Genomic DNA, 57,297 nt, shown 5'->3' with positions numbered 1-57,297 from the left:
AAAGTACACATTTATAAACAGATAACCACTAAAAAATCATAAGGCAGTGTTAATGGTTAGTTTTTTGCAACAAAAAAGCATAATTTAGTCGCAACTTTTAACTTTTATATTAAAATAGATTACATGAGTCCTATAAAATCAAATACGTTATCTGCTTTTGCATTACTTGTTTTAGCAGGTTGTAGTGCAACTTTACAAGCACAAGTTTCTACTCCTAAAGCAGCCATTACAACACCTTTGGTTATTGTAAAAAAAGCTCCGGTTTCTGAGAATGATTTAAAAAGATGGAGCCATCTTGATTTAGTAAAAGATACTATTGCAGGAATGAGTGTCGACAGAGCTTATGCGGAGTTGCTACAAGGAAAAACTGGTAAAAAAGTAATTGTAGGTATTGTGGATTCCGGTGTAGACATCGAACATGAAGACCTGAAAGGAATGGTGTGGACCAATCCTAAAGAAATTCCGGGTAATGGAATTGATGATGACAAAAACGGTTTTATTGATGATATTAATGGATGGAATTTCCTTGGGGATGCCGTACATGAAAATCTTGAAATGACTCGTGTTGTTAAAAAAGGAGATGATGGATCTGCGGAATACAAAAATGCATTGGCGCAATACGAAGAAAAATCTAAAAAACTTTTGCAGGACAAACAACAGGTTGATTATTTGTTGGACGTTCACAATACAATAAAAAAAGCTTTAAATAAGACCACTTACAAGTTGGAAGATTTAAGCACAATTACTTCAACAGACGAAAAAATAGTGTTAAGTAAAAATATCATGACACAGATTTTTACTAATGCAGGACCAACTTTTGATCCGGAAGAAGAGTTGGAAGCTTACAGAGAGCAGGTTTACGATCAATTCAATTACAATCTGAATAAAGATTTTGACGGAAGAAAAGTGGTAGGAGATAATCCGGAAGACATCAAAAATACAAAGTATGGTAATAACGTAGTTTTTGGTCCTGATAAAGAAAAAGCCCTTCACGGAACACACGTTGCGGGTATTATCGCGCAGGTTCGAGGTAATAATTTAGGTGGAGACGGTGTTGCCAACAATGTTGAAATCTTAACCGTTAGAGCCGTTCCTGATGGAGATGAGTATGATAAAGATATTGCCTTGGCAATTCGTTATGCTGTTGACAATGGTGCAAAAGTAATTAACGGAAGTTTCGGGAAAAGTTTCTCTCCTCATAAAGAATGGGTGTACGAGGCTATAAAATATGCTGCTAAAAAAGATGTATTAATTGTTCATGCTGCAGGTAATGACGGTTACAATATTGATGAAACAAAAAACATCAATTACCCGAATGACTCTCAAGACAATATAAAAGAATTTGCGGATAATGTTATTACAATTGGTGCGATCAATAAAGAATACGGACAAAATGTAATCGCAGGATTCTCTAATTTCGGAAAAATAAACGTTGACGTTTTTGCTCCGGGTGAAGAAATCTACGCAACAGTTCCTAATAACAAATACAAGTATCTGCAAGGAACTTCAATGGCTTCGCCAAATGCTGCAGGAGTTGCTGCTTTGATTCGTTCTTATTATCCAAAATTAAAAGCTTCACAAGTAAAACATATTTTGATGGAATCAGGAGTTGCTCTCCCATCAATGGTAGTTTTAGGTGAAAACCCGGATCCGAGTCAAAAACCGGTGCCGGTTTCGTCTGCTGAATCTTCTAAAACAGCCAAAATGGTAAATGCTTATAACGCTTTATTAATGGCTGAAAAAATGTCAAAAAAATAAAAACATAAATTACTAATCCGATGGAAGAGTGAAGACTCTTCCATTTTCTATTTTATTGAATATGCATAAAATTATTCTATTATCTTTTTTGAGTTTGGGTTTAAACTCAGCTTTTGCACAAAGCGCTCCATACTGGCAACAACATGCCGACTATAAAATGGAGGTTTCGATGGATGTAAAAAACTATCAGTACAAAGGGAAGCAAGAATTGGTTTATACCAATAATTCTTCCGATACATTAAAAAAAGTATTCTATCATTTATTTCTGAATGCATTTCAACCCGGAAGTGAGATGGATGCTCGTTTGCATTTTATTAAAGATCCGGACGGAAGAATGGTGAATAAAGTAAAAAGTGCTGATGGTAAAGAAACAAAGCAAAGCAGAATTGAAACTTTAAAACCAAACGAAGTAGGGTATTTAAAAGTTACTAATTTTAAACAAGATGGTGTTACCGCTCAAACCAGAACTTCCGGAACTATTTTGGAAGTAACACTGGCGAAGCCAATTTTGCCGAATTCTAAATCAACTTTTACGTTAGATTTTGACGGACAAGTTCCGGTTCAGGTTCGTCGTACAGGAAGAAATAACACGGAAGGAATCGAATTGTCAATGTCACAATGGTATCCTAAATTAGCCGAATTTGATTTCGAAGGCTGGCATGCAGATCCTTATATCGCGAGAGAATTTCACGGTGTGTGGGGTAATTTTGATGTAAAAATTACAATTGATAAAGAGTATACTGTTGGAGGTTCCGGATATCTTCAGGATAAAAACCAAATCGGACACGGTTACGAAGATGCAGGTGTAACAGTAGTATACCCTAAAAAAGCAAAAACGTTAACCTGGCATTTTATTGCGCCAAATGTGCATGATTTTACCTGGGCAGCTGATAAAAACTATATTCATGATATTGTAAAAGGACCAAATGATGTTGATTTGCATTTCTTCTACAAAAACAATCCGAAAGTAGCAGAGAACTGGAAAAAACTGGAGCCGTTAATGGTTAAAGTAATGGATTACTATAATCAGAGAGTTGGAGCTTATCCGTACAAACAATATTCTTTTATTCAAGGAGGTGATGGTGGAATGGAGTATGCGATGTGTACTTTAATGTTAGGAAACGGAACTCTTGAAGGAATTCTGGGAACGGCAACACACGAATTAGGACATTCTTGGTTCCAACATATTTTAGCTTCAAACGAATCAAAACACCCATGGATGGATGAAGGTTTTACAACTTACATTGAAGACAGTGCTTTGAATGAATTGGCTGGAGATAAAAAAGAAGTAAATCCGTTTAAAGGAAACTATAATGCGTATTACAGTTTAGTTTCATCAGGAAAAGAGCAGCCACAAACCACTCATGGTGATCGTTATGATGAGAACAGACCTTACAGTATCTCTTCTTATGTAAAAGGAAGTATCTTTCTTTCGCAGTTGGCTTATGTAATTGGTCAGGAGAATTTAGATGCGACTTTAAAGAGATATTACAATGATTTTAAATTCAAACACCCAACGCCAAATGATGTCAAAAGAACAGCAGAGCGAGTTTCCGGTGCTGAGTTGGACTGGTATTTGATTGACTGGGCAGAAACAACAAATACAATTGACTACGGAATAAAAGACGTAGCTGATAATGCTGGTAAAACAACCGTTTCTTTAGAAAGAATCGGAAGAATGCCAATGCCTCTTGACTTAACAGTTGAATATACTGATGGTACAACAGAGAGTTTCTACATTCCATTAAGAATGATGAATTACATTAAACCAAATCCGAATCCAAACGTAAAAAGAACTGTTTTGGAAGATTGGGCTTGGGCAATGTCAAACTATAGTTTTACAATAGATAAAAGCAAAGCTGCAATTAAAAAAATCACAATTGATCCAAGCGGATTAATGGCAGATGTAAAAGCAACAAATAATGTTTATGAAGTAAAATAATTTACTGAATTAAATAAAGAAAGCCCTTAAAAAATAATTTTTTTAAGGGCTTTTTCTTTTAAGAGTAAATCTATAAAACAGGTTTTACATTTGTTATCGTTTCGCTTTGTACGGTCTTTTTTAGCGGAAACATCTTTCTATAGCTCAACACTCTCCACAGCCATTCAACGGGACCATAATTGTATCTGTCAAGCCACCATTTGCTTATGAATAACTGAATTGTAAACACAAAAATCGCTAAGAAAAAGTAAAACCAGTACGGTAAAGTATTGTAAATTTTGAAGCCAGCTCCGGAAAATAGAAAAAAGGCAATGATATTTTGCATCAGATAATTAGTTAAAGTCATTTTGCCGCTAACCCTGAAATAGTTGAAGACCGTTTTTAGTTTTCCGTTTGTATAGAGCAGACAAATTCCGGATGCTATAAACAACATTGTACTTATTATGGTCCAAAAAACAGGATTAAAATAAGTAAAAACGACTGTTTGTTTAAGGAAGATTTGGAAAAGAATACCGGAAGCAATTGCTAAAAAGAACGTGATGATAAGGGTTCTTTTTAAAGATTTTTTTAATTCAGGTAAACGATTAAAAAAGTTGATTTTTTGGGCATAAAACCCCAAAAGCATCAGGGCAAACATCACAACATGGACGGTAATTGCATAAGGGAGATTAATCATTTCCTGATAATACGTTCCGAGTAAATTGAATTGGAATACATCGAGCCAATTATCAGAATAAAATAATTTTAAATATTTGGCAGTAGACTGTACATCGGGTAATGTCTGTTTGATACTATTAATGTAGGCCGTAAGAAATGGAATGAATACTAAAAGAACGATGCTGCTTATAAGAATTGTTCTAGGGGAACTTCTATAAAAGAGTAAAAGAAATAAACCTAAAAAAGCATAGTCTTTTAAAATATCGCCAAGCCAGAAAGCAGAATTTACAAAAGCAAAAGCAAAAAGAATAAACATTCGCCAGCAGAAAAAAGAAACAGGATTTTTGCCTTTTTCTGCAACATTATTTATAAGTATTGCAAAACCGTATCCAAATAAAATGCTCAATAAAGTCCAGGATTTGGCAGAAAAAAAGGTTAAATTAAAAAAGCTTATTACTTCAGAAAAAGCGCCTTTTTTTTGAATAAAACGGTCTAGCCCGATGTAGCGAAAATCGACATAGTTTCCTATGGCAACACCTAGTAAAGCCCATCCTCTTAAAATATCAACAATAGCGGTTCTTTTGTCTTCCTGAATAGGATTTAACGAATTTGTCATAAATCTAACGGTTTTTTTTCCTTTGTGTAAGGGTTTGGTTAATTAGTTTGTTAAAAACAGATCAAATGTAAGAAATTCTACAATTCGTATTTTTTAATTAAGAAACATTTTGTAAAAAAAATAAGCATGTTATTCTAAAAGGATTTTCTTTTAAAATAACATGCTTATAGAGGTAAAGAAGGACTTGGGTTTATCCCAAATGCTCCAGCATATCTTTTGTCATTGACTCTAAGTCAAAAGTATGTTTCCAGTCCCAGTCTTCTCTGGCAGAGCTGTCATCAATACTCGCAGGCCAACTGTCTGCAATTTTCTGACGGAAATCAGGATTGTAAGTAATCTCAAATTCCGGAATATGTTTTTTAATTTCAGCAGCGATTTCGGTTGGTGTGAAACTCATCGCAGCTAAATTATAAGACGAATGAATTTTGATTTTTTCAACCGGTGCTTTCATAATGTTTATAGTAGCATCAATCGCATCATCCATATACATCATTGGCATTTTTGTTTCTGAAGATAAAAAGCACTCGTATTTTTTATCTGAAATCGCTTTGTAAAAAATATCCACAGCATAATCGGTAGTACCACCACCCGGAGGCGTAGACCAACTGATTAAACCCGGATAACGAATACTGCGAACATCAACACCATAAATGTTATGGTAATATTCGCACCATCTTTCTCCTGCTTGTTTGCTAATTCCGTAAACCGTAGAAGGTTCCATTACGGTATATTGAGGGGTGTTTTCTTTTGGAGTTGTTGGTCCAAAAACAGCAATACTTGATGGCCAGAAAACTTTTTGAATTTTTTTTGCCTTAGCTAAATTTAAAACATGAAATAAAGAGTTCATATTCAAATCCCATGCAAATGCCGGATTCTTCTCAGCTGTAGCCGATAAAAGTGCCGCCATTAAATAAACATCGGTAATTTTATGCAACTCAACCAGATGCTCAATTTGATTAAAATCTAAAGCATTGACCACTTCAAAAGGCCCTGAATTAACAACGTCAGTATTTAATTTCCGGATGTCAGAAGCAATTACATTTTCTGTTCCATACAATTTACGTAATTTTTGAGTCAGTTCAGTCCCAATTTGACCGCAAGCGCCAATGATCAAGATTTTTGGATTCATGTGTTAATTTTTTTAGAGATACAAATATAACGTTTTCGCAAATAAATATGTTTTTTGACAATGCAAATTATAAATTTAACAATAACGAAGTTTCTTTGTTGGGTTATTCTCCGTAAAAAAAGGTATTGACGAGAAGAAAATCGCCACAGATTAAAAAGCCTAGAATGATTTTTTCACGTGTGTATTTTTCTTTAAAGAAATCCGTTTAATCAGTGAAATCTGTGGCAAAAAAGGCAGTGCTCTATATAGATTGGGATTTGGTTAGCCACAGATTAAAAGGATTAGAATGATTTTTCACTTGCGTTTTTCATTTCGATTCAGAAATAATCCATTTAATCAGTGAAATCTGTGGCAAAAAAAATAATTCGTGCCAATTCGTGAAATTAGTGGCAAAAAAAGCGCACAATTTTATATGATTTGAGACGAAAAAGAGAGTTCGTAATTGTAAATTTACTTTGTAACTTTGTAGCTTAATGTTTTACCAAATGAAATATAAAATATCTCTTTTTCTACTTTTGATTTTTGTACTGAATTCATGTCAGGGTGAAGATGAAAAGCGTCGTGCAGCCTATGAAAAAGAAGCTAAAAAAAAGGAAGCCATATTCAATAACATCAATAAAGGCTGGACTTTTATAGATGAACCCATCAACGAAGTCTCTGAGCAAAATAGAGTTGTGTGGACCGAATGGCGTGATTTTTTAAAGGAAATCGGAGAAAAACCAAGGAAGACGATTGGAGCGTTTCAGAAAAAATCAGAAGCGATAGCTAAGAAAGCAATGCTTTTAAACAATAATATTCCCGCACAATTTAATCAACCTCAGATAAAAAGTAGAATTTCAATTTTGATCACTAAAATCAAAATGATGGATTTGTACATTCATCTGAGCACAATTCCGGATGATAAAGTGACGTTTTTAATTGGGGATATCAATAAAGAGTTGGTGTCGTTAGAGCGACAAATGGATAAAGTTGTCGAAAAAGCGAAGATTCCAAAAGAAGAAGGAGAAGCCGATTTTCTGAAAATGTTAGACACAACACGTGCTATCCCGAACGCAATTATAGATCCAAATTTACCTAAAGTTGAGTAAAAACGCCTTATATACTACGTATGACAATTTGCCTAAAAGTCAGCAGATTGCCACACAATTACTAGAGCAGAATCAAGTAAAAATGCATCTGAGCGGATTGCTGGGATCGGCAGTTTCATTTGTAGTTCGAAGTGTTTTTAAGAAAACAGAATTGCCTTTTTTGATTGTCTTAGACAACAAAGAAGAAGCAGCATATTATCTGAACGATTTAGAACAAATGATTGGCGAACAGGATGTTTTGTTCTATCCCGGTTCGTTTCGTCGTCCCTACCAGATTGAAGAGACCGATAATGCTAATGTTTTATTGCGTGCTGAGGTTTTAAACCGAATTAATTCCCGCAAAAAACCGGCGGTAATTGTGACCTATCCCGAAGCTCTTTTTGAAAAAGTAGTAACCAGAAGAGAACTGGATAAAAACACACTCAAAGTCGCTTTGAATGATAAAATTTCTATAGATTTTATCAACGAAGTTTTGTTTGAATACGAATTTAAAAGAGTCGATTTTATTACCGAACCCGGTGAATTTTCGGTTCGTGGAGGAATTGTAGATGTATTTTCCTTTTCGAACGATCACCCCTATCGCATTGAGTTTTTCGGGAATGAAGTAGACAGTATTCGAAGTTTCGATGTGGAAACACAGTTGTCGGTTGAAACACATAAAAAAATCACGATTATTCCGAATGTGGAGAACAAGATTTTTCAAGAGAACCGAGAAAGTTTCCTGGATTATATTGCAGAAAAAACAGTACTTTTTATTCAGAATACAGAAGGACTTTTTTCTCAGTTAGACAAACAATTTGCCAGGGCAGAAGAAGCTTTCGAAAAACTGTCCGGAGAAATAAAACATGCGACTCCCGAACAACTGTTCTTAAACCAGTCTGCATTTATAAAAAGAGCTTTAGATTTCTCAATTGTAGAATTGGCTTCAAAACCTGTTTTCAAAACCACAAAGAGTTTCGAATTTCATATACAGCCGCAGCCTTCTTTCAACAAACAGTTTGATTTGTTGTTGAATAATCTGAGCGACAATCATTTTAACGGATATAAAAATTATTTATTCTGTTCAAATGAAACGCAGGCCAAACGTTTCCATGATATTTTTGAAACCTTAGATGAGGCTAATTCGGAGAACATCAGAAAACAATATCATACCATTGTACTGCCATTATATCAAGGATTTATTGACGAAGAGAATCAGATTACGGCCTATACAGACCATCAGATTTTTGAGCGTTATCATAAATTCAATATCAAAAACGGCTATTCTAAGAAGCAGAATATCACGTTAAAGGAGCTTACAGCACTTTCTGTTGGAGATTACGTTACACATATCGACCACGGAATTGGAAAGTTTGGCGGTTTGCAGAAAATTCAGGTAGAAGGCAAAACACAGGAAGCCATAAAATTGGTTTATGCCGATAATGATATAGTATATGTGAGCATCCATTCGCTTCACAAAATTTCAAAATACAACGGAAAAGACGGAACGCCGCCTAAAATTTATAAGTTAGGATCGAACGCCTGGAAGATTTTAAAACAAAAAACCAAGGCGCGTGTCAAACATATAGCATTCAACTTAATCCAGTTGTATGCAAAACGACGTTTGGAAAAAGGATTTCAGTTTGCGCCGGACAGTTATTTGCAAAACGAATTAGAGAGTTCTTTTATCTACGAAGATACACCCGATCAAACCAAATCAACAGCAGAGGTAAAAGCCGATATGGAAAGCGACAGACCGATGGACCGACTGGTTTGTGGTGACGTTGGTTTCGGTAAAACGGAGGTGGCGATTCGTGCTGCTTTTAAAGCCGTTGACAATAGTAAACAAGTGGCTATACTGGTTCCGACCACTATTTTGGCGTACCAGCATTATCGCACTTTTACAGAGCGACTAAAAGACATGCCGGTTTCTGTTGGTTATTTAAACCGATTCAGAACTGCCAAACAAAAGGCAGAAACCTTAAAACAATTAGCCGAAGGGAAATTGGATATTGTAATCGGAACACATCAGCTGGTCAACAAAAATGTGGTATTTAAAGACCTTGGTTTATTGATTGTAGATGAGGAACAAAAATTTGGAGTTAACGTAAAAGACAAACTCAAAACGATAGCGGCAAACGTAGATACATTGACATTAACAGCAACACCAATTCCGAGAACATTACAGTTTTCGTTAATGGCAGCACGTGATTTGTCAGTAATCACAACACCGCCACCCAATCGTTATCCGATTGAAACTAATGTGGTTGGTTTTAATGAAGAAATTATTCGTGATGCAATTTCGTATGAAATTCAGCGAAACGGACAGGTTTTTTTCATCAACAACAGAATTGAAAACATTAAAGAAGTGGCTGGAATGATACAGCGTTTGGTTCCAAATGCCAGAGTCGGAATCGGTCACGGACAAATGGAAGGGGCAAAACTCGAAGAATTGATGTTAGGTTTTATGAATGGAGATTTTGATGTTTTAGTTGCAACTACCATCATTGAAAGTGGTTTAGATGTACCAAATGCCAATACAATTTTCATCAATAATGCCAACAACTTCGGATTGTCGGATTTGCATCAAATGCGCGGTAGAGTAGGACGAAGCAATAAAAAAGCATTTTGTTATTTCATCTGTCCACCCTATTCCTCAATGACGGACGATGCTCGTAAACGTATTCAGGCGCTAGAACAGTTTAGTGAACTTGGAAGCGGATTTAATATTGCCATGAAAGATCTTGAAATTCGTGGTGCGGGAGATTTATTAGGTGGGGAACAAAGTGGTTTTATCAATGAAATTGGGTTCGATACCTATCAGAAAATCATGAACGAAGCCATCGAAGAATTAAAAGAAAACGAATTCAAAGATTTGTATCCGGAAGAGAATGATATCGAAACTAAGGAGTATGTAAAAGATTTACAAATTGATACCGATTTTGAGTTGTTGTTCTCGGATGAATATATTAATAATGTGACGGAGCGCTTGAGTTTGTATAACGAGCTGGGTGCTGTGAAAAATGAAGCAGAACTGGTTGTATTTCAAAATAAATTAATTGACCGTTTCGGACCGATGCCTCCACGTGCCAATGCATTGATGAATAGTATTCGCATCAAATGGATCGCCACAAGTGTAGGTATAGAGAAACTGGTCATGAAAAAAGGCAAAATGATTGGTTATTTTGTTTCAGACCAACAGTCCGATTATTATCAGTCCAAACGTTTTCATAAGGTTATAAAATTTGTGCAAACACATAGTAATCTTTGCCAAATGAAAGAAAAGCAAACTCCCAATGGCTTAAGACTTTTATTGACTTTTGAAAATGTAAAATCCACCAAGAGGGCTTTGGAATTAATGGAATTGCTTGAAGAGTAAAGGTTGCCACGAATTCCACGAATTGGCGCAAATTTTATTTTTAAACATCAACTTAATTCGTGCAAATCTGTGAAATTCGTGTTGAGAAAAAGTTTGCCGCGAATTCTACGAATTGGCACAAATTTTATTTTAAGCATCAAGTTAATTCGAGCTAATTCGTGCAATTCGTGGCGAAAAAAAATCACCCCGAAAAGAGTGATTTGATTGGTTAAAAGTGGTTTTTTGGTCTAGACAGTTTGATCAGAAGCCTGAAGTATACTACTTTGTCTGTTTGACTTCTGATTGTATTTATAGCGATACCGGGTTTCTGAATAAGGTAATCCTGCTATTCGTACGATTTCCGGTTCTTAAAAAAATCTTCTTTATACTGCTATTCGAAAACGAACGATTTTTTTCGTTGTAGTTTTTGAATAATTAATTCTGTTAACGCGTTAACAAATATATAAAAATATTATTCTTAAAAAATTGTGCGTAAAAAAATATAATTCTTCTTTTTTTTAATGTTTTTGTATGGAGTGTCGCTAAAACTAAGGGCAAACCCGTTTTTTGATCGATGAGTTTAGGAATTGTGTTTCTAAAAATTAACAATTACAAAGCGGGTTTTTGAGAATATTCTTATTAGAGTTCTTTAAAATACGGGCTTTGTAGTACTGTTTGGGAATAAAAAAATCCTTTTATCTTTCGTTTAGATGGAAAGATAAAAGGATGTATAAAAAGAATCGGATGATTCTATGGGATTAATTTTTAAGATCTTTAATTACTTTAAAAGCAACATCAACCTGATCTTCTCCAACTAAAATAGTAAATTCATTTGAAGTTGAGATTACCTCATTAATGATAATTCCTTCCCAAGCCAAGCGTTGAAAAATAAAGTAATAAATACCTGGAACAACAATATTTTCTTTAGGAAGCTTTACTGTAATTGAAGCTAAATTATCTAATTTCTGAATTAGTTTTTCACGTATGAAGTGTTTTTCAACCAAATGATTAACACTGCTGCTTACTACAATATTAGTTTCGTTTACACCACGAGATGAAGTATAAAAAATATCAGACAACACATTAATATCAGAAATCAGATCCGCTTGTTTGTTTAAAACAGTTTCTGAGGCCGCAAAAGTATAGTCCGTTAATTCGGAACGAACCGTAATTTCACCAATATTCTTGATGACTTTGTTGATTTTATGATTCAGTTTAAAATCTAATTCTTCGGTAAGTCGTTTAAGTGACATTACAACAGCGCCTTGTTTTACTTCTTTGCCAAACTCACTCTCCAACTCGGTCATGATATTCCGTGAAAGTGAAGTAAGATTAATAATTCCCAGCGATAAAGCGTTCAATAAAAAAGGTTTTGTTTTAATGTAATTTTCGACAATTGAAGAAACGGTTTTCATAATTTTTTAATTGTTTTTGGGTAACTTAATTGGGTTGGTTTAGTTAATTGTGGTGTTATAAATCTGCGCAAATATAAATAAAAAAACAATTTGTTACAATTATAACAAGTAAAAATTATGTTAAAAATGATAAAAAGCGTCTGTAAGATGTTCAATTGCAAATGATTCCCCTTTTTTATGGATTGCGATGATGTCAAAACGAACTTCAAAATCTATTTCCCTATCGTTTATGTAGGCATTTACTGCTTTTACGAGCAGCTGAACTTTTTTTGGTTTGACAAATTCTTGCGGTAAACCAAAATCTATACTGGATCTTGTTTTGACTTCAATTATGGCTAAAATGTTTTCTTTTTGAGCAATTATATCTATTTCTGCCTTTTGAAATGTCCAATTTCGGTCGAGGATTTCATAGCCGTTTTCCAAGAGAAACGCTACAGCAAGTTCTTCCCCTTTTTTTCCAAGTTCGTTGTGTTTTGCCATTTTTTAATCTCTTGTTTTTTTATACCATATAAGTGATGTAAGTTCATTTAAGCTAAACTTATATTTTCTTACATCACTTATATGGTTTAAACTTTACTGGTTTGACAGCGATACGTGTTTGTATAACTTATTTGTCAAAAACAACAGTACTTCCGGACGCATTGACATCAATTATTATGGTACTTCCCATAATCAAAGCCCTATTGTCGCGAATATGACCGGCCGGAAAATTAAAAATTACCGGTATATTGTATTTTTTAGTAACATCATCTACAATTTCTACGGCATTTTTCCCCCATGGAACTTCATTGTCTTTCATTTTGGTCATGGCACCAACAATAATTCCTTTCAGGTTTTCAATACAACCGTTGCGTCTTAGATTCATCATCATGCGATCGATATGATAAAGATATTCGTCTAAGTCTTCAATAAATAAAATTTTGTCTTTGCAGTCTATAGCAGATTGTGAACCTAATAAGCTGTATAGAATAGAGAGATTTCCGCCTACTAATTCTCCTGTTGCTTTTCCGAAACGATTCATCGCATCAGGAGCAACAGTATAGGACAGAGGTTCACCAAACAAAGCTGATTTCATTGTGCTAATCGCATCAGGAGTAGCACGTGGAATAGTTACAGGCATCACGCCGTGAATCGATTTATATCCCATTGTATTCAAATGATTGTGTAAGACTGTAACGTCGCTAAAACCAACAATCCATTTGGGGTGTTGTTTGAATTTGGTAAAATCTAAAAGATCAACCATTCTGACAGTTCCATATCCACCACGAACGCACCAAATTGCCTTAATGTTAGGATTGTCTAATTGTTTTTGAAAATCGGCAGCACGTTGCTCATCAGTTCCGGCCAATTGATTGACATCAAGACCAATGGTACTTCCTATTACAGCCTCTAAACCCCAACTATGTAATAAATCTATAGTAGGCTTAAGATTGTCATCTATATTTTTTCGGGCAGTTGCCAGAATAGCTATGGTATCTCCTTTTTGTAGATAAGGTGGTGTGATCATGTTTTGTTGGGATTGACAGGTGAATGATTGTAAAGCAAAAGTAAGAATTACGATTTTACAAATAACAAAACGCCTCTTTGTGTATTGAAAGCTCTTTAAGTTCATAGTTTACTTTGCTTGGTGTATTAATGCGATTGACAAATATAAGTATTTTAGAAAACATAAATACAGGAAATTACTTACAAATAATGATTTTATTTTGTACTTTTGAAGTTCTTAAAAAGTATATAAATAACAATGGGTAAATCTTTTTTGATTCTTTTTTTCTGTATCGTTACGTTATTCGGTCAATCTAAAAAGTATAGGATCCATACGGTAGCTTTTTATAATTTGGAAAATCTTTTCGATACGGTAAATGATTTGGAAAGAAATGATGATGAATGGACTCCAAATGGAATTCAAAATTGGACAAATGAAAAGTACCGCCAAAAGCTAAAAAATCTGGCGAGGGTTTTATCTGAAATCGGAACACCGGAGAATACAAATGCGCCAACCTTAATAGGAGCGGCTGAAATTGAAAACAGGGGAGTTCTGGAGGATTTAATAAAGGAATCAAAATTACAACAGTATGATTACGGAATCATCCATTTTGATTCGCCGGACAGACGCGGAATCGATGTGGCTTTATTGTTTCAGAAGAAATATTTCAGACCAACTTCATTTTCCAGTATTCCGTTGTATATCTATGGGGATAGTACTGCTGTGAAAAAAGAAGAGAGTAAGGAGTCAGAAGAAGAAATGAATGCAACAGTCGGGAACAATCGTGTTTTTACAAGAGACCAGCTTTTAGTTACAGGATTTTTAGAACAGGAAGAAGTAAGTATTATTGTCAATCATTGGCCATCCCGTTGGGGTGGAGAAGAGGTCTCCGGTAAATATAGGGAAGCAGCCGGTAGACTTAATCGGAAAATTATCGATTCACTACAGCAAATAAACCCAAATGCCAAGATTATAACAATGGGGGATTTTAACGATGGGCCATACAACAAAAGCATAAAAGTTGCCTTGGGTACAAAGGCAAAAAAAGGAGAGGTTCCTGAATTTGGAGTCTTTAACCCATTTGAAGAAATGTTTAATAAAGGGATGGGCACACTTGCCTTCAGAGACTCTTGGGATATTTTCGATCAGATTATAATTTCAGAACCTTTGATACGGCCTGATTTCGCCTCTTTTAAATTCTGGAAAGCCGGTATTTTTAGAAGGTCGTATATCGTTCAAAGCTCGGGAAAATATAAAGGATATCCATTGCGACATTCCTTGACAGAAGCAGGTTTTAGTGATCATTTTCCGGTTTATATTTATTTGATTAAAGAGATAAATTCGCGGTAGAGGTGGACAGTAGAGGTGGACAGTAGAGATGGGCAGTAGAGATGGACAGCAGTCCATCTCTACCGGCACCGCGAACTGAAAACTTTTCCCTAACTTAGCATCTTAGAAACTTAGTACCTCAAAAAAAATGGCAATAGCTAAACCTTTCAACCTCACAAAATGGATTGAAGAAAATCGTCAATTATTGAAACCACCAGTTGGAAACAAAAATCTTTATGTTGATTCCGGTGATTATATCGTTATGGTCGTTGCAGGGCCAAACGCCCGAAAAGATTATCATTACAATGAAACGGAAGAACTTTTTTACCAGCTGGAAGGCAGTATAAAAGTGGTGATTCAGGAAGATGGCGAACGCAAAGAAATGGTTTTGAATGCCGGTGATATGTATCTGCATCCCGCAAAGATTCCACATTCTCCTGTTCGTTCAGAAGGTTCTATAGGTCTGGTGATTGAACGCAAACGTGCCGGAAAAGGGTATACAGACGGTTTGCTTTGGCATTGTGATAACTGCAATCATAAATTATATGAAGTACATTTTGAATTGCATAATATAGAGAAAGATTTTCTACCTCATTTTGAGCATTTTTATAATTCAGAATCATTAAGAACCTGTGATAAATGCGGGACTGTAATGGAGTCTGATCCCAGATTTATAGCTAAAAAATAAATTTACTTTAACCTAACAGTTTTAAAAAACCTGTTAGGTTTATGATATAGTGTATCGTTTTTGAGTATATTTACATTGTAAAATGAAATATTAAACTATCAAAAATGATACAAGAAATTATCACTTATAAAAGCATCGTTGCTAATCTGGAAGATGTATTGAATAATTCTCCCTTCAAAAAGAATTATGTTATTGAACAGATTGGTATTCCTAGCCCAACATTTTATCGAAAATTAAAAACGCAAACTTTTACCCCGGATGAAATGTTATCGATAGCAAAGATTCTTTCGCCAGAGGAAAATTTTAGGTTAGAATTAAAAGCAGAAATTGAACAGGCTAGATTAGAATTTGAAAATGGAGATTTTATAACTCATGAAGAAATGTTACTTGAGTTAAAAAGCAAAAACATCATTTAGTTCAAAAGTTTAGAACGGTTATTGGTTTTTGACGATTATTATAAAATTTAATTAAATGGATAAAACCCTTCTTTATAACGTAATACAGTGTTATATGTTTTGATATCAATATTTCATTACATTGCAAATCACTTCTGGATTTTCCTAAATAGGGATTGCTTGAAATTAAGGTGATAATACGTATAACTTCGTCTACAAATCGTTGTGCAATTTCGTCATTCCAATATTGGATTAAATAATTGCGGGTAATGTAAAAAGTATAACTAGCTTGTTTTGACCAGACAATTTTCATTTGCTATTAAGTTTTTGTAAATTTATAAAAATAAACTTACAAAATAATCTTTTTCCCTTGCTCCGGATAAATAAGTTGAAGACCTAAATCATTCTGAATTTTAAGTTGTTTTTTAATTTTAGTAATATTCTTTGTCGGTGGTTTCAAATGGGTAATGATAATTTTAAAACCTTTCAAGGTACCTTTTCCAGATAATTCTTCTAGTAGATGAAGTTCTTTCATCAAATGATTCGGAGTCAGATGTCCAAATAAAAATTGGTCCGGTTGTTCATTCGGAAAAGAAACTTCAATGAGAATGCCTTTTAGTTGTTTGTTTTTGACTAATGGCGCTATAGCTGTCCATAAATCATGTAAATTATTGCTTTTTTCGACAGCATCCGGTCCGGTATCTCCTAAATATAAAGCATAGTGGTCTTCATTTTTTATTAAAAAGGCAGTGCTTTCAAAAGGATTAACATGACTTAGCGGAAAAGCTTTCATCGTCATTGAGGTATTGGTAAGTGGTATTTCCTCTCCAATTGATAAAGTTTGAAAGTGGTATTTTTTTAAAGGAAACCCGGGACCTTCATCCCCAAAATTTGCCCAGGTCTGGTCGTTGAAATAATGATTTTCCATCATTTCCATGCATTTTTTTGTTGCGTAAACCGTTTTAGAGGAATCCGCAGGTGAATTGATAATTAGACCGGAGACATGGTCCAAATGTGCATGGGAAATAAGATATCCTTTGATGTATTTTCGCAATACTTCGCTAGTCGAAATCTTAAACGTTTTCTTTTCAATTGCCTTCTCAATTCCGGCATTTATCGTTCCGGCATCAAGACAGATATAATCGTTTGTGTTTGCTGGTGCTAGTAAATAGGCAGAAAGGTTTTTTTCATCGATACCGCCTTTTACTCCTAAGGGTACAATTTGAAAAGAAGGTTTTTGCTCCTTCTGAGAAAATGCACTGGTAGAAATTAAAATAAGGAAAATATAAAGCGGATGAAGAAATCTCATAATTAGAATAATTTTATTGTTGCAAATTTCATGAATTATAAGGAATAAATTGCTTTGTATTTCTGTTATTGATCGTAATTAACCCTAAATTTACTTTCATTTTAACAATTGAATTGAATAAAAATTCAACTCGAAATAATATCTTTACATAAAAATATAACAATTTTAACTAAAAAAGTTACAATGACAACAATAGCATCACAATTTGGAATGAATGAAGCTCTGGAAAAATTGGGCATCAAAGCGATAAATGAAGGAACATCGACAGGTTTACAAAACTTTTCATCAGGAGAGATTTTAGAAAGTTATTCTCCGGTGGACGGAAAGTTAATTGCTTCAGTAAAAATGTCAACGCCTGCAGATTACGAAAAAGTAATGCAAGCTGCAACTGCAGCCTTCAAGACTTTTAAATTAATTCCGGCTCCACAACGTGGCGAGATTGTGCGTCAGTTTGGAGAAAAATTGCGTGCGAATAAGGAAGCTCTTGGTAAATTGGTTTCTTATGAGATGGGTAAATCACTTCAAGAAGGTTACGGAGAGGTACAGGAAATGATCGACATCTGTGATTTTGCAGTAGGATTATCACGTCAGCTTCACGGATTGACTATGCATTCTGAAAGACCGGGACATCGTATGTACGAACAATATCATTCGTTAGGAGTTGTCGGTATTATTTCAGCATTCAACTTTCCGGTTGCCGTTTGGGCATGGAACACCGCTCTGGCTTGGATCTCCGGTGATGTTTGCGTTTGGAAACCTTCAGAAAAAACACCTCTTTGTGGTATCGCTTGTCAAAACATTATGGCACAGGTTATCAAAGAAAATAATTTACCGGAAGGAATTTCTTGTTTGATCAACGGTGATTATAAAATTGGAGAATTACTAACTTCTGATACACGTATTCCTTTAATTTCTGCTACAGGCTCAACCCGTATGGGGAAAATCGTAGCGCAAACCGTTGCCGGACGTTTAGGAAAATCATTATTGGAATTAGGAGGAAACAATGCCATTATTGTAACTCCGGATGCTGATATCAAGATGACTGTTATAGGTGCCGTTTTTGGTGCAGTTGGTACAGCAGGACAACGTTGTACATCAACCAGAAGATTGATTATTCACGAAAGTATTTACGATAAAGTTAGAGATGCGTTAGTTGCTGCGTACAAACAATTACGTATCGGGAATCCGCTTGACGAAAACAATCATGTTGGTCCACTAATTGACACACATGCTGTTGAAATGTATGCAAAGGCTTTGAATAAAGTAGTTGCCGAAGGAGGTACTGTTTTGGTAGAAGGTGGTGTGCTTTCGGGAGAAGGTTACGAAAGTGGTTGTTATGTAAAACCTGCTATTGCCGAGGCTCAAAATTCATTTGAAATTGTACAACACGAAACATTTGCTCCGGTTTTATATCTGGTAAAATATTCGGGAGAAGTAGACAATGCAATTGACCTTCAAAACGGAGTAGCTCAAGGATTATCCTCAGCCATTATGACTAATAATTTACGTGAGGCCGAAAGATTTCTATCTGTAGTAGGTTCTGACTGTGGTATTGCCAATGTAAACATCGGAACTTCAGGAGCTGAAATTGGTGGTGCATTTGGTGGTGAAAAAGAAACCGGTGGTGGTCGTGAATCAGGATCTGATGCCTGGAAAATTTACATGAGACGTCAAACCAATACAATCAATTATACAACGAGCCTTCCATTAGCTCAGGGAATAAAATTTGATTTGTAAGATCATTTATCTCATATAGTATTAGAAAAACCGTCTCGTTAAGTTGAGACGGTTTTTTTATTTCTTTTATTTCTTTTGTTTCAGGTTTCAAGTTTCAGGTTTTGCTGCTATGTTTTATTTGTGACAGTAAAGCTAAGGTGTGCTATTGGTTTGTAATAAGTTTTTTAAAAATGTTCGAGGTTGTAATACGCTTGATCATATTACAAAAGGGTTAATTTAAGCGGTATGCTTATATGATCTTATATTACTCATATGGTTTAAGTACGCAGCGGATTCACTAAAACTTTGTGTTAGATAATTTTGAGTTTTTCTTCAGTCAAAAAAAAGCCGTCTCAATGGTGAGACAGCTTCTTGTTTGTTTTGAAAAATATACGTTTAGTATTTATTTTTTTAGAATCGTTTGATTAAATATACCAGTCGACGTATGTATTTTGGCCAGATAAGTTCCGGGTACGAGGTGGCTCATGTCAATACTTTCGGTCTCTTTTCCGGTGGTGCTTATTAGAACTCCTGCCATATTATAAATCAAAACTTTTTCTACGTTTTCATTTGATAAGTACAACGTAGAGGATACAGGGTTTGGATATAAAACTACTTTTGTGCGCTCTATGTTTAAGTTCTGTTCTTCAGTAGAAGTTTTAGTGTTTTTCACCATTTTTAGTGTACCACCGTTATAAGTGGTGCTGATATAATATAAATTAGCTACTGATCCTTTGGTTATGGTTATAGCTCCTGCTGGAATTGTAGTAGTAACGATTCCTGCCGCTGCAGTGTAGGACACATTGTTTATCTTCACTGTTCCTGTGAAATTCGAATCAAATACTAAAGTCAGAGTAGAAGGACTTGTTGTGGTATAGGCAATTGAAGTGCTGGATTCGATTTTTAAGCGTCCTGTTAGCGTTAGTCCATTATAAGTTACAGATCCGGAAGTTGAATTCATGTTTCCGGTGATGGTATAAAATGAACTTGTTTTTCCGGAGGTTGTAAAATTATGGATTTCATTTCCGGTACTTCCACCCGTACTTACCGTAATTGTTCCAGATCCCGTTGCCGGAGAACCTGAAGTTCCTGTTGTTGCAATAGAGTAGGATAGTGTCGCAGTTGGAGTTCCTGTAATTGTTATGGTTTTTGCGGCGGTGTTTTTCACAAAACTAATTCCGGAAGCGGGTAAACCAGTCACCGTGGCGTCTGTTGCAGTTCCGCTCCAAGTGAATACAATTGATGCAATTGCTGCACCAGTTGTCACCGTTTGATTGTTATTTGCAGTTGAGGTTAGTGTTTGTGATCCGGCTGGCGGAGTTCCTTCTCCCTGTACAGCAATTAAAGAACCGGTGTAATTTGTAAGAGCAGATTTTAATGCTGTGATGACTAGAGAAGAGGTATCATCAGTTGCATTATTGAATGTCCATTTTAAATCTCCACCGGAAATACGACCTGCGTACTGAACCGTTTTTGTTCTTGCGGCAGCTGGTTGGTCTATTGCCAGGTTCTTCACATAAAAAGCAGCATTAGTATCAAAGTTGTTGTACGTATTTCCGCCTGACTTAGAAACGACGCTACTGCTTACTGTTTGTGCTCTTGTTGTCGCAACAAAAGCATCAAAATCTGTTGTAGAACTGATTTTTCCTGAAATATTGTATAATGGATTTGTATCACCATAAGCAACAAAACGCATATTGTTAGTGGCATTATCAGTATCAAAAGTATTGTTGAATGCTTTAATAGAACCCCCAGCTTCACCAGAGAACGTCCCCATTGTTCCGGCATTATTGACCTGATTGGTTTCGTCCCAAATATCGGTACCTTGAAGGGAAGTTAACATAGGATGTTTACTGTTTCTGAAATAATTGCCTTCTACAAATAAAGAAGAGCCTAAAGTAGAACCCGATCCATACTTGGCAACCCCATCAAAATAATTGTTGTAAATGTGGGCTGAATAATAGCGAACACGTGGATGACGGGAATCAGAGTGGTCGAACCAGTTGTGGTGGTATGTGATGTAAAGACCTGCTGTGGTTCCTTCGCTTAATCCCAATAAACTTGCTTTTCCATTGTCCCAAAAGTGATTGTAGGATAGCGTAATATAGGTTGATGTTTTATTGTCTAAAGCGCCATCGCCTTTTATTTGATCAGCATCGCTGCCCGCATTTCCGTAAAACAAGTCACAATTGTGCACCCAGATGTGGTCATTATCTTGCTGCATTCCAACGTTGTCTCCGGCTGTGCTGTTGCAATTCATAAAGCCCAGATTGTTGACTTCAATGTTCGAAGCCGCTTTTAGACGAACTCCCCATCCATTAGCAACTGCATCTGTTCCAACACCTTCAAAAGTTAGATAACTAAAGGCATTATTGGCGTTTTCGATTACCACATCGCCTCCTTCCATTACGGTCATATCGGTAATGTTTCCGATTAGTCGAAAGATAAAGGGACGTGTATCTTGTCCTTTTTTTATGGCGTACAGTATATTTTGCAACCCAACACAAGGATTGGTACTGGCTCCCGTGATGTTCATAGAAACGGTATTTTTTGTGTTCTGTGTGATATAAACTATGACAGCATTATCTTTTGGAGTTCCATCAATTTTATAGCCTCCGGGAACTCTTCCACTGTCGAAAGCAAATCCATTTCGGTCTTGAGCAAGTACCGTTAAACTGGCTGTTGTAGTACCAGTTCCTTCAACTCCGGAAATTACAGGTTTTACTTTCAAGGTGTACGCTCCTGCTTTAAGTCCGGGAACGTCAGCACGGAAATAACTGCCATAACTTCTAATAAGCTGATCGTCAATTTTCTGATCGGTGATTCCTTGACCGGTGTAATAGACATTGTAGCTTTGGGCATTGCTAACAGGTTGCCATTTTACAAAAGCAGATTCGAGCCATCCGGATGATTCGGTAATTTGAACTTGTTGAGCCCAAGTCTGAATTGTTACAAAAAAGACGGCCAGAAATAGTAGGTTTTTTTTCATAATGGTTTGTTTAATAGTTAGTAAATAGTAAAATGTGGTTTCTAGTATCGGTTATAATCTTAATTGTAATCGATTACACAAAAATATATAAAATTTTGATATTCAAAATAAATTTGCTTAAAAAAAGAAAATAATTAAAAGAATTGCTGTTTTAAATGAGTAATATGTAATAAATTGCATTAATTGTAATTTATTACATGTTGGTTTGAATGTACGCTGAAGTATTATTTTTACTACTTTTTTTATTCTTTAGTGAAAATGCTTTTTGAAAAAAACGGCACGATTTTGTGTCATTTCTACTAGACAGCTAGGTATTTTTGAAAATAAGAAAAAACGTACTAATTGTAAATCTGAAATGGACTAAATAGCTATAATCTGAGTTAAATTGTTGAAATCTTGGCTAAGAAATAGGTGATAAAATGCCAATCAATCGCTAGCCTATTGATTTCTTTTAGGTTATATAGGATTGTCTTTTTCAATTTTACGAATGTGATTTTTCGTTTTTGAAGGAGAAGAGAGTGGATAACGGACTTAAAATGATCGATGGCACAAATGCCTCGCTTTTGAAGGCATGCTAATTGAAAAGACCTTGCAAGAGAGCTAAAATATTTGAAAAATCTGGGACTTAATAATCGAACTCAGGTTTATAGTTTTGGGTGGGATGTTCGTACTGGTATCGGTTTAAAGACAGAAGAAAACATGCGGTACTAATGGATCTTATAAAATTGAGAAGGGAGCAAAAAAAAAGGTCTTTTTGAATTTTCAAAAAGACCTTTTTATATGTTATGTAAGTAAATTAGTTTTTACTGGACATTTTTGTTAGTAATCTTAAGAATTCAACATACAACCAAACCAGGGTAATCATTAATCCCATAGCGCCGTACCATTCCATAAATTTTGGCATTTTTTGCTCAACTCCTTTTTCGATTAAGTCAAAATCTAAGAAAAGATTTAAAGCAGCGATGATGATTACAAAAACACTAATTCCGATGCTCATCATAGAATTTCCCTGATGTACAGGAGTGAAGCTTGTAAACATAGAGACCACCCATGAAATTAAATAGTAAGTTGCAATGGCTAATGTTGCAGCGATAACTACTGATTTAAATTGCTCTGTTACTTTGACGATTTTAAATTTATATAAACCCAGACATACTAAAAAGGTGACTAATGTAGCACCAACAGCATTGATTACAATTCCAGGATACATTGCTTCAAAAATAGCAGAGATTCCTCCGATGAAAAGACCTTCAAAAAGGGCATAACCAGGGGCTAAATAAGGAGAGGCTTGTGGTTTGAATGCTGAAACTACTACTAAAATAAGGGCAACAATTGCACCTCCAATAGTAGGTAACATCGCGTTCATTCCGTTAAAAGCCATCCACCAAGTTACCATAGCGGCTCCGCATAATATTAGAAATAAAATAGCTGTCTTATTAATTGTACCTGACAAAGTCATATCCTGATTGTAGTCAATGATTTGTGCCTGATTTACTCCTTCAGCTTTTGAAACAGCATTTGATGAAAAACGCTTGTTGCTTAAAAATGGATTATTTGAGTTGAAGTTCATGTTTTATTGCATTTAATTGACTTCAAATATAGGGAGTTTTTTTGAGGAGAACTTGTTTCCGTTAAATTTTTAACATGAATTTTTCTGTGGCAGAAGTGGCCTTAAAACAAAAAATCCATCAAAAAATAATCTTGATGGATTGGTCTGTATTTGGACTGAAATTTTTATTTCAATAAATCTAAAACTAAGGATGGGAACAAACCTAAAACGATGTTTAAAGTGATCGAAACGATCGCAACCGCATAAATAAGGAATGGTTTCCCGGTACGCTCTTCATTTGGTTCTTTTGAGTACATGGCTAAAATTAGTTTGAAATAATAACCAACACTGATAATTGAATTTATAACTGCAACAATTACCAAAGCAATATGACCTGACTGAATAGTTTGATTGAATAAAAATAGCTTAGCGAAAAATCCTGAGAAAATCGGAATCCCGGCCATTGATAACAAAGAACCTGTAAGGATAGCAGCCAATAACGGATTTGTTTTTCCTAAACCGTGGAAGTTTGTAATGTCTTCGTTATCCTGATTTTTACAAACGTATAAAATAACACTGAAAGCGGCGATTCCTGCTAAAGCATAAGCTGCTGTGTAGTATAATAAAACGCCTGCAGAAGTAGCAATCGTTAATAAAGTCATCAACATAAATCCGGCATGTGAAATACCAGAGAAAGCCAACATACGTTTTACATTTACCTGACGCAATGCCATGATATTACCCACAGTCATAGAAGCCATTGATATAACGACTACAATAGTTTCAAAGGTTGGTAAAAGATCTTGATTGTCAAGTGATGGGATCAGGTTTAAAGCGCTGATTAATTTGTATAAAGTAGCAACAGCAATAACCTTTGCCAAAGTACTCATTAAAGCGGTTGTTAAAGCCGGAGAACCTTCGTAAACGTCAGGAGCCCAGAAATGAAAAGGTACAGCTGCTATTTTAAACAACATTCCGATTACCATCAAAACCATTCCGATTGGGAACCAGATTGGTAATTCGGCAGATAAAGAGCTGTCGTGTATTTCGGCAACGTCAAAACTTCCCATTGCTCCGTAAATCAAACAGATTCCGAATAAAATAATTCCTGATGCGAATGAACCCATTAAGAAGTATTTCATTCCCGCTTCGTTACTTTTTAAATTCAAACGTTCGCTTGCAGCAAGGATGTATAAAGCGATGGATAAGATTTCAATTCCAAGGAAGAACATAGCTAAGTTTCCAAAAGAAACCATTGCTACACCACCGGCCAATAAAAATATTTTTATAGCAATAAAATCAGAGATTTTTGTTGGATGATTTTCGTAAAAATTGTGACTTAAAGCGACAAGGAAAATGGTTAAAACAATAAACAATGATGAAAACGAAGTAGAGAATTTACTCACTGTAATCATATTATTGTAATAACTTTCTGTTGATCCGAATTCTGAAAAATTAAGTGCCAAAACAGCCAAAAGTCCAAGAATGGTAAATGGAACAATGGCTTTTCTGAAATTAAGAATTTCAAATAATAGGCAGAAAATACCCAACCCTGTAATTGCTATTAATGTATTCATTTTTGCTTTTTTGATTTAGGATATCGAATGCTGATACTACCCTAATTTATTTTTATTTAAAATATTAGTTCTTGTTGATAACGCTCAGTATGGTCTCTAAACTTGGTGTAATCAAATCAGTAATTGGTTTTGGATAAAATCCGAAGAACAATAATACAGCTATGATTACAACTAATGAAATTCCTTCATTAAGAGTAACATCTTTGAATGTTTTTGAATTGGTTTCTCCCAACATTACATTCTGAAACATTTTAAGCATATAATACGCTCCCAATATAATGGTTGTTCCACCTAAAACGGCAAACCAAACATTTACTTGAGAAAGACTGTACAAAACAGTAAACTCTCCAACGAAGTTAAAAGTACCCGGTAATGCAACCGAAGCCAACAGTAAGATTAAAAACATAGAGGTAAATTTCGGAGATTGTGTACGGATTCCGCCCATCTCTGCAATATTTCTTGTTTCGTATCTTCTGAAAATTATTTCAGCAGCGTAGAATAATCCAACCACAACAAAACCGTGAGCGATCATTTGCAAAACAGCTCCACGTAGACCATCAATAGTTAAGGTATACGATCCTGCAGCAATTAATCCAACGTGTGCTAAAGATGAATAAGCTAATAATTTCTTTAAATCTTTTTGTCTTAAAGCTACAATAGATCCGTAGATTACACCGGCAATTCCTAATACGATAAAGATGTTCATGTATTCTTTTGCAGCAAGTGGTGCAATTGGCAATTGCCAACGGATAACACTGTACAATCCCATTTTTAGCATGATACCGGATAAAAGCATAGTTCCAACTGTTGGTGCTTTTTGGTACACATTTGCCTGCCAAGTATGAAATGGAATAATTGGAATCTTGATAGCGTATGCTAAGAAGAAAGCCAGGAAGATCCAAAGTTGCTCTGTAGCAGATAAGTTTAATTTGTAGAAATCTTCGATAAGGAAACTTCCATTTGCTTTTTGCGATAAATAAATAAAGGCAACTAACATAAACAACGAACCGGCAAGGGTGTAAATAAAGAATTTTACCACTGCTTTTCTGCGCTCATCTGCGTCACCATTACCCCAAATAAGAGCAATAAAGTAAATTGGAATAAGAGATAATTCCCAAAAAATATAATATAAAAGACCATCTGCAGCAAGAAAAGTTCCTGTCATTGCAAAGGCCATAAATAAAATTAAGGCGTAAAAACCTTTTGCATTTTTATAGTCATTCCCAAAAGAAGAGAATATAATGATTGGAGTTAAAGACAAAGTCAGTAAAACCATTGCCAGAGCCAATCCATCCGCATTTAAGGCAAATGAAATTTTTGGTTCTGTGATCCAAGCGTTGATTAAGCTAATATTTTCGCCTGCACAAAAATGATTTAACAACACTAAAGAACATCCTAAAGCAGCTAAGCTAAAGAACAAGGCTACTTTTGAAGCTAGTTTGTCACCAACAAAATAAGTGGCAAATGCACCGATTAAAAGGATAATTAATAGAATAGAAACGTTCATAGTTATTAAATTATTGAGCTAAAAATATATACGAAACAATGGCGCAAAGACCCAAAACAAAAGCAAAAAGATATAATCCGATACTTCCACTTTGTAATTTTTTACCTTGAAAAGCTAATTCATTGGTGATTTTACCAAATCCGAAAACAACAGCTGTTAAACCGGTTTCGATATAATCTCTAAAGAATCGTGATAATGCATTTATAGTGCGAACAAATACAGCATCGTAAATTTCGTCTACATAATATTTGTTGTATAATACTTTAGTTAAACCTGTAATGTTTTCGTCTGCTTCAGGAACATTATCTTGTTTGAAATATTTGATGTAAGCAATTAAGATTCCAAGTAATCCTCCCAGAACTGCAACTCCCATCAATGTATATTCAGTTGTGCCTAAATGGTGCTCTTCACCCGCTACTTTTGTAAATAAAGGAGCCATGTATTCGTTCAACCAACTGTGACCCGGTAAACTGATTAATCCTCCAAAAGTCGCTAAAATGGCTAAAATGATTAGAGGGAAAGTAATTAAACCGTCACTTTCATGTAAATGATGTTTTTGTTCTTCAGTTCCTCTAAAGTCTTTAAAGAAAGTTAAGAACATTAATCTAAACATATAAAAAGCAGTCATAATTGAAGCAACTGATCCGATAATGTAAAGTATCTTACTGTGCTCGAAAGCCGTTAATAAGATTTCATCCTTAGAGAAGAAACCTGAGAAAAACGGAACTCCGGAAATGGCCAATGATGAAATCAACATCGTCCAGAATGTAATTGGCATTGCTTTACGCAAACCACCCATTTTACGCATATCCTGCTCTCCGTGTAATCCGTGAATTACAGAACCTGATCCTAAGAATAAACAAGCTTTAAAGAAAGCGTGTGTGATTACGTGAAAAACAGCTACTTCATAAGCACCGAATCCTAAGGCTAAAAACATTAAACCTAATTGAGAAACGGTAGAGTAAGCCAATACTTTTTTGATATCAGTTTGAACCAAACCAATTGTTGCAGCAACTAAGGAAGTGATTGCTCCAATAACTGCAATGATACTTTGAACGTCCGGTGCTAAATCAAAAACAAAATTTAATCTTGTTACCATAAAGATACCGGCTGTAACCATCGTTGCAGCGTGAATCAATGCAGAAACAGGAGTTGGTCCTGCCATCGCGTCCGGTAACCAAGTGTATAACGGGATTTGTGCAGATTTACCACAAGCACCTATAAATAAACACAAAGCAGCTAATGAAAGCAATGGAATATTTAAGTTAGCAGCTCCGGCAATTGCTGTTTTTAAAGTAGCGTAATCTAAAGTAGAGAACATAGAACCCAAAATGAACATTCCGATCAAAAGACCTAAATCTCCAATTCTATTCATGATGAAAGCCTTTTTTGCCGCATCATTGTAATCCTGGTTTTTATGCCAGAATCCAATTAATAAGTATGAACAAAGTCCAACACCTTCCCAACCAATAAATAAAACCAATAAGTTACTACCAATTACAAGCGTTATCATGAAGAATACGAACAAGTTTAAATACGAGAAAAACTTGTGTATGTTTTCGTCATCATGCATGTAGCTGATCGAATATAAATGAATCAATGACCCGATTCCGGTTACAAAAAGCAACCAAAGCAATGATAATTGATCTAATAAAAATCCAAGATTGATGTGTAGATTACTAATCTGAATCCAGTCAAATAAAGTGACCTGAATGGGTTGTTGATTTTGGGTGATCTGATTAAAAAAGAATAAGGTCACAGCAAACGAAACTACAACAGCAGCTGTTCCGATAATACCGGAAACGGTTTTGCCTAAGCTTTTTCCAAAGAAAACATTGATTAAAAATCCTAAGAAAGGAGCTAATACTAAAACTAAAGCTAAATTGGTATTCATTTCCATTTATCCTTTTAAATTTTTTAAATTATCGATACTAATCGAACCTAAATTTCTAAAGATCGAAACTAAAATAGCCAATCCTACTGCAACTTCAGCTGCAGCAACAGCCATCGAAAAGAAGACAAAAACTTGTCCTTGTGCATCTTGATGATAGGTTGAAAAAGCAACAAATAAAAGGTTAACTGCATTCAACATGATTTCGATAGACATGAAAACGATAATAGCATTTCGTCTGTACAATACACCAAAAATACCAATACAGAAAAGTACAACACTTAAAAAGATGTAGTTTTCAATACCTATTTGATTTAATATATTACCCATTATTTATTTAGTTTTTCTTTTTTAGACAATAACACAGTTCCAATCATCGCTACCAAAAGTAGAATCGATGCAAATTCAAACGGAACCATATATTCGTTCAATAATATTTTACCCAATACTTTGATAGATTGAAAATCTTCACCGGTTGAGTCGTAATCCCCCATAATTGGTTTCGAGTTGATAAAGATTGCGATCAAAACAATACAAATCAAACAAAAGGAAACAATAGCACCTAAACGTGTAATTCTTGGTCGGTGGACTTCTTTTTGTTCGTTCAGGTTCATCAACATGATGGTAAACAGGAACAGAATCATAATCGCTCCCGAGTAGACTATAATATGTACGATAGCCAAAAATTGAGAGTTAAGCAATAAATAGTGACCTGCAATCGAGAAGAAACAAATAACCAAATAAATGGCACTGTGAATCGGGTTTCTGCTAAAAATAGTTAAGAATGCAGTAATTACTGTGATAAACGCCAGGAAACAAAATATAACTTGTATGGTAGTTGCGTGGGCAAAATCAGGAATATGTATCATTAGTTGGCGTTTTTAAGTTGAGTGTTTTTCATCGCCATTTCTAAAGGCATTACTAATTTGTCTTTTCCAAAAATGAAATCCTCTCTTTCGTAACTTGCAGGAACCAAAACCTTAGAAGTCGTTAAGTAAATAGCATCTTTTGGACAAGCTTCTTCACACAAACCGCAAAAAATACAACGAAGCATATTGATTTCGTAAATCGAAGCATATTTTTCTTCTCTGTACAAGTGTTTTTCATCCGCTTTACGCTCAGCAGCTTTCATTGTGATCGCTTCTGCAGGGCAGGATAAAGCACATAGTCCACATGCAGTACAGTTTTCACGGCCTTGTTCGTCGCGTTTCAACATATGCTGACCACGATAAACCGGGCTCATTTCACGTACTTGCTCAGGATAGTGAATGGTCACTTTTTTTCTGAATAAGTGTTTAAGCGTAATGAATAATCCTTTTACAATCGCTACAAGATACAATCGTTCCCAAAAGGTCATCTCTTTGTTAGAGACCATCTTTTTTCTACCCGATAATGATATAGTTTCTATTGACATTTTTAATTTTTATTTAGAGCTAATCCTGTTATTCACTTTATCTTTTATTCGTTGTGATGAGTAAAAGTATGCTGCTTTTATCAGGCCAGATCATTTTGTATGTTAATGAAATTTATTTTTTATAACCAACTATCTATTTCCTCCCCAATTTGAGGTGCCAATTTGGCTCCTCAAAATCTCATTCTCAATTTCAGTCAATTCAAACATGAAATCTTCGGGAAAACGTTCCATATTTCTACGGACTTGTCTTTTGAGCTGTTTCGTTTCTACTCCGTAAAGTGTCGCTAACTCTGAATCAAGCATTACTTTCTGACCTCTTATGAGTAAAATTTTACTCATTATGAATTCTTCGGTAATCATTAATTCATCACTCATTTTTTTTATTTTTCTGATAAGCTACCACAAAAGTGGCGTCTTACTATTTATTAGAATCCTAAAAAGGTTGCAATTTCACTTCTTAAAATAACAGCACCTGTAATCATGATGTTGATAATGGAAAGCGGAATTAAAATCTTCCATCCTAAATTCATCAACTGATCGTATCTGAATCTTGGTATTGTCCAACGAACCCACATATAGAAAAAGATCCAGAAACAGATTTTAGCAAACAATACTGCGATTCCTAAAATGTTTGCGGTATTGATACCTACATTATCTACCATCCATTGCATTCCCGGATAGTTGTAACCTCCAAAGAATAAAACGGATATAATCGTAGCAGAGATAAACATATTCGCATATTCAGCAAATAAGTAGAATCCCATTTTCATAGACGAATATTCAGTGTGGTAACCACCAATCAACTCAGATTCACATTCTGCTAAGTCAAAAGGAGTTCTGTTGGTTTCAGCAAAAGCACAGATTAAGAAAATTAAGAAAGATAATGGCTGATAAAAAACATTCCAGTTCATTCCGGCTTGTTGCTCAGAAATTTCTTTTAAGCTTAAAGTTCCGGTCATCATTAACAAAGCAATCATGGATAATCCCATGGCAACTTCATAAGAAACCATTTGAGAGGCTGCACGAACAGCTCCCATCAAAGAGAATTTATTGTTAGAAGCCCATCCACCAATCATGATACCGTAAACTCCAACAGAAACAACTCCGAAGAAATACAATAAACCAATATTAATGTCAGTAGCTTGCAGTAGAACATCTCGTCCGAAAACATGTAAGCGATCTCCCCATGGAATTACAGCACTGGTCATTAAAGCAGTACTCATGGCAATTGCCGGACCTACAACGAATAAAAATTTGTTTGGAGTGTTAGGTTCAAATTCCTCTTTAGAGAACAATTTCATACCATCGGCAAGTGGTTGTAATAAACCTCCCCAACCTGCACGGTTAGGTCCTACACGGTCTTGCAAGAAAGCAGCAACTTTACGTTCTGCCCAGGTAGAATACATGGCCATAATCATTGTTATGGCAAAAACTACCACAATAACAACACTTTTTTCTATTATAAATGCACTATCCACCATTTTAAGAATTTTTATTGTTAGTGGTTAATGGAATTTCAGCCATACTAATTTTTTTACGGTCTTCATCTCTACCCAAAAGAATGTTCTTCTCCGTAGCGATTTCTACTTTCTCTAATTTTTGAGTATAGTTATTTTGATTGATAACAGAATCTTTTTCAAATTCTCTTGGCCCTTCAATAACCCAGTCGTTTACATCTTTGTGATCAAAACGACAGCTGTTGCAGATAAATTCTTCTACTTCATGGTACTCGTCTTTACGACCAGTAACACGTTGAATCTCTCCTCCAAACATCCAAACAGTTGTTTTACCACAACATCCCGGAGTAGTACATTCTCTGTGTGCATTGTAAGGTTTGTTGAACCAAACTCTTGATTTGAAACGGAAAGTTTTGTCTGTTAAAGCTCCAACCGGACAAACGTCGATCATGTTTCCGGAGAATTCATTGTCGATTGCTTTTGAGATTCCGGTAGAAATATTAGCGTGATCACCACGATCTAATACTCCGTGAACTCTGTTGTCTGTCAATTGATCTGCTACTTGCACACATCTTTGACATAAAATACAACGGTTCATATGCAGTTGAATATTTGGACCGATATCTTCTGGTTCAAATGTTCTTTTTTCTTCGATAAAACGGGATTTTGGATTTCCGTGTTCGAAACTTAAATTTTGTAAATCGCACTCACCAGCCTGATCACAAACCGGACAGTCTAATGGGTGATTGATCAATAAAAATTCTGTTACAGATTTACGGGCTTCCGTTACTCTGTCAGAAGATTTACTGTTTACTTCCATACCGTCCATACATCCTGTTACACAAGAAGCCATTAATTTTGGCATTGGTCTTGGGTCAGCCTCGCTTCCTTTGGCAACTTCAACTAAACAACAACGACATTTACCGCCGCTGCCTTTTAATTTTGAGTAATAGCACATGGCTGGCGGTACTAAATCTCCACCAATCATACGTGCAGCCTGCAGGATCGTTGTTCCTGGTTCTACGTCTATACTTTGACCGTCTATGGTTACTTTCATTTCTTTTTTGTTTTTTTTAGTTTCAGGTTTAAAGTTTCAGGTGTTGTGGTTGAAACTGAAATAACATGAAACTTGAAACTTTTTTAAACTGTTTGTTTTCCTACTAAATGTTTCACTTGCGAGAAAGGTTCAGCAACAAAATGCTCTCTGTGTTTTATTTTTTCGGGGAAACGAACGTGGTATTCAAATTCATCTCTAAAGTGACGAATCGCTGCTGCTACAGGCCAAGAAGCGGCGTCACCTAATGGACAAATAGTATTTCCTTCGATTTTACTTTGAATACTCCATAACAATTCGATATCCTCTTCACGGCCTTGACCGTTTTCGATTCTCCATAAGATTTTTTCCAACCATCCTGTTCCTTCACGACAAGGGGTACATTGTCCGCAAGATTCGTGGTGGTAGAAACGAGCAAAATTCCAAGTGTTTCTAACCACACAGGCTGTGTCATTATAAACGATAAATCCTCCTGAACCTAACATAGATCCGGTAGCAAAACCACCATCACTTAAAGATTCGTAAGTCATTAATCGGTCTTCACCATTTGCTGTTTTGAAAATTAATTCAGCTGGTAAAATAGGCACAGAAGAACCTCCGGGAACAAACGCTTTCAAAGGTCTGCTCGAAGACATTCCGCCTAAATACTCGTCAGAATTCATGAATTCGTCAACACTTAAACCCAATTCAATTTCGTAAACTCCAGGGTTTTTGATATGTCCTGAAGCAGAAATTAATTTAGTTCCGGTAGAACGACCAATTCCAATTTTTGCATAATCATCTCCAGAATTGTTGATGATCCATGGCACAGTTGCGATAGTTTCTACGTTGTTTACTACTGTTGGATTAGCCCAAAGTCCCGAAACTGCCGGGAACGGTGGTTTGATACGAGGATTTCCTCTTTTACCTTCCAGTGATTCAATCAATGCAGTTTCTTCTCCGCAGATGTAAGCACCGGCTCCACAGTGAATGTATAACTCTAAATCGTAACCTGTACCTAATATATTTTTTCCTAACCAACCGGCAGCTTTTGCTTCGGCGATTGCTCTTTCTAAGATTTTGTAAACCCACATATATTCTCCACGAATGTAGATATACGAAAGGTTAGCGCCTAAGGCAAAACTTGAAGTAATCATTCCTTCGATCAATAAGTGAGGAATGTATTCCATCAAAAAACGATCTTTGAAAGTTCCCGGCTCAGATTCGTCGGCGTTACAAACTAAATGTCTTGGTTTTCCTGATTTTTTATCAATAAAACTCCATTTCATTCCCGCAGGGAAACCAGCTCCACCACGACCACGTAATCCAGATTTTTTTACTTCTTCAACAACTTCGTCCGGAGTAAGTGTTTTTAATGCTTTTTCTACAGAAGCATAACCTCCGTTTTGGCGGTATACTTCGTAGGTTTTAATTCCCGGTACGTTGATTTTATCTAATAATATTTTCTGTGACATCTTATTTATCGTGTAATATTATTTTATCATCTCTACAATCAGCGATTAACTGATCGATTTTTTCTTCTGTCAATTTTTCTTTGTAGAAATCACCTAATTGCATCATCGGAGCGTATCCGCAAGCACCTAAACATTCTACACCGGCAATGGTAAACATACCGTCTGGAGTTGTTTCTCCCATTTTGATACCTAGTTTTTCAGACGTATAGTCCATCAAATTTTCGGCACCATTCAAACAACAACAAGAAGTCTGGCAGAATTCGAACATATATTTTCCAATTGGTTTTTGGTTGTACATGGTATAAAAAGTAACCACTTCGTAAACCTCAATTGGTTTTATGTGCAAAATTTCAGCAACTTTATCCTGCAACTCAGTACTCAACCAGTTGTCATGCGCATCCTGCACTTCATGCAAAACAGGCAATAAAGCTGATTTTCTTTTGTCTTCCGGATAATGACTGATCAATTCATTGATGCGATTCATCAATGCCTCAGTCATATTTATTTCTTGTTTGTAATGTTTACGTTCCATTTTTTATTTTAGATTTTAGATTTTAGATTTTAGATTTTTTCAAATCTTTGTCTATCTCTATATTCTGCAATCTTTTAAATTTTTGATTCTAGATTTCTGATTTTAGATTTTTCAATCTGCAATCTACCCTCTAAAATCTACTATATCTTTACGCGTCTAATTCTCCGGCAATTACATTTAAACTGGATAAGATTACGATCGCATCCGATAATAAAGCACCTTTAATCATTTCCGGATACGCTTGGTAATAAATAAAACAAGGTCTTCTGAAATGCAATCTGTATGGTGTTCTGCTTCCGTCTGTCACTAAGTAAAATCCTAGTTCTCCATTTCCACCTTCAACCGGGTGATAAATTTCTGCAACCGGTACAGGAACTTCTCCCATTACAATCTTAAAGTGATAAATTAAAGATTCCATAGAAGTGTAAACATCTTCTTTTGGAGGAAGGTAGTAATCCGGAACTTCAGCATGATATTCATTTCCGGCTGGCATTTTATCTAAAGCCTGACGGATAATGCTTAAACTTTCCCAAACTTCAGCATTACGAACGCAGAAACGATCGTAAGTGTCACCTGATTTTCCAACAGGAACAATGAAGTCAAAATCTTCATAAGAAGAATAAGGGTGTGCTACACGAACATCGTAATCAATACCGGCAGCACGTAAGTTTGGACCTGTAAATCCGTAAGCCATTGCTTGTTCAGCGCTGATGGCACCTACGTTTACAGTTCTGTCAATAAAAATTCTGTTTCTTTCGAATAAGTTTTCGAATTCTTTCCAGGCAACTGGGAATTCTTCTAAAAACACATCAAGTTTGCGGAAAGCTTCCGGTGACCAATCTCTTTCGAATCCACCAATTCTTCCCATATTAGTTGTTAAACGAGCCCCACAAATTTCTTCGTAGATTTCGTATACTTTTTCTCTAAATTGGAAAACATATAAGAAACCGGTATAAGCACCAGTGTCAACTCCTAAGATCGAGTTACAGATTAAGTGATCTGTAATACGAGCCAACTCCATAATGATAACTCTTAAATATTGCGCTCTTTTAGGAACTTCAATATTTAATAATTTTTCTAAAGTCATCCACCATCCCATATTGTTGATAGGAGAGGAGCAATAGTTCATACGGTCTGTAAGCGGTGTAATTTGATAAAAAGGACGATTTTCGGCAATTTTTTCGAATGCTCTGTGGATGTAACCAATTGTAGGTTCAGCCTCCAGAATTCTTTCACCATCCATCAATAAGATATTTTGAAAAATACCGTGTGTAGCTGGGTGAGTTGGACCTAAATTCAGTACCGAAAGCTCGCTTCCGTCTTCGTTTAGTTTCTCTTTAATTATTTTAGCATATCGATGCTCTGGTGGTAATAATAGTTCTGACATTTTATAATGTTGAATTATTTATTTTTTAGCAATTTGTTGTTGTTCTTCCAAAGAATCTGTCGTCTTTATCAGTTCTTCCGCTGTCTTCCATTGGGAATTCTTTTCGCATTGGAAAAGAGATCATTTCATCCATATTCAAAATACGTTTCAATTGAGGATGACCAATAAAGTTAACACCGTAGAAATCGTATGTTTCTCTTTCCATCCAGTTTGAACTTAAAAAGATGTTTGAAATCGTTTTGATCTCCGGTTTTTCACCGTTGATGAAAACTTTGATTCTGATACGTTTGTTTTCGTACCAGTTATGCAGATGATATACGATTGCAAATTGGCTTTCAACTTCGTTATCCGGATAATGAACACCACATAAGTCAGTTAAAAAATGAAAACGTAAATCTTGATCATTTTTAAGAAATAAAATCAACGCTGTAATTTTATCAGCTGAAGTTTCTAAAGTAAAAACATCTCTTTCTTCTCGGAAGTTAAAAACACTTGAATCAAATGTTTCTGTAAGTTTATCTTGGATCAGGGTATTGTCTAAAGCCATCTTATGAAATGTTATATGAAGCTAATAATTCTTGGTATTCAGGAGAACTTCTGCGTCTTACAGATTCTGATTTTACCAAATCTTGAAGTCTCATAACTCCATCTACAATTTGTTCCGGTCTTGGAGGACAACCCGGTACGTAAACGTCAACCGGAATTATTTTGTCAATCCCTTGTAAAACAGAATAAGTATCAAAGATTCCTCCGGATGAAGCGCAAGCTCCAACAGCAATTACCCAACGAGGTTCCGCCATTTGTTCGTAAACCTGTCTTAAAATAGGACCCATTTTTTTAGAAATAGTTCCCATTACTAATAACATATCTGCTTGACGAGGAGAGAAACTCACACGCTCAGAGCCAAATCGTGCTAAATCGTAATGTGAAGCCATTGTAGCCATAAATTCGATACCACAGCAAGAAGTCGCGAAAGGAAGTGGCCATAAAGAATTGGCTCTTGCCAAACCTACAACATCATTTAGTTTTGTAGCGAAGAAACCTTCTCCTACAACTCCTTCTGGCGGTGCAACCATATTTACTTTTGAATCGCTCATTTTATTTTAGATTTTAGATTTCTGATTTTAGATTCTTTCGAATCGTGAAAATCGAAATCAATATTTTAAAAAGTCAATATTTTATTTTGGGATTTTTTTTTTCAAATCTAAAATCTAAGATCTGAAATCAAAAATTCCTCTTATTCCCACTCTAATGCTTTCTTTTTGATGATGTAGAAAAAACCAACTAAAAGCAAAGACATGAAAATGATCATTTTTAACATTCCTTCTATTCCAAGTTCTTTGAAGTTTACTGCCCAAGGATAAAGGAAAATTACCTCTACGTCGAACAAAACAAATAAGATGGCAACTAAGAAATATTTTACAGAGAATGGAATACGGGCATTACCAACAGATTCAACTCCACACTCGAAATTTTTATCTTTTATGTCAGAGGTTCTTTTTGGGCCTAATTTTCCGGAAACGATGATAGTTCCTACTACAAAACCAACAGCAAGGATTAGCTGCATTAAAATAGGAAGATAGCTGTATTGATCAGATTGCATAAACTTAGGGATTTTTACTTAAAAAATAAGCCACAAAGATAGTTCCGAACTCTGTAAATCACAAGCTAAAAAAGGATTTAAGTAGGGGTGCAGCGAGTGATTTCGTCTAATTTTTATTCATTATAAATAACTTTCCGAAATTTTAATATTTTTTTAAGATTTGAGCAAAAAAAAACGTCTCGAAATGAATCGAAACGTTTCTTTAAACCATTCAGAGGCAAAAAAAATAAATTGCTATATTTTTCTTAGATTACTGCTACTTTAGCAGCAACTTTCCCTTTTCTTCCTTCTTCTTCTTCGTAGCTAACACGGTCACCTTCGCGTAATTCTTCCGCGTTAATTCCTGAAGCGTGAACGAAGATATCCTTTCCTGTTTCTTCGTCTGTAATGAATCCATAACCTTTAGATTCATTGAAAAATTTTACTGTACCTGTACGCATTGTAATTGTAATAATAATTTATAATGAAGCAAATGTAATATATATATTCATATAAAAGACAGTATGCTGTTAATTTTTTGTAAAAATTATTGATTTACAGTGTTTTTGCTATTTATTTAGTGTCTTGTTTGATATGTCGTAACTTAAAACTAAAATTCTTAAGGATATGTTAAAAAGTAGGAGCTTTTTTACTTTATTAAAAATCTAATTTTCGTCGAAAAACAGTTTATGTACGTATTGTTTTACTTTTTAACTGTGTTTTTCCCAGTTCAGCTACTTGTATCAGTTTTGCCTAAAATTTATACCAAATCGACCTTAATGTGTAATTCTTTTAATTGTGCATCATCAATTGTAGCCGGTGCATCGATCATTACGTCACGCCCGGAATTGTTTTTAGGGAATGCAATAAAGTCTCTAATGGTTTCCTGACCACCTAAAATAGCAACCAAACGATCCAGTCCAAAAGCTAATCCTCCATGAGGTGGCGCTCCAAATTGGAAAGCGTCCATTAAGAAACCAAATTGTGCTTTCGCTTCTTCTTCTGTAAAGCCTAAATATTTAAACATTAATTGTTGTGTCGCCTTATCGTGTATACGAATAGAGCCTCCTCCAATTTCGTTTCCGTTTAAAACCATATCGTAAGCGTTTGCACGCACTTTCCCCGGTTCGGTTTCCAGCAATTGCATGTCTTCCGGTTTTGGAGAGGTAAATGGATGGTGCATGGCGTGATAACGACCGCTTTCTTCATCTAATTCCAATAAAGGGAAATCTACTACCCAAAGCGGAGCAAATTCTTCCGGTTTGCGCAATCCTAAGCGAGTGGCTAATTCCATACGAAGAGCAGAAAGCTGTGCGCGTGTTTTGTTAGCCGGACCTGAAAGTACAAAAATCATATCGCCAGGTTTTGCGCCTGTGATTTTTGCCCATTGTCCTAAATCATCCTGATCGTAAAATTTATCTACAGATGATTTGTAAGTTCCATCGTCATTGCATTTGGTGTACACCATTCCTGAAGCTCCAACTTGCGGACGTTTAATCCAGTCAATTAAGGCGTCAATTTCTTTACGTGTATAATTTCCTGCTCCCGGAACTGCAATACCAACAACCAACTCGGCTGCATTAAATACAGGGAAATCTTTGTGCTGCGCAAATTCGTTTAATTCGCCAAATTCCATTCCGAAACGAATGTCCGGTTTGTCATTTCCGTATGTTTTCATGGCATAGTCGTAGGTAATTCTTGGGAATTTAGCTACTTCAATACCTTTGATTTCTTTTAGTAAATGTCTCGTCAATCCTTCAAAAACATTCAAAATGTCTTCTTGTTCTACAAATGCCATTTCACAGTCAATTTGAGTAAACTCAGGCTGACGATCTGCACGTAAATCTTCGTCACGGAAACATTTTACGATTTGGAAGTATTTATCCATTCCTCCAACCATCAACAATTGCTTGAAAGTTTGTGGAGATTGCGGTAAGGCATAAAATTGTCCTTCGTTCATACGACTTGGTACAACAAAATCTCTCGCGCCTTCCGGAGTTGATTTGATTAAGTAAGGTGTCTCCACTTCACAGAAATCCAAATCAGATAAATATTTACGAACTTCCATCGCTACTTTGTGACGGAATAATAAACTGTTTTTTACAGGATTTCTTCTAATGTCTAAGTAACGGTATTTCATTCTGATGTCTTCTCCACCATCCGTCTCATCTTCAATTGTAAATGGAGGCGTTAAAGCAGCGTTTAAGATCGTTAGTTCAGTAACTAAAATTTCGATATCACCGGTTGGAATGTTTTTGTTTTTGGCTTCACGTTCAATAACAGTTCCTTTTACCTGAATTACAAATTCTCTTCCAAGTGTTTTTGCCAGTTCAAAAACTGTTTTGTCGGTACGAACTTCGTCGAAAATAAGTTGTGTAATTCCATAACGGTCGCGTAAATCAACCCAGTTCATAAACCCTTTATCGCGTGATTTTTGAACCCAACCCGCTAGTGTAACTTCCGTATTAATATTTGAGGCGTTTAACTCGCCACAATTATGACTTCTATACATGATCAAAATTTTAGATTGCAAAAGTAAACACAAAATTCAAATTAATATAGTAAAGTGATAACTTGCTGCTTATAATTTTGAAATATTTTGTTAATTGATAAATTTTAGATAAGTAAATTCTTTAGATTTGGTATACTAAAAACTAACTTTAAATATTTATGAAAAAACTTTTTGTTACCGGTTTATTGGTTCTTACCGCTTTGAATGGTATAGGTCAGACCAAAAGTCAAGTTAAATTTACGGCTAAAATTACAAATAGAAATAGTGATACATTAGTTATTAAAGGGGCGAACAATTTCAAACAAGTTATTCCGATTAACAAGAAAGAAATTTTTGTTGCTTCTTTTACTGCTCCAAAGGGATTTTATCGTTTTTCTGACGGTGTTGAATCTTCGAGTTTGTTTTTGAAACCGGGTTCTGAAGTAAATCTGACAATGAATGCCAAAGAATTTGATGAAACTATTGTTTATAAAGGAAAAGGAACTAATGAAAGTAATTTTCTGGCACAACAAGCTTTAAAAGACGAGAAATTTGAAAACGAAGCTTTCGCTAAAGAGGCTGCAGAATTTGCATCCTTATTGCAAGAAAAGAAAAAGACTGACTTAGACAATATCGAAAAAGGAGATTTTGATCCTGAATTTAAAACAGGTGTGAAAAAATCAGTTGAAAAATTTCATGAATATGCCGCTCAGCAGTATAAAAGTGAAGCTGATATGAAAAAGTTAAAAGGAGCCGTTTCTGCCGATTTTGATTATGAAAACCACAAAGGAGGTAAAACAAAACTCTCTGATTTAAAAGGGAAATATGTTTATATAGATCTTTGGGCAACCTGGTGTGGACCTTGCAGAGCTGAGATTCCATTTTTGCAGAAGATTGAAGAGAAGTATCATGGAAAGAACATTGAGTTTGTGAGTGTTTCTGTTGATGCTGTAAAAGATCATGATAAATGGCAGAAATTTGTAACGGATAAACAGTTGGGAGGTATTCAGTTGTTTTCTGATAATGAATGGAATTCTGCGTTTGTAACAAGTTATAATGTAACAGGAATTCCAAGGTTTATTCTTATTGATCCAAAAGGTAATATATTGGAGCCCAATGCAGAAAGACCTTCTTCTCCAGAGCTTCAAAAGCAGTTAGATGCTTTATTGAACTAATTTCTTTGCAAAACTTATAACGTTATAGTAAATCAAGTCTTTGACTGAAATACCAGTAAAACCAGTGCGTGAGCGCTGGTTTTTTTGTTACATGCTGATTTCCAATGTTAAGTTTTTATCCAATGTTACCAAATTGTTAAGTAAAAGTTTTTTTAATGTAAACAATTAACTATATTTGGTAAAGATTTGATAACATTAATACCTACTAGATATGAAAAAGTGTGTAATTTTAGTTGCAATATTGTTCTCTGGAATTTTAGTTGCACAAGAGGTAAAACCAGAATTAGAAGCTGTTGGAAACAAAGTAAAAGCTACTTATTACTATGAAAATGGTAATGTACAACAAGAGGGTTTCTTTAAGGATGGTAAGTTAGATGGAGTTTGGGTATCCTATGACGAAAAAGGTAATAAAAAAGCAGTTGGAGAATATACTGATGGAGTAAAAACCGGAAAATGGATTTTCTTCAATGAGAATAACCTTTGTGAAGTGGCGTATGAAAACAGCAAAGTGAGTTCCGTTAAAAACTTGCAAAAAAATGCTTTAGCAAATAGAAATTAAGAAGATTTCGAATATTCTACAAGAGCCGTTTCAATTTTGAGACGGCTTTTTTTTATTCTTAATTGTCAGGCTGAGCGAAGTCGAAGCCCTTCTTAATTCAACGAGCCTTCGACTTCGATCAGGTTGACATTGGTGCAAAGTTTTTTGTTAGCCTTTGTCACTTGGGTCTTGGGAGTATCTCTCGCAAAGTCGCGAAGTCGCAAATTTTTTATGCCATTTAAAAAGATAAAACTTTAAAGTTAAGCGTATTTCTTAAATGAACTTACATTACTTATATGTTTTAAAAACGCTATTCCCTTTTACCACAAACTCTTTATTAGATCTTAGTTTTTTTAGCTTTTTTTCTTCTTCCAAACCAAATTATAAAACCGGTAACCGGCAAAGCTGCTGCAACTAAGCTAACGGTAAAAGCAATTATTTTTCCGGGTAGATCTAAAATTTGTCCGGTGTGAATGCCGTAATTCATTTCGACCACTTGTAAACCGAGACTTTTTTTATCATACGGATCGCTTTGAATTAGTTTTCCGTCGCTTGGATGAAAATAATAATTGCTCTGATGATCAAATCGCAAAGTATGTGGATAAGCTCCTGTGTTTATAATATCTCCTTTGTTTTGCGGAAACATAACATAAAACATTTCGGCTTTTGGCTGTAGTCGCATCGTTTCGACAAAAGCGTTGTCTACAGCGAGTAGATTGTTTTGCTTAAATTTTGTGGTGTCAATTGCCGGGGCTTTTGTTTCTAAAGCTTTGTCTCCACCAAAATTGAACGTTTTGTAAATACCGTCACCAACCCATTCGTAGGTAAAGGTTAATCCGGTAATGGCTATGATCACTGCAATAATTGAAATATAAAATCCGGAAGTATTGTGCCAGTCATAGTTGACACGACGCCATTTGGCAGACCACTTTACGGTAAAACTTCTTTTGATGTCACTTTTTCTTTTGGGCCACCATTGAATTAACCCCGAAATGACTAACAGTATAAAGATAATCGTGGCACCACCAATAATGTGTTTTCCAATATAATCGGGTAAAAGAAGGTACAAATGAATGTATTCGACGATTATAAAAAAGTCTGTTTTGGGATTTTCTGTTTTTAAATATTTACCGGTGTAGGGGTTGAAATACAGGTATTCGTTTTCGGTATCGGTAAAGGTGTAGACAATTGCTGATCGGTTTTTACCGTAATAAGAAACCATTGACGCTTTATTTTTAGGGGCGATTAGCTTCGCTTTTTCCTGTAAAACAGATGGCAAAAGAAATGGTTTGTTCTGTGGTTCAACAATACGCCATTCTTTTCGGGTAATATCTTTGATTTCGTCATGAAAACAAAATATGCAACCGGTAACACTGACAATAAAAACAATAAGCCCGGAAATTAATCCGAGCCATTTGTGTATAAAACGTATTTGTTTTGTAAATCCCATTTGATGAATTGCGAAATACTTGATTTCTTTTTAAGAATTAGTTGCAATAGGCAAAAGTAATTCTAAATGTGCAATTCACAAATTTTAGGCGTTTATTTTAGACTGTTGGGGTAATTCGGTAAAATGTTATTTAACACATAGAAACATAGTATTCTGTAATTTGTTTTAAGTGAAACGTCTTTTCTGAACGATGTTTCTATGTGTTAAAAATAATTGCACCCAATGGGATTCTTTTTAAATGATTGAGTGATTTATTCGCTCTTAACTTTTTTTAATTTAAAGGAAACATAAAGTGTAATTGCTGCTAAAACAATCCAGAAAACATCAATAAAGAAAATCTGAATCTGATCGTTGGCAAAAGTTTTCCAGAACCAGTTTCCGGTGCAAATTCCATTCGCAATCGGAATTAAAAAGCCTAAAATACTCCCGGAAATCAGACACCATTTATTGGTGAAATTAATATCTCTTTTGAGCAGGAAGAAGATCGTCAATAATAACCAACTGATGAAATATACACTGTAAATATTGGCTCGGCTTAGGGGGTAAAACACTTTATTGGCAATAAAAATCAAGGCGGTAACAGGATACATGCTTAGACAAAGTGCCAAATAAATGCGTACAACCGAGTTGTTAAAACGACGTTTTTTCTCGGGCATGTTTTTCTTGTCTCTGGCAACCAGCCAAATCATAACTCCCGATATAATAACAAAACAAGTAATAATACCGAGTACAAAACTGATTATTTTAAGCGCATATCCGCCGTAATCCCCAAAGTGTACTCTGTACAAAACGTTTTTTACACCATCTAGATATTTGTTGTCCGTTTCAGGATTCTTTTTGGCTATGATTTTACCGTCAGCAACTTTGTAGATTATTTTTCCAAATGCGGTGAATTTTTTGTCATGAGGTATTTTTCCATCAACGATTATGTGCATGTTGGTATCGCCATAGTTTTGAATTTGTACCTCGGTGATTTCAAAATCTTTCCAGTTGCTTTTGGTTTTTTCTACCAATTCGTTGATGCTAAAAGGCGTTGCCAGTTTTTTATTCTCAAACTTAAATTCCGGATTGTTATATTCTAAATCATTGTACAGTTTGTTTTGATCGCCCTTGTACAAAGCCATTACACTCGGTGCTACAATTAGTAGTTTGATCATAAAAAAAGCTCCTGTAACCGCGTATACAAATTGAAAAGGCAAACCAATCATTCCTAATGCGGTGTGCGCATCTGTCCATAATGTTTTTAATTTTTCTTTTGGACGGAAAATGTAGAAGTTAGAAACAATTTTGTTCCAGTGTAATAAAACTCCGGTAATAATCGCAAATAAAAAAAATAGCGCTACAAAACCCGAAAGATAATAACCGATAGGGTAAGGAACCTGGGCCAGAAAATGAAGACGATACAAAAATTCTCCTATTGAATATGATTCATCGTAAGTCTGTGCTTTGAAGTTTTTGGTATTTAAGTAAAAGTAGTGGCCGGATTTTAATTTAGCGACTTCCAGAGTGTCTTTTAATTTATTGGCTGCTACGGTATCTTTAGTACCTTCCATACGAACGAAAACACGTCTTTCGTGGGGAGATACGGAAAGTGAAACGTCTCTTCCGGCTAAAGTGTAATTTTTATTTATCGAGTCGAAAGTAGTATCGTAGTTAATCTGTTCTTTCTTATGGATTGCAACAGTTTCTCCGCGTTCCCAGTTGTTGATTTCACTTTTAAAGAAAGAAAAAGATCCTGCAAAGAAAATGATAAACAACACCACGCTTATTACAATACCACTTACAGTATGCGTGTGAAAATAAATGTTATAGTTCCTGTTATTCATGAATTATTGGGTAATAGGGTTATAGGTTTGTCCGAGATACATAATACCGAGAAACAGCAAAGTCAGCAGTATATAGATTCCCCATATTTTCCATGCGCTTTTTGCTAAAAAAGCCAAAATCATTAAGACTACCCAAAGGATAAATCCTGAAAAAGCCATTGTTATGACGACATTGGTACGATCTAACCACGAAGCTAAGGCTAAATGGAAACTTACAGAAACGAAATAGCCGCCAAGTATAGCAGCTGTTATTTTTAGGAAACGCTGCCATTTGGACTGCGTCAGGTATTTAGGATTTGCGGGCATAATTTAATAGTAATAAATTTCTATAACTCCTGTTAGAATAAAAAGGACAGCAATCGTTTTACTGTTTATAATTTTTAGAGGGGACAGTATAATTATTAAACTTCCAATTGTCATTAACTGAATAAGAAATAATAAAGTTCCGGAGCATAATGCTTTGGTAAATAACCATAAAGTATAGGCGGACAGAAGGAAAATTAATCCGGTAATTTTGGTTTGTTTCGGATTATTGTTCATCCATTTTTCGAAGCTGTAATTGTAGGACAGCGCCGCTCTCTTGGAGGTATAATAAAACATATAAAAAGAGATAAAAACGAAAAGGCTGGCTATTGTTATCATGATTTTATAAATTTAATTTTCATGTTTTGTTTGGAATTATTTTCAGTAGCGCAAATTTAGGTGCAGAATTCCAATAAGCCAAATTATTTTTACTTATTCTAAATAAATTATCTTTTAAAGTATAAAATTTCTGTTTGATTAAAAAAATATCAGATTAATCGGTGTTTGTATCGGGGGAATAAAAAAAATCCTGCTTAAATTAATAAGCAGGATTTTTGTATTTATGAAATTAATTGAATTACAATTCTAAAGCACGTTTAGCATCGCCATTCATTAATAATTCTACCGGATTTTCTAAAGCTTCTTTCACAGCAACCAAGAAACCAACAGACTCGCGACCGTCGATAATTCTGTGGTCATAAGAAAGAGCAACATACATCATTGGGTGAATCTCTACTTTACCGTTTACAGCAATCGGACGCTCAATAATATTGTGCATTCCTAAGATTCCTGATTGAGGAGGGTTGATAATTGGAGTACTCAACATACTTCCAAAAACACCACCATTAGTAATCGTAAAAGTACCACCTGTCATATCGTCAACAGTAATTTGACCGTCACGAGCTCTAAGTGCTAATCTTTTGATGTCCGCTTCGATTCCACGGAAAGTTAAGTTTTCAGCATTGCGAACAACAGGAACCATTAAACCTTTTGGTCCTGAAACTGCGATAGAGATATCACAGAAATCGTAAGCGATTTTGTAATCACCGTCCATCATTGAGTTTACATCAGGATACAATTGTAAAGCTCTTGTAACTGCTTTTGTAAAGAATGACATGAAACCTAAACCAAGACCACCATGTTTTGCTTTGAAAGCATCTTTGTACTCGTTACGGATTAAGTTAATTGGTGTCATGTTAACTTCGTTGAAAGTAGTTAACATTGCTGTTTCGTTTTTAGCCGCTACTAATCTCTCCGCTACTTTACGACGTAACATTGATAATTTGGTACGCTCAGTTCCACGGCTTCCTCCTGTTGGAGTTCCCATAGAAGGTACTGCGTTTAAAGCATCTTCTTTAGTGATTCTTCCGTCTTTACCAGTTCCTGAAACTGCTGCCGGAGCGATATTTTTTTCGTCTAATATTTTTCTTGCTGCCGGAGATGGAGTTCCTGAAGCATAAGTTGTTGGAGCAGGTGTTGCTTTTGGAGCTTCTGCTTTTACTTCTGTTTTAGGAGCCTCTGCTTTTGGGGCTTCAGCTGCTGGTGCAGCCGGAGCGTCACCTGCCGGTTTTGCTGCGCCTGTATCAATTAAACAAACAACAGCTCCTACTGCTACTGCATCACCTTCTTCTGCTTTTAACGTAATTATTCCGCTTGCTTCAGCTGGTAATTCAAGAGTTGCTTTGTCTGAATCAACTTCGGCAATAGCCTGATCTTTCTCTACATAATCACCGTCTTTTACTAACCAAGTTGCAATTTCAACTTCTTTAATTGATTCCCCTGGTGATGGGACTTTCATTTCTAAAATCATCTTATTTCTTTGTTTAAAGTTTAATTTGTTTAAAGTTTCAAATGTCTTACTGAACCTGAAACTTTAAACTTGAAACAATTATTTTTAATTATCTAAATAAATTTTTATCAAATACCATTCTGATCGCGTCTGCATGACGACGTTTTGCACGTGTGTAACTTCCTGATGCCGGTGCAGCGTAAGCTTTTAACGAAGCCAATCTCCATTTTACAAGATCAAAATTCATCAGCATAAAGCTGTAAGCTCCCATGTTTTTAGGCTCTTCCTGTGCCCAAACATAATCATCAGCATTTGGATATTGTGCGATGATTTCTTTGATTTGGTCTGCCGGGAAAGGGAACAATTGCTCGATACGAACTACTGCAACGTCATTTCTTCCGTTGTTTTCTCTTTCGGCAACAATATCATAGTAGAATTTACCGGTACAGAAAACCAAAGTTTTTACTTCTTTTTTGTTTACGGTTGTATCATCAATTGTTTCCTGGAAACTTCCGCTAGCTAAGTCTTCTACTGTAGACACACATCTTGGGTCACGTAATAAACTTTTTGGAGAGAAAACTACCAATGGTTTACGGAAATTCGTTTTCATTTGTCTTCTCAACAAGTGGAAGAAGTTGGCTGGTGTTGTACAATCTGCTACGTACATATTATGTCTTGCACATAATTGTAAGTAACGTTCCATTCTTGCAGAAGAGTGTTCAGCACCTTGTCCTTCGTATCCGTGTGGCAATAATAAAACAATACCGTTTTGGTTGTTCCATTTGTCTTCACCACAAGAGATGTATTGGTCGATCATGATTTGAGCACCGTTAGAGAAATCTCCAAATTGTGCTTCCCAGATCGTTAATGCTTTTGGATTTGCTAATGCATATCCATAATCAAAACCTAGAACTCCGTATTCAGATAAAAGGGAATTGAATACTCCGAATTTTCCTTTTTTGTTTTCGATAGCATCCAAAAGAATTACTTCTTCTTCTGAATCTTCTACCTTAACAACGGCATGACGGTGAGAGAATGTACCACGCTCTACATCCTGTCCTGAAATTCTAACATCAAAACCTTCTGTTAGAAGTGAACCGTAAGCTAATGCTTCTGCAGTTCCCCAGTCTAAGGTATTGTTATCGTATCCGGTTTTTCTGTCGGCTACAATTTTTGATATTTTATTGATGAACTTTTTATCTGATGGTAAAGTCGAGATGGTATTGATGATCGAATCCAATCCTTTTTTATCAAAAGTAGTATCAACTTTTTGAAGCATTTGTGTGTCAGTTACCTGAACAAATCCTTCCCATTCGTTTTTCATGAATGGTGTGATAATGGTCAAATCTTTTTTACGGGAAGCTTCTAAATTCTCCTCCATGTCTGATTTGTATTCTTTTTCTAAACCATTTACATAAGTAGCATCGATTACGCCGTCAGACAATAATTTTTCTGCATAAATATCTCTTGGATTTTTATGTTTAGCGATGATTTTATATAAAACCGGTTGTGTAAAACGAGGTTCATCACCTTCGTTATGTCCGTATTTTCTATATCCTAATAAGTCAATAAATACGTCACGTCCGAATTGCATTCTGTAGTCTAAGGCAAAAGATACCGCATGTACAACCGCTTCAGCATCATCTGCATTTACGTGTAATACAGGTGAAAGAGTTACTTTGGCTACATCTGTACAATAAGTAGAAGAACGTGCGTCTAAATAGTTGGTTGTAAATCCAACCTGATTGTTGATTACGATATGGATTGTTCCTCCGGTTTTGTAACCGTCAAGTTGTGCCATTTGAATGATTTCATACAAAATTCCCTGACCTGCAATTGCAGCATCACCGTGAACGGCGATAGGAAGTACTTTTGAGAAATCGTCTGCGTAATATTTATCTTGTTTTGCTCTGGTAATTCCTTCAATTACAGCTCCAACAGTCTCTAAGTGAGAAGGGTTTGGTGCTAAATTGATGTTGATGTTTTTTCCAGATCTTGTTTTCTTATCGGCAGTAAGACCTAAGTGGTATTTTACGTCACCGTCAAAATATTCCTGATCGTAATCTTTACCATCAAATTCACCAAAGATATCCTGAGTTGATTTTCCGAAGATGTTGGCCAAAACGTTCAAACGACCACGGTGAGCCATTCCCATTACGAATTGTTCAACTCCTTTTTCAGCTGCTTTTTCGATTAAAGCATCAAGTGCAGGAATAATAGTTTCTCCACCTTCCAATGAGAATCTCTTTTGACCTACATATTTAGTATGTAAAAAGTTCTCGAAAGAAACAGCTTCGTTTAATTTTTCTAATATGATTTTCTTTTCATCACCTGAAAAACTCGGCTGATTGACATTTACAGCCAATTTGTCCTGAATCCATTTTACAACATTAGGATTTCTGATATACATGTATTCAATACCAATGTGTTGGCAGTAAATAGACTGAAGACGTGTAATAATGTCTTGTAAAGAACACGGAGCTACTCCGATAACTTTTGCAGCATCAAAAACTAGAGATAAATCAGCAGTTGATAATCCGAAATTTTCGATATCTAAAGAAGGAGAAGAAACTCTACGGTCACGAACCGGATTTGTTTTGGTAAACAAATGGCCACGAGTGCGGTATCCGTCAATTAATTTTAATACGTTAAATTCTTTTTGTAATTTTTCAGAAATCTGACTGTAATCGGTGTTGTTAGCAGCGAATTCAACGATTTGTTGAACAGGATTTTCGTCATTATAAGTTGTCATTCCAAAGTCAAAACCCTGAAAGAAGCTTCTCCAGCTTGGCTCAACGCTGTCTGGATTTACTAAATATTGATCATATAGTTGTGCGAAAAACTCTGTATGCGCTGCATTTAAAAATGAAAACCTATCCATAATATTAGTGAATATACTTTTTGTTAAATAGAATGGCAAAAGTACAACAATCGCATTTATTTAGATTCTTTTTTTGCGTACTTTTACGTAAAAATTTGTTAAAAATGGACCAAGCTATGAGGAAAAATCATTTTTCAATCGTTTTCAAATCAATTTTTGTGATTTTGATGTTCTTATTTTCAAATCTTACAATTGCGCAGCAGCGACCAAATTATGTTATAGACAATAGTAGTGTCTTTTGGGATAAAGTTCAGTTTGGTGGTGGTGTCGGTCTTGGAATTGGTTCCGGATATACAGATATTTCGGTTATGCCAAGTGCTATTTATAATGTTAATCCAATTGTTTCTGTGGGGGTAGGACTGCAGTTTGGCTACCTGTATTCAAAAAACTATTATGAGTCTTTTGTTTATGGCGGAAGCCTTGTGGGTTTGGTGAATCCGATTCCGGAAATTCAGTTGTCGGCAGAATTAGAACAGGTAAGAGTAAACACAGATTATAAATCGAATAACTTCAGACCATCTTATTCCGATAATTATTGGAATACTGCTTTATATCTCGGTGCAGGTTACAGAACGGGAAGTGTTACCATTGGTGCACGCTACGATGTTTTGTACGATCCGGACAGAAGTTTGTACGGATCCGGCTTTATGCCCTTTGTGCGAGTTTATTTTTAATCGAAAGTAATTAAGGTCTTTAAATGCTGATATTCTTAGTTTTAGGTATAAAGTATGCTGTTTAAGAATTTGATTCAGCATTGCGCCTGTAAAAGGGTTGATTCAATCGAAAGAAAGAAACAGGAGGAATCTGAAATGAAATCTTAGAAAAGGAAGAAGTAGTACTGTAAACAAAAAGAGCGACTCCATGGAGTCGCTCTTTTTGTTTGGTTGCTGTATCTTAACCACAAAACATGGAATACATACTTCTTGGATCTGTTTGGTTTGGAGCAGGCACTACATTTTCTGTACTGTTACCACCTATAATTAATCTAGCCTCTTCTGAGCTTAGTTCTATAATACTAGTTTTTTTTAATGCTAATTTTTTTAAGTTAAATTTTTTCATAATCTTTGGTTTTTAAATTGGTTTTTGAATTGATTGTGAAATTATCTCAAAAAAGCCACTGAAAAAAGTCATAAATCCCCAGATTTATAAAAATAGCCTATAATCACACAACTGTAATTGATTGATTATTAATGCTTTACTTTAAAATAAATGAATATGAATAGACTAAATAAGATGCTTGTCTTAATTTTATTATTTATAGTCAATTTTACCTTTTCCCAAAATAAAATTGAAACTTATAAAGATTCGGTTAAAAGCCTTTTGTACAATAATCCGAGTAAAGCAAAATACTACTGCCATAAGTTATTAAAGTATGCTAAAACCAATGATTTAGTGGTTGAAGAGGCAAAATCGTATTGTTTCCTGGCCGACTTAAGTGGCGCTTTAACTCAAAAAGACAGCGCTTTTTATTATTTTGACAAAGCAATTCAGAAAGCCGGTGCCATTGATAACGAAAAGCTGGAAATGGTTTTCAAAATCAATAAAGCGAACTATTTATTTAATGAATTTGATTTCCAGGAAGCTTTAACTCTTTATGAAGAATGTGTTACTTTATCTAAAAAACTCAATGATGTCGGGGCTTACAATTACATTTCGATAAAAAGAGGCAGCATTGCGTATGAATTAGAAAGGTATCAGGAGGCTTTAAAAATATATAAAGAAAATTTAAACAAGGAAGGTTTTAGTAACGTAAGTAAACTAGATATAAAACTGGGTTTAGTAAAAACGTATATTAATTTAAATAAACAGGACTCCGCCTATGTTTTTATAAAAAGTGGTATTCAGGAATCGCAAAAAAACCACCTAAAAGAGCATGAAATCCACTTTTTGTCCCAATTGGGCTTAATTTACATCGATAAAAAGGACTTTGTAAATGCTAAATTAACCTTCGATAAGGCCCTAAATATTGCTCAGAAAATTGAGAGCAATAATTTGATTACAGAAACAAATATCAGGATCTCTAAATTGTATTCGCTTCAGAAAGATTACGATAAAGCAATAATGCTCTTAAAATCGATTCTTAGTACGGAGCAAACATCAAAAATACCCACAGAAAACCTGTCTGAAATATATTACTTATTGGCAGAGAACTATAAATTCATCGAAAATTATTCGGAATCGAACTATTATTACGGTCAGTTTATTGAAAAGTCGAAGAAAATAGGGGAAAAAAGAATTGAAGCTGTCGATCATTTGCATAAAATAGACATTTCAGAAAGTAAAGAGAGAGAGAAAACACAAGAGCATCAAAAATGGATACTGCTTGGTTCAACAACCTTTTTAATTCTTCTGTTTATTGGTTATTATATGAAACGAAGAAAAGAGGGTATACAAAATCAAGTCAAATTTGAGGAGTTACTACTCAAAATCAAAGACTTCGAGCATCAAAATCCAAAAACGGCTGATGAAAGCCAGCAAAAACACACTTTGGCAGGTGATGATGAAATCACAGAGCCGGATCTTTTAGAAGAAGAATCTGAAACAGAATTCATTCCAAGCAACATTGTTACTATAAATACTACTTCTAGTGATGAATCAATACTAGACGATGAAGCAATCGCAGACCACAATGGCTCTGACATAGAAGAACCAACGGGGAGTAATTTTATTATCAAAGATGAAACAAGAGTAGAAATTTTAGATAAGCTAATTAAACTCGAAGAGAAGAGATTGTTCCTGAGACAAGACTTTACCCTGCATAATGTTGCGAAACGATTGAAGACAAACACCGCTTATTTGTCTAAAATTGTCAATAGTGAATTGGACAAAAACTTCAGTTCGTATGTAAATGAGTTAAGGATTAACTATATTATTATTGAATTAAAGAATAATGCTAAGCTAAGATCGTATTCAATTAATGCAATTGCGGAAGAAATTGGGTATAAAAGTCCAGAGTCTTTTACTAAATATTTTAAGGTTGCAACCGGAATTAGCCCCTCTATTTATATAAAAAAGATAAATCAGATGAAAGAAAGTGAAAACAAGTAGATTGCTTGTAAGCATCTGAAAAACAATAAATTACAACAAAAAAAGAACCCCCTTATTTTATAAATATGGGGGTTTTTGATTTTTTTTACAGGAAAAAAAGATTTTACTTTGTCTCAGAATTAATCCGAATATCAGATTAACTTCTACTTTGGTTTTGAAGGGTGGCGAAAATGAAAATGAGTAGCCACTTCAAACCAAAAAAATAAAACAGAGTGTGGAGACTCTGTTTTATAAGGTGTTTTAACAAAAACGTAATACCTAACAAGTTGCCAGAAATTACTTCTACAAAAGTAGAAAAAAAGTGTCTTTAATTAAAACTTTTTTTCACTATTTCTAAAAGTACTTCTACACTGCATACTTGTTAGCTTAAAAAAAAAATTATGACTAACAGTAATCGACCGAGCGAAAAACGGCTCAGCAAAAATTCAATTTTCAAAATTGAAGATAATGATGATGGTAAACCATCCAAATCGTTATTCTTTAAATTAAAAAAACGAATTTCAAAACTTTTTAAATAAGCCAGAATTTTTTCCGGACTAATTTACGATTGCCTATTTAGGATACGATCAGGAATTCAGGTTGCAATAACCGATATCGAAATTCTTGTTATTCCATAAAGCGAGCTGTAATTTTTTGGACAATTCGATGTGCCTTTATTTTAATCAGTGATTTTAAAAAGACTATTAATTATTAAATCTTAACAAAAATGAAAAAGCAAAACCAAACCAAATTGGCTTTCAACAAAGCTAATGTTACAGAATTAAACGTTCAACAATTAAGAAGTGTGAACGGTGGCGTAAAAGATGATCTTGATCTTGATACCAAGCCTGGTTCCGGTTGTATCTGTGATCCTATTTTGACAAAATTAACGGTTATTAAAAATCAATTCTAATGAAAAACGCAAACCTAACGAACAAACTGTATTTTAAAAAATCGGATGTTACAGAATTAAACGTTCAACAATTAAGAAATGTGAACGGCGGCGTAATAACAGGACAAGATACCGATACCAACCCAAATTCCGGTTGCATCTGTGATCCTATCTTAACAAAACTAACCGTTATTAAACCCTATCAATTCTAATGAAAAATGTAAACCTAACGAACAAACTGTATTTTAAAAAATCGGATGTTACAGAATTAAACGCTCAACAATTAAGAAGTGTTAACGGCGGCGTAATAACAGGACAAGATACCGATACGAACCCAAATTCGGGCTGTATTTGTGATCCTATCTTAACAAAAATAACAATCATTAAAAATCAATTCTAATGAAAAACATAAACCTAAACAACAAACTGTATTTTAAAAGAGCAGATGTTACAGAATTAAATGATAATTCCCTTATCGAAATCAATGGTGGTTCAACAATCCTTGGAGGAGAGACTTGTAGCGGATGCTGCTGTGGGCAGACCAGTATTACTGTATTGCAACAAATGTAATTGATTGATCCAATGAAAAAGCAAAATCTAAACAATAAACTGACCTTCAATAAGGTGGTTATTACAGAATTGAACGACGATCAGTTGAACGATATCAACGGAGGTACAGATACTTTAATAAGAACATTTATTATTGTTACCGGATATGGTACCTGGTTAATGGTTGTATAAAGAATGGATCAGTATATTATAAAATAAACAGGGTGTGGAGACTCTATTTTATAATAAAATTTAACAAAACGTAATGGCTTATAGGTTAACTGTAAATTGCTTCTGCAAAAGTAAAAAACATCTTATTACTTCGTTTTTTACACTTTCTAAAGTACTTCTTACACCCAACACTTATTTGGCTACAATGAGATTAATGGATTAGAATAATCCATCTAACTCAAATGATTAATGGTATTCCATTTTCAAAATATGGCATCCTTGATTAAAGGGATCTTAAGCAATTGCTGATTTTTTTAACAAGGATGGTCATAACCCAAGGCTCGTTAGTATCAGGCTATTCATTTGGCGGCTATTAACATGTGGCACAGGTATGCTCAAAAACAAACAGAATCTGTTAAAAAAAGGCAACCGGTTTTAGTGCTGAGCACTTATTGTAAGGATCAATTTAAAACAACAACAACAACAACAACAACAACAACAACAACAACAACAACAACAACAAAATAAATCAACATGAAAAAACAAAACCCAAACAGCAAACTGACTTTTAATAAAGTAGTTGTTATAGAATTAAATGAAAACCAATTGCAGGAAATTAATGGTGGAACCTCAATAGATGGCGGTGGAGGTAATTGTACCGGTTGTGTTTGCGCTCAAACAGTACTTCTTATTCAATAAAATTTATTAACAGATATAATTTCTATTAAAGATGAAAAAACAAAATCCAACAAACAAGCTGGCTTTTAATAAAGTAGCTGTTGCAGAACTGAATGATACTCATTTACAAGAGGTAAATGGAGGTACTTTAATTTCTTTCACCTCTACCATATTAATAATTAAGACTGTAGTTCAATTATGAAAAAGCAAAACCCAAACAACAAGCTGATTTTTAGTAAAATGGCTGTTGCGGAACTGAATGATTTTTTACTTATAGAAATACACGGAGGGACATCCATATTTGGAGGAGGAGATTCTTGTACCGGCTGCTGTTGTCTTAAAGTAACCCAGGATTTAATGTAATTAATAACTCAAAATATTTAAAGATGAAAAAACAAAACCCAACCAACAAGCTTGTCTTTACCAAACTGGCTGTTGCAGAACTGAATGATAGTCAATTATTGGACGTGAAAGGCGGAGTTACAACACTACCTACAATAATAATAATAACTTTTTTTCCTGATGACTTAGTCTAATCAATCTTAATAAACATATCAAGATGAAAAAACAAAACCCAACCAACAAGCTTGTCTTTACCAAACTGGCTGTTGCAGAACTGAATGACACTCAATTATTGGACGTGAAAGGCGGAGTTACACCACTACCTACAATAATAATAACTTTTTTTCCTGATGACTTAGTCTAATCAATCTTAATAAAACATTTAAAGATGAAAAAACAAAACCCAACCAACAAGCTGGCTTTTAATAAAATAGCTGTTGCAGAATTGAATGAAAAGCAATTACAAGAAGTAAATGGTGGTACTTATCTTCCTAGCGTCGTTTACACAATGATAATGGTGACTTTAGTGTAAAATGAAAAAACAGAATCCAACGAACAAGCTGGCTTTTAATAAAGTGGCTGTTGCAGAATTGAATGAGAATCAATTACAGGACGTGAATGGAGGAACTTACATTTCTTTCAACATTACGATACTAATAACGCAGACTGTAATGGAATAATAAGCCAGTCTTTAATAAAGTAATTGTTAGAGAATTGAAAACCGAACAATTACCGGAGGTTAACGGAGAAACTTCAACCCTTTCTGAAGCGGCTGTAAGTCACCTGATAACTATGATTATAAAAAAATAACAATCTAAAAAAGTATAAAAATGAAAAAACAAAACCCAACGAATAAGCTTGCTTTTAATAAAGTAGCTGTTGCAGAATTAAATGATACTCAATTGCGAGAGGTGAATGGAGGTACTTTAATGTCTATTCACAGTATGATGTTAGTAACGATGACTCTAATTCAAATAGACTAAAAAACAGAAATTACTAATAAGCTAGTCTTTAAAAAAAGTAGGTGTTGCAGAATCGATTGTCGGACAATTGGCAGAGATCGGCAGGGAAGCTCCCACGATAACGGGTGCAAGTCACCAAGTAACTAAGCTTATAAAAATTAATCAACAATCTAAAAAAGTATAAAAATGAAAAAGCAGAATCCAACGAACAAGCTTGCTTTCAATAAAGTGGCTGTTGCAGAATTGAATGAGAAACAATTAACGGCGATCAATGGGGGAACTTCAGTGTTCACTGTAGGTGGTACAAGTCTCATATTTATAACGCTTATGCAAAATTAATTAATAATCTAAAATTCTTAAAAAGATGAAAAAACAAAACCCAACAAACAAGCTTGCTTTCAATAAAGTTGCTGTTGCAGAATTGAATGAGAATCAATTAACAGCGATCAATGGGGGTACCTCCATAACATTTGTAGGAGGCACGAGCCTTGTATTTATCACACTTGTACAAGATTAATTAACAACCTAAAACTATTATAAAGATGAAAAAACAGAATCCAACGAACAAGCTTGCTTTCAATAAAACAGCTGTTACAGAATTAAATGAAACCCAATTGCAAGACGTAAATGGAGGTGCAAGCACTTTTACAATTTTCTATCCAACTATTATCGTCGCAACCTTAATCTAATCAAAAACATGAAAAACCAAAACACAACCAACAAGCTTGCTTTCAATAAAGTAGCTGTTACAGAATTAAACGACAATCAATTACAAGAAGTAGACGGAGGCGGAAGTCGTGTTTCAATTTTACCAACTATCGTAATCACTTTTGTGTAGTATGAAAAAACAAAACACAATCAACAAGTTAGCTTTCAATAAAGTAGCTGTTGCAGAATTAAACGACAACCAAATGTATGACGTTGACGGTGGAACAAGCCCAACATGTCTTTTAGTAATCAGTTAT

At 35.0% G+C, this 57,297-nt stretch carries 62 protein-coding genes; 30 read left to right on the top strand and 32 right to left on the bottom strand.

Features of this window, described 5'->3' with window-relative positions:
* Nucleotides 1-123: 123 nt before the first annotated feature.
* Nucleotides 124-1,758, top strand: coding sequence for a S8 family peptidase (locus ACHRV5_RS19795; protein ID WP_047774872.1), 1,635 nt, complete (start codon nt 124-126; stop codon nt 1,756-1,758).
* Between the two features lie 61 nt (nt 1,759-1,819).
* Complete coding sequence (locus ACHRV5_RS19790) at nt 1,820-3,700, top strand: M1 family metallopeptidase (protein WP_395427898.1); 1,881 nt, start codon at nt 1,820-1,822, stop codon at nt 3,698-3,700.
* A 70-nt stretch (nt 3,701-3,770) separates the two neighbouring features.
* On the opposite strand, the gene ACHRV5_RS19785 is transcribed toward ACHRV5_RS19790, so the two are convergent.
* Both ACHRV5_RS19785 and ACHRV5_RS19780 read right to left on the bottom strand, forming a co-directional pair.
* Nucleotides 3,771-4,973 (bottom strand): DUF418 domain-containing protein, encoded by a 1,203-nt coding sequence (locus tag ACHRV5_RS19785; RefSeq protein WP_395427897.1) that lies wholly within the window; start codon nt 4,971-4,973, stop codon nt 3,771-3,773.
* A gap of 190 nt (nt 4,974-5,163) precedes the next feature.
* Nucleotides 5,164-6,102: an L-threonine 3-dehydrogenase gene (locus ACHRV5_RS19780; RefSeq protein WP_047774879.1), complete on the bottom strand. Its 939-nt coding sequence runs from the start codon at nt 6,100-6,102 to the stop codon at nt 5,164-5,166.
* Nucleotides 6,103-6,587: 485 nt separating this feature from the next.
* On the opposite strand from ACHRV5_RS19780, the gene ACHRV5_RS19775 reads away from it, so the two are divergent.
* Nucleotides 6,588-7,190, top strand: coding sequence for a hypothetical protein (locus ACHRV5_RS19775; protein WP_230004236.1), 603 nt, complete (start codon nt 6,588-6,590; stop codon nt 7,188-7,190).
* Complete coding sequence (mfd, locus tag ACHRV5_RS19770; RefSeq protein WP_047774881.1) at nt 7,183-10,548, top strand: transcription-repair coupling factor; 3,366 nt, start codon at nt 7,183-7,185, stop codon at nt 10,546-10,548. Before ACHRV5_RS19775 ends, mfd begins: the two co-directional genes overlap by 8 nt.
* A gap of 737 nt (nt 10,549-11,285) precedes the next feature.
* Here the strand turns inward: mfd and ACHRV5_RS19765 are convergent.
* From ACHRV5_RS19765 to ACHRV5_RS19755, 3 genes are all read right to left on the bottom strand, one after another.
* Nucleotides 11,286-11,942 carry an aspartate kinase gene (locus tag ACHRV5_RS19765; protein WP_047774884.1) on the bottom strand — a complete coding sequence of 219 codons (657 nt, stop codon included), beginning with the start codon at nt 11,940-11,942 and terminating at the stop codon, nt 11,286-11,288.
* 120 nt (nt 11,943-12,062) lie between these two features.
* Complete coding sequence (locus ACHRV5_RS19760) at nt 12,063-12,422, bottom strand: YraN family protein (RefSeq protein ID WP_230004237.1); 360 nt, start codon at nt 12,420-12,422, stop codon at nt 12,063-12,065.
* A 127-nt stretch (nt 12,423-12,549) separates the two neighbouring features.
* The gene (locus ACHRV5_RS19755) at nt 12,550-13,449 is read right to left on the bottom strand and encodes an LD-carboxypeptidase (RefSeq protein WP_395427896.1); all 900 of its coding nucleotides are present in this window, start codon (nt 13,447-13,449) and stop codon (nt 12,550-12,552) included.
* Between the two features lie 237 nt (nt 13,450-13,686).
* On the opposite strand from ACHRV5_RS19755, the gene ACHRV5_RS19750 reads away from it, so the two are divergent.
* From ACHRV5_RS19750 to ACHRV5_RS19740, 3 genes are all read left to right on the top strand, one after another.
* Nucleotides 13,687-14,778: an endonuclease/exonuclease/phosphatase family protein gene (locus tag ACHRV5_RS19750; protein ID WP_395427895.1), complete on the top strand. Its 1,092-nt coding sequence runs from the start codon at nt 13,687-13,689 to the stop codon at nt 14,776-14,778.
* Between the two features lie 127 nt (nt 14,779-14,905).
* The gene (locus tag ACHRV5_RS19745) at nt 14,906-15,445 is read left to right on the top strand and encodes a 3-hydroxyanthranilate 3,4-dioxygenase (protein WP_047774888.1); all 540 of its coding nucleotides are present in this window, start codon (nt 14,906-14,908) and stop codon (nt 15,443-15,445) included.
* Nucleotides 15,446-15,549: 104 nt separating this feature from the next.
* On the top strand, nt 15,550-15,861 hold the full coding sequence (locus tag ACHRV5_RS19740; RefSeq protein ID WP_395427894.1) for a hypothetical protein: 312 nt from the start codon (nt 15,550-15,552) through the stop codon (nt 15,859-15,861).
* 328 nt (nt 15,862-16,189) lie between these two features.
* Here the strand turns inward: ACHRV5_RS19740 and ACHRV5_RS19735 are convergent, their stop codons facing one another.
* Nucleotides 16,190-17,149 carry an MBL fold metallo-hydrolase gene (locus tag ACHRV5_RS19735; protein ID WP_395427893.1) on the bottom strand — a complete coding sequence of 320 codons (960 nt, stop codon included), beginning with the start codon at nt 17,147-17,149 and terminating at the stop codon, nt 16,190-16,192.
* Nucleotides 17,150-17,332: 183 nt separating this feature from the next.
* On the opposite strand from ACHRV5_RS19735, the gene ACHRV5_RS19730 reads away from it, so the two are divergent.
* Nucleotides 17,333-18,886 (top strand): aldehyde dehydrogenase family protein, encoded by a 1,554-nt coding sequence (locus ACHRV5_RS19730; protein ID WP_395427892.1) that lies wholly within the window; start codon nt 17,333-17,335, stop codon nt 18,884-18,886.
* 382 nt (nt 18,887-19,268) lie between these two features.
* Here ACHRV5_RS19730 and ACHRV5_RS19725 read toward each other — a convergent pair whose 3' ends face one another.
* The 19 genes from ACHRV5_RS19725 to aspS all read right to left on the bottom strand — a co-directional run bounded on the left by ACHRV5_RS19725 (nt 19,269) and on the right by aspS (nt 39,770).
* Nucleotides 19,269-21,854 (bottom strand): T9SS type A sorting domain-containing protein, encoded by a 2,586-nt coding sequence (locus ACHRV5_RS19725; protein WP_395427891.1) that lies wholly within the window; start codon nt 21,852-21,854, stop codon nt 19,269-19,271.
* Nucleotides 21,855-22,650: 796 nt separating this feature from the next.
* Nucleotides 22,651-23,424: a Bax inhibitor-1/YccA family protein gene (locus ACHRV5_RS19720; protein ID WP_047774901.1), complete on the bottom strand. Its 774-nt coding sequence runs from the start codon at nt 23,422-23,424 to the stop codon at nt 22,651-22,653.
* 164 nt (nt 23,425-23,588) lie between these two features.
* Nucleotides 23,589-24,980, bottom strand: a complete 1,392-nt coding sequence (locus ACHRV5_RS19715) for an NADH-quinone oxidoreductase subunit N (protein WP_047774903.1) — start codon at nt 24,978-24,980, stop codon at nt 23,589-23,591.
* A gap of 64 nt (nt 24,981-25,044) precedes the next feature.
* A complete protein-coding gene (locus ACHRV5_RS19710; RefSeq protein WP_230004242.1) occupies nt 25,045-26,487 on the bottom strand; it encodes a NuoM family protein in 1,443 nt (480 codons plus the stop codon).
* 10 nt (nt 26,488-26,497) lie between these two features.
* Nucleotides 26,498-28,381, bottom strand: a complete 1,884-nt coding sequence (gene nuoL, locus ACHRV5_RS19705; RefSeq protein WP_395427890.1) for an NADH-quinone oxidoreductase subunit L — start codon at nt 28,379-28,381, stop codon at nt 26,498-26,500.
* A gap of 6 nt (nt 28,382-28,387) precedes the next feature.
* The gene (gene nuoK, locus ACHRV5_RS19700) at nt 28,388-28,708 is read right to left on the bottom strand and encodes an NADH-quinone oxidoreductase subunit NuoK (protein WP_017494599.1); all 321 of its coding nucleotides are present in this window, start codon (nt 28,706-28,708) and stop codon (nt 28,388-28,390) included.
* Entirely contained in the window at nt 28,708-29,247 is a 540-nt protein-coding gene (locus ACHRV5_RS19695; protein ID WP_230004244.1) for an NADH-quinone oxidoreductase subunit J, read from the bottom strand. Before ACHRV5_RS19695 ends, nuoK begins: the two co-directional genes overlap by 1 nt.
* On the bottom strand, nt 29,247-29,792 hold the full coding sequence (locus ACHRV5_RS19690; RefSeq protein ID WP_047774909.1) for an NADH-quinone oxidoreductase subunit I: 546 nt from the start codon (nt 29,790-29,792) through the stop codon (nt 29,247-29,249). The genes ACHRV5_RS19695 and ACHRV5_RS19690 overlap by 1 nt, the downstream gene beginning before the upstream one ends.
* A gap of 129 nt (nt 29,793-29,921) precedes the next feature.
* A complete protein-coding gene (locus ACHRV5_RS19685; RefSeq protein WP_395427889.1) occupies nt 29,922-30,167 on the bottom strand; it encodes an ORF6N domain-containing protein in 246 nt (81 codons plus the stop codon).
* A gap of 50 nt (nt 30,168-30,217) precedes the next feature.
* Complete coding sequence (gene nuoH, locus ACHRV5_RS19680) at nt 30,218-31,270, bottom strand: NADH-quinone oxidoreductase subunit NuoH (protein ID WP_230005139.1); 1,053 nt, start codon at nt 31,268-31,270, stop codon at nt 30,218-30,220.
* 4 nt (nt 31,271-31,274) lie between these two features.
* Nucleotides 31,275-32,306, bottom strand: a complete 1,032-nt coding sequence (locus ACHRV5_RS19675) for a 2Fe-2S iron-sulfur cluster-binding protein (RefSeq protein ID WP_047774913.1) — start codon at nt 32,304-32,306, stop codon at nt 31,275-31,277.
* Between the two features lie 83 nt (nt 32,307-32,389).
* Nucleotides 32,390-33,757 carry an NADH-quinone oxidoreductase subunit NuoF gene (gene nuoF, locus ACHRV5_RS19670; RefSeq protein WP_395427888.1) on the bottom strand — a complete coding sequence of 456 codons (1,368 nt, stop codon included), beginning with the start codon at nt 33,755-33,757 and terminating at the stop codon, nt 32,390-32,392.
* 1 nt (nt 33,758) lies between these two features.
* Nucleotides 33,759-34,289 carry an NAD(P)H-dependent oxidoreductase subunit E gene (locus tag ACHRV5_RS19665; RefSeq protein ID WP_047774917.1) on the bottom strand — a complete coding sequence of 177 codons (531 nt, stop codon included), beginning with the start codon at nt 34,287-34,289 and terminating at the stop codon, nt 33,759-33,761.
* A 148-nt stretch (nt 34,290-34,437) separates the two neighbouring features.
* Nucleotides 34,438-35,676, bottom strand: a complete 1,239-nt coding sequence (locus tag ACHRV5_RS19660; protein ID WP_047774919.1) for an NADH-quinone oxidoreductase subunit D — start codon at nt 35,674-35,676, stop codon at nt 34,438-34,440.
* A gap of 25 nt (nt 35,677-35,701) precedes the next feature.
* On the bottom strand, nt 35,702-36,223 hold the full coding sequence (locus ACHRV5_RS19655) for an NADH-quinone oxidoreductase subunit C (protein ID WP_047774921.1): 522 nt from the start codon (nt 36,221-36,223) through the stop codon (nt 35,702-35,704).
* A 1-nt stretch (nt 36,224) separates the two neighbouring features.
* Nucleotides 36,225-36,773, bottom strand: a complete 549-nt coding sequence (locus tag ACHRV5_RS19650) for an NADH-quinone oxidoreductase subunit B (protein ID WP_047774923.1) — start codon at nt 36,771-36,773, stop codon at nt 36,225-36,227.
* Nucleotides 36,774-36,913: 140 nt separating this feature from the next.
* A complete protein-coding gene (locus tag ACHRV5_RS19645) occupies nt 36,914-37,279 on the bottom strand; it encodes an NADH-quinone oxidoreductase subunit A (protein WP_047774924.1) in 366 nt (121 codons plus the stop codon).
* 245 nt (nt 37,280-37,524) lie between these two features.
* Nucleotides 37,525-37,719: a cold-shock protein gene (locus ACHRV5_RS19640; protein ID WP_007137066.1), complete on the bottom strand. Its 195-nt coding sequence runs from the start codon at nt 37,717-37,719 to the stop codon at nt 37,525-37,527.
* 299 nt (nt 37,720-38,018) lie between these two features.
* Nucleotides 38,019-39,770: an aspartate--tRNA ligase gene (gene aspS, locus ACHRV5_RS19635; RefSeq protein WP_395427887.1), complete on the bottom strand. Its 1,752-nt coding sequence runs from the start codon at nt 39,768-39,770 to the stop codon at nt 38,019-38,021.
* Nucleotides 39,771-39,928: 158 nt separating this feature from the next.
* On the opposite strand from aspS, the gene ACHRV5_RS19630 reads away from it, so the two are divergent.
* On the top strand, nt 39,929-40,924 hold the full coding sequence (locus ACHRV5_RS19630) for a TlpA family protein disulfide reductase (protein ID WP_395427886.1): 996 nt from the start codon (nt 39,929-39,931) through the stop codon (nt 40,922-40,924).
* Nucleotides 40,925-41,135: 211 nt separating this feature from the next.
* The gene (locus ACHRV5_RS19625) at nt 41,136-41,483 is read left to right on the top strand and encodes a toxin-antitoxin system YwqK family antitoxin (RefSeq protein WP_047774932.1); all 348 of its coding nucleotides are present in this window, start codon (nt 41,136-41,138) and stop codon (nt 41,481-41,483) included.
* 316 nt (nt 41,484-41,799) lie between these two features.
* Here ACHRV5_RS19625 and ACHRV5_RS19620 read toward each other — a convergent pair whose 3' ends face one another.
* The 6 genes from ACHRV5_RS19620 to ACHRV5_RS19595 form a co-directional block, all read right to left on the bottom strand.
* Nucleotides 41,800-42,912 (bottom strand): PepSY-associated TM helix domain-containing protein, encoded by a 1,113-nt coding sequence (locus ACHRV5_RS19620; RefSeq protein WP_395427885.1) that lies wholly within the window; start codon nt 42,910-42,912, stop codon nt 41,800-41,802.
* Nucleotides 42,913-43,163: 251 nt separating this feature from the next.
* The gene (locus ACHRV5_RS19615) at nt 43,164-44,738 is read right to left on the bottom strand and encodes a PepSY-associated TM helix domain-containing protein (RefSeq protein ID WP_395427884.1); all 1,575 of its coding nucleotides are present in this window, start codon (nt 44,736-44,738) and stop codon (nt 43,164-43,166) included.
* A 3-nt stretch (nt 44,739-44,741) separates the two neighbouring features.
* Nucleotides 44,742-45,044, bottom strand: a complete 303-nt coding sequence (locus ACHRV5_RS19610) for a hypothetical protein (protein WP_047774938.1) — start codon at nt 45,042-45,044, stop codon at nt 44,742-44,744.
* Nucleotides 45,045-45,047: 3 nt separating this feature from the next.
* On the bottom strand, nt 45,048-45,380 hold the full coding sequence (locus ACHRV5_RS19605; RefSeq protein WP_395427883.1) for a hypothetical protein: 333 nt from the start codon (nt 45,378-45,380) through the stop codon (nt 45,048-45,050).
* A gap of 238 nt (nt 45,381-45,618) precedes the next feature.
* A complete protein-coding gene (odhB, locus tag ACHRV5_RS19600) occupies nt 45,619-46,851 on the bottom strand; it encodes a 2-oxoglutarate dehydrogenase complex dihydrolipoyllysine-residue succinyltransferase (protein WP_395427882.1) in 1,233 nt (410 codons plus the stop codon).
* Nucleotides 46,852-46,939: 88 nt separating this feature from the next.
* Entirely contained in the window at nt 46,940-49,711 is a 2,772-nt protein-coding gene (locus tag ACHRV5_RS19595; RefSeq protein WP_047774943.1) for a 2-oxoglutarate dehydrogenase E1 component, read from the bottom strand.
* A gap of 116 nt (nt 49,712-49,827) precedes the next feature.
* On the opposite strand from ACHRV5_RS19595, the gene ACHRV5_RS19590 reads away from it, so the two are divergent.
* The gene (locus ACHRV5_RS19590) at nt 49,828-50,385 is read left to right on the top strand and encodes a hypothetical protein (protein WP_047774994.1); all 558 of its coding nucleotides are present in this window, start codon (nt 49,828-49,830) and stop codon (nt 50,383-50,385) included.
* 220 nt (nt 50,386-50,605) lie between these two features.
* On the opposite strand, the gene ACHRV5_RS19585 is transcribed toward ACHRV5_RS19590, so the two are convergent.
* A complete protein-coding gene (locus tag ACHRV5_RS19585; protein ID WP_165579350.1) occupies nt 50,606-50,770 on the bottom strand; it encodes a hypothetical protein in 165 nt (54 codons plus the stop codon).
* Nucleotides 50,771-50,926: 156 nt separating this feature from the next.
* Between ACHRV5_RS19585 and ACHRV5_RS19580 the strand changes: the two genes are divergently transcribed.
* The 19 genes from ACHRV5_RS19580 to ACHRV5_RS19490 form a co-directional block, all read left to right on the top strand.
* Complete coding sequence (locus tag ACHRV5_RS19580) at nt 50,927-52,759, top strand: helix-turn-helix domain-containing protein (RefSeq protein ID WP_395427881.1); 1,833 nt, start codon at nt 50,927-50,929, stop codon at nt 52,757-52,759.
* Nucleotides 52,760-53,465: 706 nt separating this feature from the next.
* Nucleotides 53,466-53,651: a class I lanthipeptide gene (locus tag ACHRV5_RS19575; protein ID WP_047774947.1), complete on the top strand. Its 186-nt coding sequence runs from the start codon at nt 53,466-53,468 to the stop codon at nt 53,649-53,651.
* Complete coding sequence (locus tag ACHRV5_RS19570) at nt 53,651-53,842, top strand: class I lanthipeptide (RefSeq protein ID WP_230004252.1); 192 nt, start codon at nt 53,651-53,653, stop codon at nt 53,840-53,842. The genes ACHRV5_RS19575 and ACHRV5_RS19570 overlap by 1 nt, the downstream gene beginning before the upstream one ends.
* Nucleotides 53,842-54,030 carry a class I lanthipeptide gene (locus ACHRV5_RS19565; protein WP_230004253.1) on the top strand — a complete coding sequence of 63 codons (189 nt, stop codon included), beginning with the start codon at nt 53,842-53,844 and terminating at the stop codon, nt 54,028-54,030. The genes ACHRV5_RS19570 and ACHRV5_RS19565 overlap by 1 nt, the downstream gene beginning before the upstream one ends.
* Complete coding sequence (locus ACHRV5_RS19560; protein WP_165579352.1) at nt 54,030-54,200, top strand: class I lanthipeptide; 171 nt, start codon at nt 54,030-54,032, stop codon at nt 54,198-54,200. The genes ACHRV5_RS19565 and ACHRV5_RS19560 overlap by 1 nt, the downstream gene beginning before the upstream one ends.
* Before the next feature lie 12 nt (nt 54,201-54,212).
* On the top strand, nt 54,213-54,371 hold the full coding sequence (locus ACHRV5_RS19555) for a class I lanthipeptide (RefSeq protein ID WP_165579353.1): 159 nt from the start codon (nt 54,213-54,215) through the stop codon (nt 54,369-54,371).
* A 513-nt stretch (nt 54,372-54,884) separates the two neighbouring features.
* Nucleotides 54,885-55,049 (top strand): class I lanthipeptide, encoded by a 165-nt coding sequence (locus tag ACHRV5_RS19550; protein WP_117610279.1) that lies wholly within the window; start codon nt 54,885-54,887, stop codon nt 55,047-55,049.
* Between the two features lie 31 nt (nt 55,050-55,080).
* Nucleotides 55,081-55,230, top strand: a complete 150-nt coding sequence (locus tag ACHRV5_RS19545; protein WP_205625352.1) for a class I lanthipeptide — start codon at nt 55,081-55,083, stop codon at nt 55,228-55,230.
* Complete coding sequence (locus ACHRV5_RS19540) at nt 55,227-55,391, top strand: class I lanthipeptide (RefSeq protein ID WP_165579354.1); 165 nt, start codon at nt 55,227-55,229, stop codon at nt 55,389-55,391. The genes ACHRV5_RS19545 and ACHRV5_RS19540 overlap by 4 nt, the downstream gene beginning before the upstream one ends.
* A gap of 23 nt (nt 55,392-55,414) precedes the next feature.
* Complete coding sequence (locus ACHRV5_RS19535; protein WP_395427880.1) at nt 55,415-55,564, top strand: class I lanthipeptide; 150 nt, start codon at nt 55,415-55,417, stop codon at nt 55,562-55,564.
* Nucleotides 55,565-55,587: 23 nt separating this feature from the next.
* Nucleotides 55,588-55,734 (top strand): class I lanthipeptide, encoded by a 147-nt coding sequence (locus ACHRV5_RS19530; protein ID WP_395427879.1) that lies wholly within the window; start codon nt 55,588-55,590, stop codon nt 55,732-55,734.
* A 24-nt stretch (nt 55,735-55,758) separates the two neighbouring features.
* The gene (locus ACHRV5_RS19525; RefSeq protein ID WP_395427878.1) at nt 55,759-55,902 is read left to right on the top strand and encodes a class I lanthipeptide; all 144 of its coding nucleotides are present in this window, start codon (nt 55,759-55,761) and stop codon (nt 55,900-55,902) included.
* Between the two features lies 1 nt (nt 55,903).
* On the top strand, nt 55,904-56,050 hold the full coding sequence (locus ACHRV5_RS19520) for a class I lanthipeptide (RefSeq protein WP_165579356.1): 147 nt from the start codon (nt 55,904-55,906) through the stop codon (nt 56,048-56,050).
* Nucleotides 56,051-56,200: 150 nt separating this feature from the next.
* Nucleotides 56,201-56,353 (top strand): class I lanthipeptide, encoded by a 153-nt coding sequence (locus tag ACHRV5_RS19515; RefSeq protein WP_395427877.1) that lies wholly within the window; start codon nt 56,201-56,203, stop codon nt 56,351-56,353.
* A gap of 165 nt (nt 56,354-56,518) precedes the next feature.
* Nucleotides 56,519-56,671, top strand: a complete 153-nt coding sequence (locus tag ACHRV5_RS19510; protein WP_230004260.1) for a class I lanthipeptide — start codon at nt 56,519-56,521, stop codon at nt 56,669-56,671.
* Between the two features lie 25 nt (nt 56,672-56,696).
* Nucleotides 56,697-56,849: a class I lanthipeptide gene (locus tag ACHRV5_RS19505; protein WP_395427876.1), complete on the top strand. Its 153-nt coding sequence runs from the start codon at nt 56,697-56,699 to the stop codon at nt 56,847-56,849.
* Between the two features lie 25 nt (nt 56,850-56,874).
* The gene (locus ACHRV5_RS19500; protein ID WP_165579359.1) at nt 56,875-57,021 is read left to right on the top strand and encodes a class I lanthipeptide; all 147 of its coding nucleotides are present in this window, start codon (nt 56,875-56,877) and stop codon (nt 57,019-57,021) included.
* A gap of 8 nt (nt 57,022-57,029) precedes the next feature.
* Nucleotides 57,030-57,170 carry a class I lanthipeptide gene (locus ACHRV5_RS19495; protein WP_230004262.1) on the top strand — a complete coding sequence of 47 codons (141 nt, stop codon included), beginning with the start codon at nt 57,030-57,032 and terminating at the stop codon, nt 57,168-57,170.
* Between the two features lies 1 nt (nt 57,171).
* Nucleotides 57,172-57,297, top strand: a 126-nt coding sequence (locus tag ACHRV5_RS19490) for a class I lanthipeptide (protein WP_395427962.1), incomplete at its 3' end; no start/stop codon positions are given.

Source organism: Flavobacterium sp. FlaQc-52 (assembly GCF_044007495.1).
Lineage (GTDB): Bacteria > Bacteroidota > Bacteroidia > Flavobacteriales > Flavobacteriaceae > Flavobacterium > Flavobacterium cupriresistens.
Note: the sequence above shows the minus strand (reverse complement) of the source record. Positions and strands in the feature narration are given on the sequence as shown.

Bases quoted from the DNA above. Each gene is read 5' to 3' on its own strand.
- ACHRV5_RS19795 (WP_047774872.1), top strand. From the start codon at position 124: ATGAGTCCTATAAAATCAAATACGTTATCTGCTTTTGCATTACTTGTT.
- ACHRV5_RS19790 (WP_395427898.1), top strand. From the start codon at position 1,820: ATGCATAAAATTATTCTATTATCTTTTTTGAGTTTGGGTTTAAACTCA.
- ACHRV5_RS19785 (WP_395427897.1), bottom strand. From the start codon at position 4,973: ATGACAAATTCGTTAAATCCTATTCAGGAAGACAAAAGAACCGCTATT.
- ACHRV5_RS19780 (WP_047774879.1), bottom strand. From the start codon at position 6,102: ATGAATCCAAAAATCTTGATCATTGGCGCTTGCGGTCAAATTGGGACT.
- ACHRV5_RS19775 (WP_230004236.1), top strand. From the start codon at position 6,588: ATGAAATATAAAATATCTCTTTTTCTACTTTTGATTTTTGTACTGAAT.
- ACHRV5_RS19765 (WP_047774884.1), bottom strand. From the start codon at position 11,942: ATGAAAACCGTTTCTTCAATTGTCGAAAATTACATTAAAACAAAACCT.
- ACHRV5_RS19760 (WP_230004237.1), bottom strand. From the start codon at position 12,422: ATGGCAAAACACAACGAACTTGGAAAAAAAGGGGAAGAACTTGCTGTA.
- ACHRV5_RS19755 (WP_395427896.1), bottom strand. From the start codon at position 13,449: ATGATCACACCACCTTATCTACAAAAAGGAGATACCATAGCTATTCTG.
- ACHRV5_RS19750 (WP_395427895.1), top strand. From the start codon at position 13,687: ATGGGTAAATCTTTTTTGATTCTTTTTTTCTGTATCGTTACGTTATTC.
- ACHRV5_RS19745 (WP_047774888.1), top strand. From the start codon at position 14,906: ATGGCAATAGCTAAACCTTTCAACCTCACAAAATGGATTGAAGAAAAT.
- ACHRV5_RS19740 (WP_395427894.1), top strand. From the start codon at position 15,550: ATGATACAAGAAATTATCACTTATAAAAGCATCGTTGCTAATCTGGAA.
- ACHRV5_RS19735 (WP_395427893.1), bottom strand. From the start codon at position 17,149: ATGAGATTTCTTCATCCGCTTTATATTTTCCTTATTTTAATTTCTACC.
- ACHRV5_RS19730 (WP_395427892.1), top strand. From the start codon at position 17,333: ATGACAACAATAGCATCACAATTTGGAATGAATGAAGCTCTGGAAAAA.
- ACHRV5_RS19725 (WP_395427891.1), bottom strand. From the start codon at position 21,854: ATGAAAAAAAACCTACTATTTCTGGCCGTCTTTTTTGTAACAATTCAG.
- ACHRV5_RS19720 (WP_047774901.1), bottom strand. From the start codon at position 23,424: ATGAACTTCAACTCAAATAATCCATTTTTAAGCAACAAGCGTTTTTCA.
- ACHRV5_RS19715 (WP_047774903.1), bottom strand. From the start codon at position 24,980: ATGAATACATTAATAGCAATTACAGGGTTGGGTATTTTCTGCCTATTA.
- ACHRV5_RS19710 (WP_230004242.1), bottom strand. From the start codon at position 26,487: ATGAACGTTTCTATTCTATTAATTATCCTTTTAATCGGTGCATTTGCC.
- nuoL (WP_395427890.1), bottom strand. From the start codon at position 28,381: ATGAATACCAATTTAGCTTTAGTTTTAGTATTAGCTCCTTTCTTAGGA.
- nuoK (WP_017494599.1), bottom strand. From the start codon at position 28,708: ATGGGTAATATATTAAATCAAATAGGTATTGAAAACTACATCTTTTTA.
- ACHRV5_RS19695 (WP_230004244.1), bottom strand. From the start codon at position 29,247: ATGATACATATTCCTGATTTTGCCCACGCAACTACCATACAAGTTATA.
- ACHRV5_RS19690 (WP_047774909.1), bottom strand. From the start codon at position 29,792: ATGTCAATAGAAACTATATCATTATCGGGTAGAAAAAAGATGGTCTCT.
- ACHRV5_RS19685 (WP_395427889.1), bottom strand. From the start codon at position 30,167: ATGAGTGATGAATTAATGATTACCGAAGAATTCATAATGAGTAAAATT.
- ACHRV5_RS19675 (WP_047774913.1), bottom strand. From the start codon at position 32,306: ATGAAAGTAACCATAGACGGTCAAAGTATAGACGTAGAACCAGGAACA.
- nuoF (WP_395427888.1), bottom strand. From the start codon at position 33,757: ATGTCACAGAAAATATTATTAGATAAAATCAACGTACCGGGAATTAAA.
- ACHRV5_RS19665 (WP_047774917.1), bottom strand. From the start codon at position 34,289: ATGGAACGTAAACATTACAAACAAGAAATAAATATGACTGAGGCATTG.
- ACHRV5_RS19660 (WP_047774919.1), bottom strand. From the start codon at position 35,676: ATGTCAGAACTATTATTACCACCAGAGCATCGATATGCTAAAATAATT.
- ACHRV5_RS19655 (WP_047774921.1), bottom strand. From the start codon at position 36,223: ATGGCTTTAGACAATACCCTGATCCAAGATAAACTTACAGAAACATTT.
- ACHRV5_RS19650 (WP_047774923.1), bottom strand. From the start codon at position 36,773: ATGAGCGATTCAAAAGTAAATATGGTTGCACCGCCAGAAGGAGTTGTA.
- ACHRV5_RS19645 (WP_047774924.1), bottom strand. From the start codon at position 37,279: ATGCAATCTGATCAATACAGCTATCTTCCTATTTTAATGCAGCTAATC.
- ACHRV5_RS19640 (WP_007137066.1), bottom strand. From the start codon at position 37,719: ATGCGTACAGGTACAGTAAAATTTTTCAATGAATCTAAAGGTTATGGA.
- aspS (WP_395427887.1), bottom strand. From the start codon at position 39,770: ATGTATAGAAGTCATAATTGTGGCGAGTTAAACGCCTCAAATATTAAT.
- ACHRV5_RS19630 (WP_395427886.1), top strand. From the start codon at position 39,929: ATGAAAAAACTTTTTGTTACCGGTTTATTGGTTCTTACCGCTTTGAAT.
- ACHRV5_RS19625 (WP_047774932.1), top strand. From the start codon at position 41,136: ATGAAAAAGTGTGTAATTTTAGTTGCAATATTGTTCTCTGGAATTTTA.
- ACHRV5_RS19620 (WP_395427885.1), bottom strand. From the start codon at position 42,912: ATGGGATTTACAAAACAAATACGTTTTATACACAAATGGCTCGGATTA.
- ACHRV5_RS19615 (WP_395427884.1), bottom strand. From the start codon at position 44,738: ATGAATAACAGGAACTATAACATTTATTTTCACACGCATACTGTAAGT.
- ACHRV5_RS19610 (WP_047774938.1), bottom strand. From the start codon at position 45,044: ATGCCCGCAAATCCTAAATACCTGACGCAGTCCAAATGGCAGCGTTTC.
- ACHRV5_RS19605 (WP_395427883.1), bottom strand. From the start codon at position 45,380: ATGATAACAATAGCCAGCCTTTTCGTTTTTATCTCTTTTTATATGTTT.
- odhB (WP_395427882.1), bottom strand. From the start codon at position 46,851: ATGATTTTAGAAATGAAAGTCCCATCACCAGGGGAATCAATTAAAGAA.
- ACHRV5_RS19595 (WP_047774943.1), bottom strand. From the start codon at position 49,711: ATGGATAGGTTTTCATTTTTAAATGCAGCGCATACAGAGTTTTTCGCA.
- ACHRV5_RS19590 (WP_047774994.1), top strand. From the start codon at position 49,828: ATGAGGAAAAATCATTTTTCAATCGTTTTCAAATCAATTTTTGTGATT.
- ACHRV5_RS19585 (WP_165579350.1), bottom strand. From the start codon at position 50,770: ATGAAAAAATTTAACTTAAAAAAATTAGCATTAAAAAAAACTAGTATT.
- ACHRV5_RS19580 (WP_395427881.1), top strand. From the start codon at position 50,927: ATGAATAGACTAAATAAGATGCTTGTCTTAATTTTATTATTTATAGTC.
- ACHRV5_RS19575 (WP_047774947.1), top strand. From the start codon at position 53,466: ATGAAAAAGCAAAACCAAACCAAATTGGCTTTCAACAAAGCTAATGTT.
- ACHRV5_RS19570 (WP_230004252.1), top strand. From the start codon at position 53,651: ATGAAAAACGCAAACCTAACGAACAAACTGTATTTTAAAAAATCGGAT.
- ACHRV5_RS19565 (WP_230004253.1), top strand. From the start codon at position 53,842: ATGAAAAATGTAAACCTAACGAACAAACTGTATTTTAAAAAATCGGAT.
- ACHRV5_RS19560 (WP_165579352.1), top strand. From the start codon at position 54,030: ATGAAAAACATAAACCTAAACAACAAACTGTATTTTAAAAGAGCAGAT.
- ACHRV5_RS19555 (WP_165579353.1), top strand. From the start codon at position 54,213: ATGAAAAAGCAAAATCTAAACAATAAACTGACCTTCAATAAGGTGGTT.
- ACHRV5_RS19550 (WP_117610279.1), top strand. From the start codon at position 54,885: ATGAAAAAACAAAACCCAAACAGCAAACTGACTTTTAATAAAGTAGTT.
- ACHRV5_RS19545 (WP_205625352.1), top strand. From the start codon at position 55,081: ATGAAAAAACAAAATCCAACAAACAAGCTGGCTTTTAATAAAGTAGCT.
- ACHRV5_RS19540 (WP_165579354.1), top strand. From the start codon at position 55,227: ATGAAAAAGCAAAACCCAAACAACAAGCTGATTTTTAGTAAAATGGCT.
- ACHRV5_RS19535 (WP_395427880.1), top strand. From the start codon at position 55,415: ATGAAAAAACAAAACCCAACCAACAAGCTTGTCTTTACCAAACTGGCT.
- ACHRV5_RS19530 (WP_395427879.1), top strand. From the start codon at position 55,588: ATGAAAAAACAAAACCCAACCAACAAGCTTGTCTTTACCAAACTGGCT.
- ACHRV5_RS19525 (WP_395427878.1), top strand. From the start codon at position 55,759: ATGAAAAAACAAAACCCAACCAACAAGCTGGCTTTTAATAAAATAGCT.
- ACHRV5_RS19520 (WP_165579356.1), top strand. From the start codon at position 55,904: ATGAAAAAACAGAATCCAACGAACAAGCTGGCTTTTAATAAAGTGGCT.
- ACHRV5_RS19515 (WP_395427877.1), top strand. From the start codon at position 56,201: ATGAAAAAACAAAACCCAACGAATAAGCTTGCTTTTAATAAAGTAGCT.
- ACHRV5_RS19510 (WP_230004260.1), top strand. From the start codon at position 56,519: ATGAAAAAGCAGAATCCAACGAACAAGCTTGCTTTCAATAAAGTGGCT.
- ACHRV5_RS19505 (WP_395427876.1), top strand. From the start codon at position 56,697: ATGAAAAAACAAAACCCAACAAACAAGCTTGCTTTCAATAAAGTTGCT.
- ACHRV5_RS19500 (WP_165579359.1), top strand. From the start codon at position 56,875: ATGAAAAAACAGAATCCAACGAACAAGCTTGCTTTCAATAAAACAGCT.
- ACHRV5_RS19495 (WP_230004262.1), top strand. From the start codon at position 57,030: ATGAAAAACCAAAACACAACCAACAAGCTTGCTTTCAATAAAGTAGCT.